Genomic DNA, 57,671 nt, shown 5'->3' with positions numbered 1-57,671 from the left:
CGCACGACATCGCGGTCGTAGCACTCGATGCGTCCGTTCAGTCCGCCGGTGAAAAGCCCGTACCAGACGGCGGGCTTCAGGCCGAGCGCGCGGCGCTCGAACGAAACCGGCTCCGTGGCGCTGATCACCGTGTAATCGCCCTGGTCTTCGACGCGGCACGTGTCGAGCTTGCGCGCGGCGTCGATCAGCGTCGAGAACTCCGGCACGTTGAGCACGAATAATTCGAGCGTCTTTCCGTCCGTCGCGCGGCTTTCGCTCAGGCGCGCCGCCTTGCGCGCCCAGACTTCATCGATACATGTCGCGCCATTCTGCAACTCGATCGCTGCTTCGAGCGTCGCGGCGGCATCGCGTGCATCGAGCGGCGCGAGCGCGCGCAGCTTGCGTGTGATCTCGATGAAATAGCCGTTCGGATCGCGAAAGTAGATCGACTCGATCACCTCGTGCGCCGTCTCCACCGACACCTCCACGCCGCGCGCCTCCAGTCGCGACTTCCACGCCTGCAGTTCGTCTTGCGTATCGACGAGCCAGGCCGTGTGCGTCGCATCGAATACGTGATCGTCGGGACGCGGCGGATGCGCCGCTCTGCCGTTCAGCGCCTCGGGCTCCTGGCTTCCGAGGTAATGAAAGAACGCGATCGTGCTGCCGTTGCCGCTATCGAAAAAGAAGTGAAGGAAATCCGGATGCGTCGCGGGGCCCCATCCGCGCGCGGAAATCGTGTGAATGAGAGGCAGGCCGAGCACGTCGCGATAGAACTCGACGGTCTCCTTCAGTCTCCAGGTCGGCCGCGCCGTGTGATCGACGCCGCGCAGGCACAAGCGCAGGTCAGCGGCGGGAATGTCGCTCATCTTCATGTCGGTACTCCGTATCGGATCAGGCGGATGTCATTGGGGAAAGTTTTCGCGCAGCCAGTCGCGCACGATGCGCCCGGCGACATAGCGGCCCGCCTCCTCGCCCTCGGCGAGCGCGCGGCCGTGGTGATCGCCGCGCACGCGACGATGCGTTTTCACCGCCGAGCCTAGACTCGCGTAGATGTCCGCGATGACGGTCGGAAAGCACGCCTGGTCGCCGGTGTATTCGACGACGAGCGACGGCTGCACGATCGCCGGTGCGGTCTTCGACAACAGCGCATTCGACGACACGCCCGACCACGTCGAGAGCCACGCTTCCGGCGAACAGCAGCGCGCGAAGCCGACCGAGCCGTAGTTCGACGCGAACGGGTCCGCGCCCCACAGCGAGCCGTAGTGGCGGTCGGACGGATCGAGCGAAAGATCGAACGAGCGCAGATCGGCGTCGGTGCGCCAGATCGTCATCAGCGGCGTGTGCGCGGCTAGGCGGCGCGTGCGCGGATCGGCTGCATCGCCCGCCGACTTGACGCGCGCGCGGGCATCGAGGCGCCCGGCGATCAGATTGCGCGCGATGGCGTCGAGCCGTTCCACGCGCGCGGTCTGCGCCGCGCGATAGCGCGCGACGAACGCCGCGTCGTAGCGCGACGAATGCGGCGCCGCGTTGAAGCCGTTGGCCGGCGCGAACGGGTCGAGCGATGCATCGACGGCGAGCGCATCGTTCTCGTCCGTCACCGACGGATCGATGCATCCCTGCAGCAGCGCGCCCTGCCCCGGATGCGGCGCCACAAAGATCACGCCATCCGCCAGAGGCATGTCGAGCGAGGCGAGTTTCGTAGGACGTCCGCCCGGCGTGCGCTCGATACGCGCGTCCGGCGCGAGGTTCGATTGCTGCGCGTAGAGCGCGTAAAGCCCGCTGCCGCCCGAGTTGCCGAGCAGCACGATTCGCCTGAAGCCCGCGTCGCGCAGAAAGCGCAGGCCGGCCGCGACGTCGTAGAGCGCGAACTCGTGTTCGAGGCGCATGTCGTTGCCGACCGAGCGCGGCGCTTGCGTCCACGCCGCAAAGCCCGCGCCAGTGATATCCGGAATCAGGTAGTGGCACGCCATGAACTCGCGCGGATGCATGATGCACACGACCGTATCCGTCGCGCCGGGCGAATACAGCGAGCCGCTCGTCGCGGCGCCGTCCTGCGTGCGCAACACGACATTACGCGTGCCGACACCGGCGGGCAGCTCGCGCGGGTTCCAGTCCGTGTTGAGAAATCCTGCGGTCGCGCCGCCAGAGCCGGCGCGCGTTTGCTCAGTTCGGTTCATCGAGTCATCTCCTTTTTTTACATCTTAGTCGAATCTTTTTACTTATGTGTTGATTTTTCGTTATGGTTTTTACGGATGTGTTGATTCGACGCGTGACGAACCCTGTCAGGAGGCCGGTTTGGGTTATCGTGTTGATCGTTCTGACACAACCGTCGAAAACGCCGTATGACCCGAACCCAGACCAAGAGCGACGCCTTGCGCGAAAACATCCTCGAAGTGGCGACGCGCCTTTTCATCGAGCGCGGCTTCGACGGCACGAGCTTCAACGACATCGCCGACGCAATCGGCGTGAGCCGTCCCGCGCTCTACTACTACTTCAAGAGCAAGGAAGCGATTCTCGAAGTGCTCACGGAGACGGTGACGCGCGCGGCGGGTCAACTGGCGTCGGAAGCCGTGCCGGGGCACATGCAGCATCCCGCCGGCATGCTGCGGCATCTGGTGTTGCGGCATGCGCAATTGATCCTCACGCATCCGCTGCAGTTTCGTGTGGTGGAAAGAAACGAGGGCAACCTGCCGCCGCAGCAACGCGAGCTGGCGGAACAGGCGCGGCGCGCCGTGCTGGAGCAGTTTCAGCACGCGATCGAATTCGGCATCGAGCAGGGACAATTTCGCGCGCTGGATGCCAAGGTCGCGGCTTTCTCGATCATCGGCATGTGCAACTGGAGCGCGTGGTGGTACTCGCCCGACGGGCCGCGCTCGCTTGAGCAGATTTCGGAGCAGATCGCCGACATGGCCCTGCATGCCGTGCAGATGGAAAACGGACGGCAGCTGCGCGAGCCGAGCGTCGGCGCGGTGATCCAGTTGCTGCGGGACGACATCGACATGCTGGAACGGCGGCTTGGATCGGACGAGTGATCATGCCGCGATCCGGCGCGGCGCCATGTTTCATCGGTAACTTGGGCTCGATTTTCTGAAACGCGACCGTAACGGCGCGCGCACAGAATTCATCCCATGCGCAGAACGAACTGCGCCAAAACAACCGGAGAACACAATCATGCCGATGCCTTGCTACCTCACGCTCGAAGGACAGAACCAGGGGAAAATCGAAGGCTCCATCAAGGTGACGGGCCACGAAGGAAAGATCCTCGTGCAGGCTGTGGATCACACCATCGAGATTCCGAAGAGCCCGCAAACGGGGCTGCCCACCGGCAAGCGTGTGCATTTGCCGATGACGCTGACGAAGGAAATCGACAAGTCGTCGCCGAAGCTTTATCAGGCATTGACGTCGGGCGAGCAGATGAAGGTTGTGACGCTGGAGTTTTATCGCATCTCGCCGAAGGGCACGGAGGAGAAGTACTACACCGTTCAGCTGTCGAATGCGATTCTGACGAACATGAAGTCGTGGACGCCCAATGCGCTCGATCCGGAGAACCGCCAGATGGGGCATATGGAAGACGTGTCGTTCACGTACGAGAAGATCACGTGGACTTTCGACCCGGACGGCATCGAAGCGGAAGATTCCTGGTTGGCGCCGAAGTCTTGATGATTGGGTTAGGGTGGATGGAAGAGCCGCTTCTCCTGGAGAGCGGCTCTTATGCATTCTGCGGTGAGGCGCAGACCCAACGAGCGTGAGCGAGGCTCCGGTTCTACAAGCGTTCAATCAAGCGCCGATCCCCCGACTCACAATACTCATGACATGCCGCACGCGCCGCGTTCGCCGCGCCGTGCACGAATAGCGGCGCATCCGCGCGGCGCGACATCGACACCACGATCGACGGCGGCGAAGGCTGCAACGGCAACTCCACCACTTCTCCGCGCGCGATGAGATCCGCGACGAACAGACGAGGGATCGCCGCCACACCGAAGCCATCGCGCACCAGTTGCACAATCACTGAGATCGACGGCGACCCGGTAATGCGCGTATCCGCGAGCGGCACGCCGTTCGCGAGCGCAAGCTTGCCGACGATGTCCTCCAGCGCGCGATGCGGTGCCGTGCCGCGTCCGAAGGTGAGGATCGGATGGCGCAGCACGCGCTTGGCGAGCCCGCTGCGCGACAGCGGAAGCAGCCCCGCGCGCGCGACCCAGTGCACCGGATAGTTCGCGAGCGCATCGCACACCACGGTTTCCTCGTCGCTGCCTTCGACTCGAATGATCAGATCCAGCTCGCCGGCCATCAGGCGACGCTGCAATACCACGCTCACGTCCACTGCAAGTTCCACTTCGAGTTGCGGAAGGTCGGTCGAAAGGCGTCGCATGTAATCGGCGAGCCAGCTATGCACCACTGTTTCGATCACGCCGAGCCGCAGCTTGCCGCGCATGGCGCCTTCGTGCGACGCCGCTGCCTGCAACTGGCGCGTCGCTTCCACGACGGCCTTCGCGTAGCCCAGCAGATATTCGCCGTTAGGCGTGAGCCGGAAATCGCGGCTCTCGCGATCGACAAGCGTGGTCTGCAATTCGTCTTCGAGCGCCTTCAGACGCTGCGATATCGCGGCGGGCGTGGCGTGCAGCGCCGTTGCCGTGGTGCGGAAGCTGCGCAGCTTGGCAAGCGTGACGAAGGTCTCGAGAAAGCGCGTGTTCATAGGCTGGAAAACAAAAAGCGACGCAAATGCGGGGCAAAAACAACGAAGGGAAACGCTCCAAAAACCTCAACGTGATTCGGGAAAACCCGCGATTCCGTTAATAAATTCTATTCACTCTGCACAAATAAAACTAGTTGGCGTCAGATTTTCTTCTTTTCTATGCTTCGTCTAACGCTGCAATTCATACACACCGCACGCCGATACCATGACTCCATCTGAATTCCGCAAAGCTGTCCGCCACGGTGACTTCCGCGGCCCCACAGCCGGCCATTGTGGCGACTACGCGCAAGCCAATCTGGCGATTCTGCCCGCCGCACACGCGCACGATTTCCTGCGCTTCTGTCATGCGAATCCGAAGCCGTGTCCGCTGCTCGGCGTGGGCGAGCCCGGCGATTTTCGCGTGCCTGTGCTTGGGCGCGACGTCGATATCCGCACCGACGTGCCCGCCTACAACGTCTATCGTCACGGCGAACTGAGCGAACGCGTCGAGTCGATCGAAGCGCTCTGGCAGGACGACTTCGTCGTGTTCGCCATCGGCTGCTCGTTCTCGTTCGAGCACATGCTCGCGAAGGAAGGCATCGGGCTGCGCCACGTCGAAGAAGGCCGCAACGTGCCGATGTATCGCACCGACATTCCGAACCAGCGCGCGGGCGTGTTCGGTGGCGAACTCGTCGTGTCGATGCGTCCGCTGCGCGGCGCAGACGCGATCCGCGCGGTGCAAATCACAAGCCGTTTTCCGGGCGTGCACGGCGCGCCCGTGCATATCGGCGATCCTGCGGAACTCGGCATCGCCGATCTCGCGCGCCCCGAGTTCGGCGACGCGGTGACGATCCATCCGGGCGAGCTGCCGGTCTACTGGGCGTGCGGCGTGACACCGCAAACCGCGCTCATGGGCGCGAAGCTGCCCATCGCCATCGCACACGCGCCGGGCCACATGCTGATGACCGACATCACCAACGCATCGCTGGCCGTCTTCTGAGCGCCTGCGCAGCACGCGCGGCCTAACACGGCGCCGCGCTCCATTCACGGCAATTCGAAGCTATCCGGCCCCGCGGTCCGGAGGGAATGACGCATCCCCACGCTTCGAAGCGGCTTCGCTTGTTACTCATGCGTCTATCCACAGGAGCAGCAGATGGACAGCAAGACATTCACGGCAAACGTCGACGATGCCGCCGATCTGAAGGCGACGGCAGACGGCGCGCAGCTTTCCTGGTACGCCGAAGCGGGACCGCGCGCACGCCGCGCGTTCTGGAGCTGCAAGGTCGGCTACATGCTCGACGGCATGGACACGCAGATGCTGTCCTTCGTCATTCCGACGCTCGTCGCCACGTGGGGCCTTTCGCTCGCGGACGCCGGTTTCATCGGCACGATGACGCTGCTCTCGTCCGCGCTTGGAGGCTGGATCGCGGGGATTCTGTCCGACCGCATCGGCCGCGTGCGCACGTTGCAGCTCACCGTGCTGTGGTTCGCGGTGTTCACCGCGTTGTGCGGACTCGCTCAAAACTACGGCCAGTTGCTCGCCGCGCGCACGCTGATGGGCTTCGGCTTCGGCGGCGAATGGACAGCGGGCGCCGTGCTGATCGGCGAGGTGATCCGCGCACGCGATCGCGGCAAGGCGGTCGGCCTCGTGCAATCGGGCTGGGCGCTCGGCTGGGGCATGGCCGCCCTGCTCTATGCCGTGCTGTTCTCCGTGATGGCGCCCGAGCTTGCATGGCGCGCGCTGTTCCTGATCGGTCTCGTGCCGGCGCTGCTCGTGGTCTTCATTCGCCGCTACGTGAAAGAGCCTGAAGTGTTCGAACAGGCGAAGGTGGCGCAGCAGGAGGCACAAGACAAACCGCGCTTCACCGAAATCTTCGCGCCGCGCCTGCTTTCGACGACGCTGCGCGCCGCGCTCCTCACCACCGGCGCACAAGGCGGCTACTACGCGATCACGACGTGGCTGCCGACCTTCCTCAAGACCGAGCGTCATCTCACTGTGATGGGTACGGGCGCTTATCTGGCGATGATCATCGCGGGCTCGTATGTCGGCTATCTGTGCAGCGCCTGGCTCACTGACCGCATCGGCCGCAAACCGAACTTCATTCTGTTCGCGCTCGGTTCGATGGCGATTGCCTTCGCGTACACGTCGTTGCCGCTCACGAATGCGTCGATGCTGTGGCTCGGTTTTCCGCTCGGCTTCTTTGCGTCGGGCATCTTCTCCGGTATGGGCGCGTTTCTCACGGAACTCTTTCCGACCCGCGTACGCGGCTCCGGACAGGGCTTCTGCTACAACGTCGGCCGCGCGATCGGCGCGCTCTTTCCCGTGCTGATCGGCACGCTGTCGAGCCGCTACGGGCTCGGCACGAGCATCGGGATGTTCGCGGTGGCGGCGTATGGCGTGCTGATCCTCGCCGCGCTCACGCTGCCGGAAACGCGTGGCCGCGAACTCGAATCGGCCTGAACAACGCGCTCTCACTCCGTTACCTCTTTCGAATCGCACCTCTCGACACCATGAAGCAAGATCACCACTCCGATGTTTGCACGCCATCCCGCTGGCAATTCTGGATTGACCGCGGAGGCACCTTTACCGACATCGTCGCGTGCCGCCCGGACGGCACGCTCACCACGCACAAGCTGCTCTCCGAGAACCCCGAGCAGTATCGCGATGCGGCGGTCGCCGGGATTCGTCATCTGCTCGGACTGCGCGACGGCGAAGCCATCACGCCGCACGACGTCGAGATGGTGAAAATGGGCACGACAGTCGCGACGAACGCGCTGCTCGAACGCAAAGGCGAACCGGTTGCGCTCGTCACGACGCGCGGCTTTCGCGACGTGCTACGGATCGCGTATCAAAACCGTCCTCGTCTTTTCGATCTCGACATCGCGCTGCCCGAGGCGCTCTACGAGCGCGTAGTGGAAATTGACGAACGCATGAGTGCGCAAGGCGACATCGTCGCGCCGCTCGATCACGCCGCGGCCGAACGCGCGCTCCGTGAAGTCTATGGCAGCGGCATCCGCGCGCTCGCCATCGTGCTGATTCACGGCTATCGCCATACCTCGCATGAACGCGAACTGGCGGCGTTGGCACGTCGTATCGGCTTCACGCAAATCTCCGTCTCGCACGAAGTGTCGCCGCTGATGAAAATGGTTTCGCGCGGCGATACGACGGTGGTCGACGCGTATCTCTCGCCGATCCTGCGCCGTTACGTCGATCAGGTCGCGCACGAAATGCCGGGCGTGAATCTGCAATTCATGCAGAGCAGCGGCGGCCTGACGCGCGCGGACGTGTTCCAGGGCAAGGACGCGATTCTCTCCGGACCGGCGGGCGGTATCGTCGGCATGGTCCGCGCGGCACAGGCGGCGGGCTTCGAGCGTGTGATCGGCTTCGACATGGGCGGCACGTCGACGGATGTCTCGCACTTCAACGGCGAGTTCGAGCGCGTGTTCGAAACGCAGGTGGCCGGTGTGCGCATGCGTGCGCCGATGATGAGCATTCACACGGTGGCGGCCGGCGGCGGTTCCGTGCTCGGCTTCGACGGCGCGCGTCTGCGTGTCGGCCCCGATTCGGCCGGCGCGAACCCCGGCCCGGCTGCGTACCGGCGCGGCGGTCCGCTCGCCGTCACGGACTGCAACGTGATGCTCGGCAAGATCCAGCCCGACTATTTTCCGCGCGTGTTCGGTCCGCATGCGAACGAGCCGCTCGATCACGACGTGGTCGTAAAACGCTTCCAGACACTCGCCGATGAAATCTTCGCGGCGACAGGCCAGCGTCGCACGCCCGAAGCCCTCGCGGAAGGCTATCTGGAGATCGCGATCGGCAGCATGGCGAACGCGATCAAGAAAATCTCCGTGCAGCGCGGCCACGACGTGTCGCAATACGTGCTGACGACGTTCGGCGGCGCCGGCGGCCAGCACGCATGCGGCGTGGCCGACGCGCTCGGCATGACGAGCGTGTTCGCGCATCCGCTTGCGGGCGTGCTCTCCGCTTACGGCATGGGTCTCGCGGACCAGACGGCCATGCGCGAACGCGCCCTCGAAATCAAGCTTGACGACACTTCGCTGCCCACGATCGAAGCCGCACTCGATGCCCTCGCCGACGAAGCCACGCGTGCCCTGCTCGAACAGAACGTGGATGCCGCGCTCATCACGACCGAGCGGCGCGTGCATCTGCGCTATCAGGGAACCGATTCGCCGCTCTCCGTGCCGGCAGGCCCTGTCGACGAAATGCGCGCCGCGTTCGAGGCGGCTTATCGTCAACGCTACGCTTTTCTGATGGCGGATACGCCGCTCATCGCCGAGCTTGCGTCCGTCGAAGCGATCGGTCATTCAGATGCTCCCGTCGATACGAGCGACCTTGCGCCTCGCGACGCAAACAACGCACTCGGTGCGCAGACTGTCGTGCGGATGTATTCGGGCGGTGCATGGCACGACACCGCGCTCTATCAGCGCGATACGTTGCGTGCGGGCGACACGCTCGACGGTCCCGCGATCATCGCCGAAAAGAACGGCACGATCGTGGTGGAGCCGGGCTGGCAAGCGGTGCTGACCAGCCAGGGCAACGTGGTGATGACGCGTGTGCAACCGCTCGCCACGCGCCGCTCCATCGGCACCGACGCCGACCCTGTGCGCCTCGAAATCTTCAACAACCTGTTCATGTCGATTGCCGAGCAGATGGGTTTGCGTCTGCAGAACACGGCGTATTCGGTGAACATCAAGGAGCGCCTCGACTTCTCGTGCGCGATCTTCGACGACGCGGGCAACCTGATCGCGAATGCGCCGCACATGCCGGTGCACCTTGGCTCGATGGGCGAAAGCATCAAGACGGTGATCGAGCGCAACCGGGGTGCGATGCGCGACGGCGACGTGTTCATGCTGAACGACCCGTATCACGGCGGCACGCATCTGCCCGACGTGACCGTGATTACGCCCGTGTTCGCCGACGGTTCTTCCGAGCCGCTCTTTTACGTCGGCTCGCGCGGTCATCATGCGGATATCGGCGGGATTACGCCGGGTTCGATGCCGGCTTCTTCGTCGCATATCGACGAGGAAGGCGTGCTGATCGACAACTGGCAACTGGTGTCCGCGGGCGTGTTGCGCGACGCCGAAACGCGCGCCTTGCTCGCATCGGGCCGTTATCCCGCGCGAAATATCGCGCAGAATATGGCCGATCTGCGCGCGCAGGTGGCCGCGAATCAGAAAGGCGTGGACGAGTTGCGCCGCATGGTCGCGCAATTCGGCCGCGACGTGGTACTCGCTTTCATGCGTCACGTGCAGGACAACGCGGAAGAAGCGGTGCGCCGCGTGATCGGCGCACTGAAGGACGGCAGCTATCGCTACGAACTCGATAACGGCGCCGTGATCAACGTGGCGATTCGCGTCGATGCCGCCACGCGCAGTGCCACAGTCGATTTCACCGGCACATCCGCGCAGTTGCCGAACAACTTCAATGCGCCGAAGGCAGTGTGCATGGCGGCGGTCTTGTATGTGTTCCGCACCCTCGTCGGCGACGATATTCCGCTCAACGCCGGCTGCCTGAAGCCACTTTCGGTGATCGTGCCGGAGCGCTCGATGCTGAACCCCGTTTATCCGGCGGCGGTGGTGTCGGGCAACGTAGAGACGTCGTCCGTGATCACGAATGCGCTGTATGGCGCGCTCGGCATCGTGGCATCGAGCCAGGGCACGATGAATAACTTCACGTTCGGCGACGCGCGCTACCAGTACTACGAGACGATTGCGGGCGGCAGCGGCGCGGGCGATGGTTTCGGCGGCGCGGACGCCGTGCAGACGCACATGACCAATTCGCGCCTCACCGATCCCGAAGTGCTCGAATGGCGCTACCCGGTGCGGCTCGAATCGCATCTGATCAACGCGGAATCGGGTGGCGCGGGACGCTGGCGCGGCGGCAATGGCGCGATCCGGCGCATCCGTTTTCTTGCGCCAATGACGGCGTCGATTCTGTCGAATAACCGCATTCATGCGCCTTTCGGCGCGCGTGGCGGGCTGGCGGGAAAACGCGGCAGCAATCGCGTGGAGCGCGCGGATGGTCAGATCGTCACGCTAGGTCATATCGCGAGTGTCGAAATGGGGCCGGGAGATGTGTTCGTGGTGGAAACGCCGGGCGGTGGGGGTTTTGGAGATTCGGCGCAGGCGTTCCCGCTTTAAGGCCGCTGCGGTTGAGCCGGCTTCTATCCAGGGGCTTATTGCCCCGAGCTGCCGGCTCGGCCGCCCGCCCGCAACCCGGTCCCGGTTCGGCTTGAGGCGTTGGCGACGTCGCTAACGCCCTACGCGAACGCCGTCGCTTCGCGAACTTATGCCGTCGCCGACGTACGCTGACGATTAACGAGCTGATTGTCCTTGCCTTCGACGAATCGAGTCAGCCCGATGTCGAATTCGATTTCCTTATATGCGTCGGCCTTGAGACCCAGCGCAGCGCCGCCTGTCTTCTCGACCACGCGAGGAATGAGATCCTCGCGCGTCGCGTACGCAAAGTCGTCCCAGATCAGCGGATCGCCTTCGATGTTGATCTGTGTGGTCAGCTTACGGAAGTTGTCGCTTGTGACGAAGAAATGCACGTGCGCCGGACGATTGCCATGCCGTGCGAGCACGTTCAGCAATTGCTGCGTCGAACCGTGCGGCGGACACCCGTAGCCTACGGGCATGAGCGTACGGAACTCGTATTTGCCGTCTTGTCCCGTCTTCACCGCACCGCGCAAATTGAAGTCGCTTTGTGCGCCGGTCGGATCGAAATGGGAGTAGAAACCCTTTGAATTGGCATGCCAGCATTCAACGACGGCACCGGCGACAGGCTTGCCGTCGGGACCAGTGACGGTGCCGCGAATGACAAGCGGCCCAGCCTCTTCGTCTGAGTTGATGTCGATCTTCGCGACGCCGTCGCGCAGCGGCGCGCCTGCCACATACAACGGACCTTCAATGGTGCGCGGCGTGCCGCCGTGAATGTCCGCGTGACGGTCTTCTGCATCCATGCGAATATCAAGGAACTTCTCGAGACCGAGACCCGCGGCGAGCAATGCCGCTTCCCCATCGCGACCGAGTCGATTGAAGTAGTTCACGCCGGCCCAGATTTCATCGGGCGTCATGTCAAGATCGTCGATGGCTTTGAACAGATCGCTTAGCAGCCGATGCGTGATCTGCTTTGCCCGTACATTGCCGTCCTCGCTACCGAGATTGGCAGCGGCCGAAAGCAGGTCCTGAACTTCCTTCGCTTCAAAAACGTTGACGCTCACGATGTTGTCTCCATAGGGTATTGCGGGGTATGGCGCAGCGTCTGCTCTCTTGCGACACCACGCTGGATGTCACGCGTCGTCTTCGCGAACCGACGACGGGTGACGGCACAACGGCGTCACTGAAATGCTCATGTACGGGAACAACGGCAAAGCAGTGAGGATGTCGTGCAGTTCAGCATTGCTTTCGACGTCGAAGATACTGAAGTTCGCGTACTCGCCTGCGAGCCGCCAGATATGCCGCCACTTGCCGCTGCGCTGCAAGGCTTGCGAATAGGCTTTCTCACGCGCCTTGATTTCGTCGGTGGCATTCGCGGGCATATCCGGCGGAAGGTTCACATCCATGCGTACGTGGAAAAGCATCTTGTTTTCTCGTCAGAAATTCGGCTACTTGATGACCTTGACCAGTCCGTCACGCGTAAAGCGTTTGATCCGGTCTGTGTCCAACTCGATGCCGAGGCCAGGGCCGTTCGGCACGGTGAGTCCAAAGTCACTGTAATCCAGCGGTTGTGTGAGGATTTCTTCCGTAATGAGCAACGGACCGAAAAGCTCGGTGCCCCATTGCAGGTTGGGCAAGCTCGCAAAAAGCTGTGCCGACGCGATCGTGCTAACCGCCCCTTCCAGCATGGTCCCGCCGTAAAGCTCGATCCCCGCCGCGTCGGCAATGGCGGCGACACGCTGCGCCGCAAAGAGCCCCCCGCTTTGTTCGATCTTGATCGCGAAGACGTCGGCGCCTGCTTGCTTCGCGATTTCGAACGCGCTTTGGGGACCTTGCAGGATTTCGTCCGCCATCAAGACGACGGGAAAACGGCGCATCAGGCGCGCGAGCGCTGCCGCGGATGCGACGGGTTGCTCGACCAGATCGCAGCCTGCATCGACAAGCGCGGGAATAGCCCATGCCGCCTGCGTTTCACTCCAGGCCATGTTGACGTCCACCCGCACGGACCCTCGATCGCCGAGTGCGCGCTTGATGTCGGCGACGTGCTTGATGTCTGCCTTGACTTCCTTCGCGCCGATCTTGAGCTTGAAGATCCTGTGCCGACGGCGCTCGAGCATCATCTCTGCTTCCGCAATGTCCCTGTCTGTATCGCCCGATGCGAGCGTCCAGGCCACCGGCAGACGCTCGCGGTGCCGCCCGCCCAAAAGTTCGCTGACCGGTACGCCGAGGCGCCTGCCATGCGCATCGAGCAACGCGGTTTCCAGCGCGCTTTTCGAGAAGTGATTGACCCTGACAAGCTTGGCGAGATGTGCCATGAGCAACTGAACGCGCGTCGCATCGCGGCCGATGCTGGCGGGTGCAAGATACGCATCGGTCACGAGCTTCATCGACTCTGGACTCTCCGGACCATACGCCATGCCGGCGATCGTCGTGGCTTCGCCAATTCCCGTGATGCCATCGCTACAGAACACCTTCACCAGCATGAGCGTCTGGCCGTGCATGGTGGCGACGGAAAGCTTGTGGGGGCGAATCGTCGGCAGGTCGACGAGACAGGTTTCGATGCGTTCGATCGTCGCTGAAGTCATTGCGATAGGTTCGGTACGTCCGACAGGATGTTGGCCAGTTCGACGACACGTTAATTTGGTCGCACCACATTCGTCAAATAGATCAAATGTGCGTGATGTTATCCATACCGTTGATGATTCGATTTACGTTGAAGAGCGAGCATGCCCTAGGTGCGCCCGCACGCTCGCACTCGAGACATCGCTTCAAAACTTGTGGCGGATGCCCACGCGGACCGTGCTTTGGCGGTCGCTCGTCGAGGGCGTGAGGTTGTTGATCGCCGCAACCGCAGCGGTGCCGGTGGAATCGATGCCTGATGCTTTCTGGTACACGCCGATCAAATAGACATCGGTTCGCTTGGACAGGAAGTAGTCGGCGCCCAGGGCGCCCTGATAGTACTTCGCGCCCGGAACGTTGCCGGTAGCCGAATCGACATCGCCGCCTTTCGTGTAGTCGAATGCCGCGCCGAGCACGAGCGCGGGCGTCAGTTGATACTTGAAGTTGACTTCGACGTTGTTGAAGTTTGCATTGCCGGTGTACCCCCGCGGATTGGGCCCGGAGTTCACGGTATCGCCGAGGTTTTTGAACTGCGCGTTGGAGTATGTCGCACCCAGGGTGGCCGGTCCGAATGCGTAGGCCGCGCCCGCCGCGACCACTTGATAAGTGCGCGCCGACGCATAGCCGCTATACACCGGCGACGAGATGAAGTTCGCGCTCGCGGCGGGCGGGGTGCTCGCGCCGTTGTCACCAAAGAAACCGACGTTCGGATTGCGCGCGTTCAGGTAGCCGACGCCCAGCGTAAGCGGCCCGTTCGCGTAGCCCGCACCGAGCGACCATAGCTGGTTGCGCGAGACCGCGCCGGCCACACCGCCGAGACTATAGACGCCGCCAAACGTAAATCCGTAGTATTGCGTACTAGCGAACTTGATGGCGTTGTTCACCCGATATGCGTTGTTGAGGTTGTCCAAATCGCCCGGATGAGCGCCGATATATCCCGCCCACTGCGTGCCGGACTCGAACGGGCCCACATAGTCGACGACTGAATCGTATTGACGCCCGATCGACACGGTGCCGTAAGCACTGGACAAGCCCACGTACGCCTGCCGACCGAACATCAGGCCCTGGGTACTGCCGCGATTCTTTTGCGCGAGCGAGCCGTTGTTGAGATCGAAGCCGTTCTCTATAACGAACAACGCGGCGAGTCCGCCACCAAGCTCTTCCCTACCCTTCAGCCCCCAGCGGCTGGCCTGCATAACGCCGCTCGACAGGTTGTAGAGATTGTGACCGCCTGAGTTCGAGGTCCAGTTGAAGCCATCGTCGACGATTCCGTACAGGGTCACCGCGCTTTGCGCCTGCGCCGTGCCTGCAATTGCAAGTAGCGCCAGAGAAGTTCCCAAGGCAAGTCTCATACGTTCGGGTTCCATGCGAGCCGTTCTATTTAATGACGCAATGAAGGTTCATTGCAGTGATGAGGGCGATGCGCCACGCAGTCTGCGGTCGCACGTTTCACGCGGCAAATAAACCAAAAGCATGACGGTCGATAAGCGTGATTGATATGTGATGCAACGCGAGGGTTAGCACGTACGGAACGCGGAGGCACATGCACCAAATTCATGTCGCCCATTTTTGTCCCGAATTTGACCGCTGTTGTCGAGGCTCATATCGTGGGCACATCGCATCGATACGACCCGCGCCGCTTCTTGAGCATCAGGGAAGCGGGAACCATCACATCATGTTTTCTCCCACCATGAACCCTGAAGCTCTGAACTCCGATCTAGGCGCGCTCGCTCAATCCCGACCCGCGCGTCCCGTAAGCAATGTGCGCCGTGCCGTCACCACGGCAGTGCTCGGCCAAATCCTTGAGTGGTATGACTTCTTCTTGTACGGCACCGCCGCCGCGCTTGTTTTCGGCAAGCTGTTCTTTCCCGTCGGCACCGATCCGCTGACCGGCACCATCGCCGCATTCGGCGGCTTCACGGTCGGCTTTATTGCGCGGCCGATCGGCGGAGTGCTTTGCGGCCATATCGGCGACCGTTACGGCCGCAAGGTGGTGATGATGCTTACCCTTCTCACGATGGGCACCGCCACGGTCCTGATGGGCGTTTTGCCCACGTATCAGCAGGTCGGCATTGCGGCGCCCGTCATGCTGGTATTGCTGCGCATTCTTCAGGGGCTGGCAGCAGGCGGTGAATGGAGCGGCAGTATCCTGCTCATTCACGAGAACGCGCCGCAATCGAAGCGCGGTGCGCTCGCGGCATGGAGCCCCTGCGGCGCCGCACTCGGCTTTGTCTTGTCCACGGGCGCTTTCCTTCTGGTGCAGAACCTTCCGGCGGGTGATTTTCAGAGCTGGGGCTGGCGCCTTCCGTTTCTCGCCAGCGCCGCACTCGTCCTCCTGGGCCTCTGGATGCGCCGCTCCGTTGGAGAGAGCGCCGCGTTCGCCGAAGTGAAGAAGACGCGCCACGAAAGCCGGATGCCTGTCATTGAAGTGCTGCGCCAATGCCCGCGCGAAGTGCTCACGGTGTTCGGCCTGCGCTTCGGCGAAGGCGCGGCGTCCTACCTCTTCTTCGCATTTTCGATCGCCTACGGGCAGTTCCTCGGCATCAAGTCGAGCTGGATTCTCAGCGGTCTGTGTATTTCGATGCTGTTGATGATCCCGGTTTCGCTGTTCTTCGGCTGGGTAACCGACAAGGTCGGACGCAAACCCGTGTATCTCGCCGGTGCGATCGCCATCGTGCTTGTCGCATGGCCGTACTTTGCGCTGCTCGGCTCAGGCGAGTACTGGAAGGTCGTTGCCGCGCTCGTCCTGGCGAACAGCATCACGCTTGGCATTCTCGAAGGCGCACAACCCGCGTTCATCAGCGAAATGTTGCCGGTGCATCTGCGTTTTTCCGGACTCGGCATCGGACGCGAAGTCTCTTCCGTACTCGGTGGCGGCCTCTCCCCGATGATCGCCACCGCGCTGCTCGCGCACTATCACAGCGCCGTGCCGGTCGCCATCTACCTGGGCGTGCTCGGACTCATCACCGTCATCGCTACCTTGCTCGCGCGCGAGACGTATCCCAAAGCGATGCGCGCCGCAGCACGTCAGCAAGCCGAATGACATCGACACACCATTAACCGAGAGGTATCAAGCATGCAAGCCCTTCAAAGCGAAGCAATCATCGATTCGCAAAACGACTATCCCGAGTACGCGGGAACCCTGTCGCTCGATGCGCTGATCGAAGAAATCGAGCGCCGCCGCGACGAATTCGATGTCGTGTCTCACGTGCCGCGCGATATGGTTGGCAAGATGAAGCGCGCGGGCATTTTCCGCGCGAGCACACCCAAGCGTTTTGGCGGCGACGCGCTGCCGCCTGCGCGCTTCCTGGAGATGCTCGAACGCATCGCGATCGCGGACGGTTCAGCCGCCTGGGTCGCAGCATTCGGCTCCGCCAACACGTACCTCGCGTCACTTCCGGTCGAAACGCAGGCGCGTACTTACGCAACCGGTCCTGATCAGGTTTTCGCGGGCGGCTTGTATCCGCTGCAAAAGGCCGAGCGCGCGCCCGGCGGCTTCCTTGTGTCGGGACAATGGCGCTTCGCCAGCGGCTGCAAGGGTGCGGACTGGATCGGCGTAGGAATCGGCGGGGCACCTGCTAGCACAGACGATAAGAACGCCGGCAAGCCTTTCACTGCCGTCTTCCCGGCGAGCGAAGTGGAGATCGTCGATAACTGGAATGTGGTCGGCATGCAGGGCACGGGCAGCCACGATCTGCGTTTGAAAGACAAATACGTCGAGGAGCAATGGACCTTCGTGCGCGGGGGCACGCCATTGATCGACGAACCGCTCTATCGGTATCCCGCCGTTGCCTACCAGGCCCAGGTCCATGCGGCAGTGAACATCGGTCTCGCGCGCGCCGCGCTCGATCTGCTGGCGGGAATGTCCGGGGTGACAAAGACGACGACAGGTGCGCCGCGTCTTGCCGATCGCGCCTACTATCGCTCGGGGCTCGCACACGCGGAAGCGCAGTTGCGCAGTGCGCGGGCGTTCTTCTTCGAGTGCGCGGAAACATCCTGGCGCACGGTGCTCGCTGGCGACCCGGTGTTGCCGGCAGAAGCCAATTTGTTGCGTCTGTCGGCCACGCACGCGGCCCACACCTGCGCCGATATCGTCATGCAGGCGTACAAGATGGCGGGCATCGGCGCGATCTATCGCGAGAACCGGATGCAGCGTCTGGTACGCGATTCGATCGTTGTCACCCAACACGCCTTCCTCGGCGAAGGCAATTACGACGCATCGGGCGCGATCTTCGTGGGCATTCCGCCCGTCACGCCGTATCCCTGAATCTGCGAACCCTGAAAGGACACCAGCCATGACCCACGATCAAGCGCGTGCACAATTTCGCAACGCAATGGCCTCGCTCGGCGCGGCCGTCAACGTCATCACCACGGACGGACCACACGGACGCAGCGGTATCACGGCAAGCGCCGTTTGCTCGGTGACCGATACGCCGCCAACGATGCTCGTCTGCATCAATCAGTCGAGTTATGTTCACGACGTGCTGCTCAACAACGGCCGCGCGTGCATCAATGTGCTCGGCGCGCACGCGCAGGAACTGGCGCGCATTTTTGCGGGCATGGATGGATGCTCGATGGAGGAACGCTTCGCGCGTTGCGGCTCGCGGCCGGGCGCACTGCAACTTCCTGTGCTCGACGATGCCATTACGAGTCTCGAAGGACGCATCGTCGACAGCAAACAGGTCGGCTCGCATTCGGTTCTTTTCGTACAGGTAGAACACATCGGCTCCGGGGAAGGCGGCGACGGCCTCGTGTACTTCGGCCGGCAGTTTCATCGGCTTGCCCGTGCGGCCGTATCCTGCGAGACGGCGTGACCATGCAAGTGTGCCTGTTTCTGATCGGTGCGAGCGAACAGCAACCGCTGCTCGATGTCGCGCCGCTGCGGCGCATCGACGGCTTGCGCAACCTCATCGAGCATGAACCTATCGCGCAAAGGGTCGATCCGCGCATACCGCCGGCTGCCAATGCGCCATCGTGCGTGCTGCAGTTATATTTCGATGAACTCGCCGCGCTCGAAGCGGCCGCGACCCGCGATGGGCCGATTCACCGCGTGCTGCAGGCACAATCGGAAGTCGAGCGCTTCGCGCAGCAAGTCATGGCGGTGCGCGCGCTAGTGTCATCCACGCCGGGAGGCCAAGCGCGCCCGCAGCGGTGTACTTATCTTGTCGCGTACGAAGGCCCGGCCGAAGACTTCGACACATGGCTCGCACATTACCTGCAGCATCACGCGCCTCTGATGTCCACCTTGCCCGCGCTGCGTGAGGTGGAGATCTATACGCGCATCGAGTGCGCCATCGGCCTGCCGTGTGCGCGCGCGGACGCGATGCAACGCAACAAGGTCGTATTCGACGACGCGTCAGCGCTCGCCGACGCACTCGCTTCGCCGGTGCGCGACCTGATGCGCCGCGATTTCCATACCTTGCCACCCTATCAAGGAGGCACGCCGCATTTTGCAATGCGCAGCACATACGGTAATCTCGCCACACATTGATACCCGCATGGCGCGACCTGCGCTCGTTCGTGAGTGAACCGTATGACCAAGCTCAACCTCGGTCTCGCCGATCTGAATCTGTTGCGCGTGTTCCTCGCCATCTGGGATCTGCGCAGCCTCACCGCCGCCGGCGACCGTCTGGAATTGACGCAGCCTGCGGTCAGTCACGCGCTACGTCGCTTACGCACGCTGTTTGACGATCCACTTTTCGTGCGCACGCCCAGCGGCATGGTGCCGACCGATGCTGCGCATCGACTGTACCCGCCGCTCGCGCAGGCGTTGTCGATCATCAATGAAGCCGTCCAGCAGGTTGCCAAGTTCGATCCCGCGACGGCGAGACGCGTCTTTCGCATCTCGATGTCGGACATGTCGGAGTTCTTTTTCCTGCCACCGCTTCTGGCGCTGCTCGACCGCGAGGCGCGCGGCGTTCGCATCGAAGTGGTCAATGTTCCGGTGGAATCCGTAAGCGCCGCCATGCGCGCCGGAGAAATCGATCTTACTCTGGGCTATGTGCCGGGTCTCGACGCGGGATGTGTGAGCCAGACGTTATTCGTCGACGAGCATGTCTGCGTGGTGCGCGCACATCATCCCTTAGCCAAGTCACGGCCGACACGCGAAGACCTGGCCGCCTTGCGCTACGTCTACGCCAGCACCAACGCGACGGGTCATCGCATGGTCGAGCAATGGCTGGACGAGCTTAATCTCAAGCGCGATGTCATCGTCCGATTGCCGCATTTTGTCGTTGCGCCTGAGATCGTGATGAACACGGACCTCGCCGTCATCTTCCCCAAGAGCATTGCGCGGCGGTTCAATCGTGGCAAGGCCTTCCGCATTCTGCCCCTGCCCTTCGCTTTACCCCCCATCGAAATACAGATTCATTCGCACACACAGTTCGCCAACGATCCGGGCGTCGCGTGGTTGCGCGAGACCCTCTCCGCGATGTTTCGTCAGCCCGAAAACTGACACTTATTTGCCGCGCTGATATCAGGACTTCTTTTCGGCGAATTTGACGGCTATCAGTCTCAACTCGACACTGTCTGTCATGCGAAGGCTTCCAAAGGCCTCAGTCCTACTCATTCAATGCGAGCAGACATGGCAACAGTTCATTCCCCGAGCGCCGAGCGCAGCGCGGCGACGCCGGATCGCGCCCTCAGACGTATTGTCATCGCGTCGGTCGCGGGTAATGCGATGGAGTGGTACGACTTCTTCGTCTACGGCACGGCGGCCGCGCTGGTTTTCGGCACCTTGTTCTTTCCGGCCAACGCCGATCCACTGATCGGCACGCTCGGCGCGTTCGCCGCGTTCGCAATGGGCTTTGTCGCGCGACCGCTCGGCGGCATTGTGTTCGGCCATATTGGCGACCGTTACGGACGGCGCGCGTCGCTCGTCTGGACGCTGCTTATCATGGGTTTCGCGACTTTCGGCATCGGCTTGTTGCCGACTTACGATCACGTGGGTCTGTGGGCGCCGGTCGCCCTTGTCGCGCTTCGCCTGCTGCAAGGTATCGCGTCCGGCGGCGAATGGGGCGGTGGCGTGCTGATGATCAGCGAGAACGCGCCACCCGAAAAGCGTGGCTATTACGCGGCATGGAGTCAGCTCGGCGTGGGCGGCGGTTTCGTGCTGTCTTCGGCGGCGTTCCTCGCGGTGCAAGCCTTGCCGCACGAGCAGTTCATCTCGTGGGGATGGCGTCTGCCGTTTCTCGCGAGCATCGTGATCTTTGCGCTTGGCGTCTACATTCGTCATAGCCTGCCCGAGAGTCGCGACTTCGAGAACGCGGAAGAAGCCGGCAAGACATCACACATGCCGGTGCTCGAAGCCATCAAGCGTCATCCGAAAGAAATTCTGATGGCGATGGGTCTGCGTGTCGCGGAAAACGGCGGCGCTTACATCTTCCTCGCGTTCTCGCTCGTGTACGGCAAGTTTGTCGGCATTCCCAATTCGACGATGCTCACCGGCGTCATGCTCGCGATGGTCGTCGAAATGGTCGCGATGCTGCTGTGGGGCAAGCTCTCCGATCGCATCGGACGCAAGCCTGTGTACATGATCGGCGCCGCTTCGCTTGCGGTGATGGCCTTCCCGTTCTTCTGGCTGCTCGACACGCATTCAACCCCGCTTATCTGGCTTGCGCTGGTTCTGGGCACCGCCGTCTGCCACGGCGCGATGATCGGCACCTTGCCTGCGCTTGTCGGCGAATTGTTCAGCACGGAAGTGCGCTACTCTGGCGTCGCGCTCGGGCATGAAGTGGCCTCGATCTTCACGGGCGGTCTGTCGCCGCTCCTCGCAACCGCGTTACTGTCGCACTATCACGCGTCTTGGCCCGTCGCGGTTTTCCTCATCGTGCTCAGTCTCATCACGGTCGTCACGCTGCGCTTTACGCGGGAAACGCGTCAGCGCTAAGCCGGTACCTCTCGCACTTGATCGCGCTGACGATCATGACACTCGCCCATCGCCCACGCGTTCACTGCACAAACGCTAACTGCTGCTGCGTGTCGCGTTCCCGTTCCCCCGTGCTGGCGTGCACGTTTCAGATATCAGCCTCACTGATTTGTCGCCCTGTTTTTAATCGATTTGACGCATGATCGTTGAATAGCGAGACTGATGTCATCGAGAGGATGCGCCGAGTGCATGGTCAAGCTCGTGTTAGTCGCTCATTCAGCCACTCAACTTCTCCCCAGGAATACGATGAGTACGCCGATCTACCAAACCATCGACACCAGCGCGCTCGCCAGGCGCGCCGAGCACGATCGCATTGCCCCTTCGCTCTACTACGATCCTGACCTGTTCGAAGCCGAACTCGAACGCATCTTCTACAAGACGTGGGTCTGGGTTGCACACGAAAGCGAATTGCCCAAACCGGGCGACTTCGTGACGACGACCATTGGCCGTCAGCCCGTCATCGTGGTGCGCGACAAGACCGGGGCCGTCAACGTGTTGCAGAACCGTTGCCGTCATCGCGGCGCAACCGTGTGCGAAGAGCACAAGGGAAACGCAAAAGGCTTCACGTGCCCGTATCACAGCTGGTCCTATGCGCTCGACGGTGCGCTGCGCGCCCTGCCCTACGGCGATGGTTACGAAGGCGTGTGTGAGAAGGGCGATCTGCCGCTCAAGAAGTTGCGCGTGGGCGTGTATCAGGGCCTTATTTTCGCGAGCTTCAATGAAAACATCGAATCGCTCGAAGACTTCCTCGGCGGCGCCAAGCCGTGGATCGATCTTTTCATGAAGCAGGGCGCGGGTTATCCGATCAAGGCGAACGGAGAGCACAAGTTCAAGTTCAAGGGCAACTGGAAAATCCAGCTCGAGAACACGACCGACCTCTATCACTTCCCCGTCGTGCATAAGTCCTGGATGAAGTCCATCGACGATGAAACGGCCGCTGTGATTACGAGCTTCATGACGAGCGAAGACGCGTTCTGCCGCTCGCTCGGCAACGGCCACAGCCTCGCGGTGCTGGTGCCGGAAATCGTCGACCTGGACAAGGACGATGGCGCGCCGCTGCCCGACCGCTTCAACGAACTCGCCGCGCAACTCGCACAAAAGCAAACGCCGGAGGAAGTGCGGCGAATCGTGCGTTCGCTTATGGGCGTCGGCTTCAATCTCAATCTGTTCCCGAACCTCGCCTTGTCGATGGCGTTCTTCCGCGTGCTGCGCCCGATCTCGGCGGACGAGACAGAGATTCGCCACGTTGCGCTCGCCATGGACGGCGGCCCCGAGGAAGCGAACCGGGTGCGGCTGCGCATTCACGAACACTTCCAGGGGCCGTTCGGATTTGGCAGCCCCGACGATGCCGAAGCATGGGAACGCGTGCAGCGCGGCTCATACGCCGGTCCCGACGTACCTAACCTCGTGAACCGCGGCCTTAACCGCGAAACCACCGCACCGAACGGTGAGAAGACTGCGCACGCAACCGACGAAACCGGCATGCGCGAAGCCTATAAGCAATGGCGCGCAATGATGGAGCAAGCATGATGGACGAACGCAACGCACTCTTCACCGATCAGACGTTCGCGCGGGCAATCGAATTCCTCTGGCGCGAAGCGGAACTCCTGGACCGGCGCGACTACCGCGCATGGCTTGAACTATGGGATCCGAAAGGTATCTATGTGGTGCCGATCGATCCCGACACGACCGACTACGCCGCGACACTGAACTATGCGTTCGACGACCAGCACATGCGCGAGCTGCGTGTGCAACGCATGACATCCGGCTATTCGGCGTCCGCCTCCGACGCCGCGCGTACTGTGCGTACCTTGTCGCGCTTCACGCGGTCTTCAGACAGCGCGGACATCGTCGAAGTGAACTCGTCGCAGATCATCATTGCGTACAAGCGCGGCGTATCGACTATCTTCGCTGCGGACCTGACGCACAAGATCAGCATGGCAAACGGCGAACTTCGGCTCGTCGAGAAGGTTATCCGCCTGATCAATTCAACCGAAGCACTGAACGCCATCGGCTTCCTGCTTTGAACTTCAATCGAGCATCGGTGCATGCATTGCGCCGATGCGCATTCTTATCCTGATCATGCCGACCCTCGAAGTTTATCTGCCTCAAGGTCACTCCGACGAGCGCAAAGCATCGCTCATTGACGGTCTGACGCGGGCGACCGTCGACGCCATCGGTGCGCCCGCCGAATCCGTTCGCATTTTGCTGTCTGAGTTGCCGGTCTCGAACATCGGGTTGGGCGGAAAGCCGACGCCCGCTGCGTTGCCGGTCATCATCGCCATTCTGATTGCAGGCCGGACGGAGGCGCAAAAAGAAGCGCTGATCGCGCACCTGTCCGAGACCAGTGCATCCGTGCTGGATGTGTCCTTGCAGTCCACGCGCGTGATGATCAAAGACATCCCCAATACCGATTTCGGCCTCGGCGGCAAGACCGCACGCGCGTTGGGGCGATAAGTCCAATGCGCGTGCTTTTCTGGTGCGGCCTCACGCAGAATTTCTTGACGGACCCACCCGCCGTTACCAACAAGGCGTGAAGCCATGACGGACACGATCATCAGGAGCCTGCAGGCACGCTTGCGCCTGCTCGAAGCGCAGGACGCGGTGCGCAAGACCATCGCGCGGTACATGGCGCTTTGCGATGTGCCGGCACGCGCGTTGGAAGGCGAATCGCTCGCAGCGCTCTTCTGCCATGACGCCGTGTGGGAAGGGATCGGTCCGCAGTATGCGGACAAATTCGGCCACTTGCAGGGGCCGAGCGCTATCGTCGAGATGCTGCAACGCTACCTGCCGCCCACACCGCACTTCGCGACGAACGTTCACTTTCTGACGAGCGAGCATATCGACGTGCAGGGCGATACGGCAAAAGGCCGTTGGATCATGTTGCAGGCATCCGGCTATGTCGATGCAAAAGCCGAACTCATCGCGGCGCGGCTGGAAGTGGATTTCACGCCGTCGCCGCACCGTGACGACGTCTGGCTGATTCGTCACTTTCGTACCGAGCGCCTTTTCGACGCGCCGTGGCTGGTCAACGCCGCTCAAGGAGTCCGTGCATGAGTGCCTTTTTGCAGGAATTCGATCTCGCCTCGCATGCCACCGACGATGCGCCCACCATTGCGATCAAGGACAGCATCGACATAGCCGGCTATCCGACGACCGCGGCTAGCGAAGCGCTCGCTGATTCAGCGCCCGCGCTGCGGCACGCGCCCGTCGTGCAGCGTCTCCTCGATGCGGGCTGGCGCATTTCCGGCAAGGCCAACATGCACGAACTCGCCTTCGGCATGACGGGCATCAACGAATTCAGTGGGACGCCTGTCAACCCACAAGATCCGGCGCGCATTCCCGGCGGATCGTCGAGCGGCTCGGCATCAGCGGTGGGCTTGGGCCTCGTCGATGCAGCGCTCGGCACGGACACCGGCGGCTCTGTACGTTGCCCAGCGGCATGCTGCGGCGTCATCGGTCTGAAGCCGACCTTCGGGCGCGTGTCGCGTGAAGGCGTCGCCCCGCGCCAAACATCGCTCGACTGTGTTGGCCCGTTTGCACGGGACATGAACACGATCATCGACGTCATGCTCGCCATCGATCCGTCATTCCAGGGCGGTCGTGCGCGCCGCGACGCGACAGGGCTGCGCGTCGCGCTGCCCGAAGTGGAAGCCGCCGGCGAAATCCGCCATGCGGTGGCGGCGGCCGTCGCACGCAGCCGCTTTGCATCGCGCGGCGTACAGCTGGAATTCATGCGCGATGCCTTCACGGCCGGGCTTGCCATCATCAACGCCGAGACGTGGCGTGCGTTCGGTCATCTCGTCGACAGCGGCAAGCTTGGCGCCGACATCCTCGCGCGTCTGCGCACAGCCGCTAACACCCAGGTTTCCGAGCTCGACGCAGCCGAGCGCATTCGACGGGACTTCACCAATGAGGTAGACCACGTGCTGGAAGACGCGGACGTCCTCGTCCTTCCGACCATGCCGTCACTGCCGATCACGATCGAGGCCGCGCGAGCCGGCACTTCGGTGATCGCAATGTCGTCGCTTATCCGGCCTTTCAACCTGAGCGGACATCCGGCGCTGACGTTACCCGTCCCGATCGAAGGAACGTCGCTGAAGGCGGGGTTGCAGATCGTCGGCCGGAAAGGCGAGGACGAGACGGTTTGCGCGGTCGCCGAACGCATCGAAGCGACACTCGCTTCGCATGCTTAGAGAAGAGCGCAAGTCATGTCGAAAAGAGTCGTGCGCGCCTCCCCGCACAAGTCCGTTAGGCCGTTGCGACTACAGGCGCCGATTTTTCCACGGGCCGGTACGACTGCTCCGCAATCTGTCCTCGCAGCTTGATGAGCGCCAGCACCGTATCGATCGTCGGCGTCGCCTGCCCGACGAGACGCCCCATTTCCTGAACCACGGTGAGGAGTGGATCGATCTCCATCGGACGGTTTGCCTCGAGATCCTGGAGCATCGACGTCTTATGCGCGCCGACAGCACCCGCGCCGTCAATACGTCTTTCGACGTCGACACGAAAATGCACGTCAAAGCGATCGGCAATCGCTTTGGCCTCCAGCATCATCGCCTTGGACACGGCGCGCGTAGCCGGATTACCCGTAATGACATCGAGTGTCGCATGAGTCAATGCGCTGATCGGGTTAAAGCAGAGATTGCCCCACAGCTTGAGCCAGATTTCATCACGAATCTTCTCGCGGACAGGCGCGTCCAGATCCGCCGCGGTCATGATTTCATGTAGCTTCTGAACGCGTTCGCTACGTTCCCCATTGGGTTCGCCGATGGGGAATTTTTTTCCATACACATGGCGGATGACACCCGGCGCCACGACCTCGGCAGCCGGGTAGACGACGCAACCGATCGCGCGTTCCGGTCCGAGCGCGCTCCATTGCTTCCCTCCGGGATCGACGCTATCGAGCGTCGTGCCCTCCAGTTCCCCGCCATGCTTGTAGAAGTACCAATAGGGAATCCCGTTGACCGCCGTGACGATCGCCGTGTCCGGCCCGATCAACGTCTGCATCTGATCGACGACACCCGGCACCGAATGCGCTTTCAATGCGACGACCACGTAATCCTGTCGACCCAGCTCGCGCGGATCCGACGCGCAACGGACCTTGACGACACGTTCCTCGCCATCGATTTGCAGCCGTACGCCATTCTCCTGCATCGCAGCGAGGTGTGGACCACGCGCGACGAAGCTCACGTCAGCGCCGGCAGACGCCAGCTGCGCACCAAGGTATGCACCGATAGCACCGGCGCCATAGACACAGATCTTCATCGTTACTCCCTGTCCCACATCAAGAATGCCGGGAACTGAAACGCCGCTTCGCTTCAGTTCCCGAAGCCAATGCTTCGCTATATGCAGTGCTCTGTCACCGCAATGGACGCGTTCTCACGCGCCAAGATGACTGAGCAAGGCATCGACACTGCCCTTCGCATCGCCGAACAGCATCCGCGTGTTCTCCTTATAGAAGAGCGGATTGTCGACACCGGCATAGCCTGCCGCCATGCTTCGTTTGGACACGACCACGGTTCGCGCCTTCCACACTTCGAGCACCGGCATGCCGGCGATCGGACTGCCCGGGTCTTCGAGCGCGCCCGGATTCACGATGTCGTTTGCTCCGATCACCAGCACGACGTCCGTGTTGGAAAAGTCGTCGTTGATTTCATCCATCTCGAGCACGATGTCATAGGGCACCTTCGCCTCCGCCAGCAGCACGTTCATGTGCCCCGGCAAGCGGCCCGCCACCGGATGAATGCCGAATCGCACGTTCACGCCCTTGCTACGCAGCTTCTTCGTGATCTCGCTGATCGTCGCCTGAGCCTGCGCGACCGCCATGCCGTAGCCAGGCACGATGACGACCTCCGACGCATCGCGCAGCAGCGAGCCGACCTCGTCGACGGTGACTGGCGCGACTTCCCCCTCGATCGCCTTCGCAGCCGTCGACGTCGCCGTGCCGAACCCGCCCAGAATCACGGCGAGGAACTTGCGGTTCATCGCGCGGCACATGATGTAGCTCAGAATCGCCCCGCTCGATCCGACCAGCGCTCCGGTCACGATCAGCAGATCGTTGCTGAGCATGAAGCCGGTCGCGGCGGCGGCCCAGCCCGAGTAGCTGTTCAGCATCGACACGACCACCGGCATGTCCGCGCCGCCGATCGCCATCACGAGATGCACACCGATCAGCGCGGCGATCGCGGTCATCGTGAGCAGCGTGCTGATGCCTTCATTCGCATCGGGCGCCGTGAGGAACAGATAGCCGAGCGCGATGCACGCGATCACGCCGACGAGATTCAGCGTGTGCCGCATCGGCAGCAGCAGCGGCTTGCCTCCTACGACACCCTGCAGCTTAAGAAACGCAGCGATCGATCCGGTGAAGGTTATCGCGCCGATGAACACGCCAAGATAAATCTCGACGTTGTGGATCGATTGCGCCACGCCGCCCGATTCCGCACCCGACGCCGGCGACAGATAGCTCGCAATGGCGACCAGCACGGCCGCGAGACCCACGAAGCTATGCAGCGCCGCAACGAGTTGCGGCATTTGTGTCATCTCGACGCGTCGTGCGAGCAGCGCGCCGCCCGCTATGCCGATCGCCATCAGCACGGCGACGACCGGCAACGCGGCTCCCCCGTTGAGCCACAGCGTGGTGACGATGGCGATAGCCATGCCGGCGACGCCATAGAGGTTGCCGCGCCTCGCCGTCGATGGATGACTGAGCCCGCGCAGGCTCAGGATGAACAGCACACTCGCCGCCAGATAGGCGATGCTTCCGATTCCATTCTGCATGCCGATCTCCTTAGCGCTGGAACATGTTCAACATGCGTCGAGTGACGAGAAAGCCACCCGCGATATTGATCGTCGCGACCAAAATCGCGAGGCCGGAGAGAATCGCGACCAGATGATTCGGCGTGCCGACCTGCAGCAGCGCGCCCGTCACGATGATTCCGCTGACCGCGTTCGTCACGCTCATGAGCGGCGTGTGCAATGCGGGCGTCACGTTCCATACGACCTGATAGCCGACGAAGATGGCGAGCACGAACACGGTGAAGTGCGCGACGAACGCGGGCGGCGCAAAGGCCCCCAGCGCCGCGAGCAATGCCGCCGAGATAACGAGCCCGGCCACGCCGATCCATCCTGCGCGGCGCTTCTGCTCGACGGTCACGGCAATCGTCGGCGCGGGCTTCGGCACAGCGGGCGCGGCAACGGCAGGCTGAGGCTTCCTGGGCTGCGGCCACTTCACCTCGCCGCGCAGCACCACAGTCACGCCGCCGATCACCTCGTCATCGGTATTGACCACGATCTCGCCGTTCTTCTGCGGCGTCAGATCGGTCAGAAGATGCCGCAGATTCGTGGCGTACAGCTGGCTCGATTGCGTCGCCATGCGCGACGGGAGATCCGTATACCCGACGATCGTGACGCCCTCCACGGATGCCGCCTCGCCCGGCTGCGTGAGCTCGCAGTTGCCGCCCTGCTCCGCCGCCATGTCGACGATCACGCTGCCCTGGCGCATGCTGCGCACCATGTCGGCGGTGATCAGTTTCGGCGCGGGCTTGCCCGGAATCAGCGCAGTCGTCACGATGATGTCGACGTCCTTTGCCTGCGCCGCGAACAGCGCCATTTCCGCGGCGATGAATTCCGCGCTCATCTCCTTCGCATAGCCGCCGCTGCCGCCGCCGTCCTCGACATAGTCGAGTTCGAGAAACTCGGCGCCCATGCTCTCGACCTGCTGCCGCACCTCGGGCCGCGTATCGAAAGCACGGACGATCGCGCCGAGACTGCGCGCCGCGCCGATCGCCGCCAGTCCTGCCACGCCGGCGCCGATCACCATCACTTTCGCCGGCGCGATCTTGCCTGCCGCCGTGATCTGCCCCATGAAGCCACGGCCGAACTGGTGCGCCGCTTCGATCACCGCGCGATAGCCGGCCATATTCGCCATCGAACTCAATGCATCGAGCTTCTGCGCGCGCGAGATGCGCGGCACGCAGTCCATCGCGAGCGCGGTGACGTTGCGCGCGGCGAGGCGCGTCAACAGCGCCGCGTTCTGCGCGGGCCAGATAAAGCTGATCAGCGTCGATCCTTCGCGCAACCACTCGACTTCATCGCCCACGGGCGCAATGGAAGGCGCGCGCACTTTCACGACGATATCCGCGCGCGCATAGAGTGACGGCGCATTCTCTGCGATCCGCGCACCCGCGGCGCGATAGGCGTCGTCGGAGAATGCGGCGAGTTCACCCGCGCCGGCCTCGACGGTGACCTCAAAGCCGAGCTTCAGCAGATGCCCGACTACCTCCGGCGTCAACGCGACGCGACGCTCCCCGGGATAGCGCTCCCGCGGCACAGCAATCATCATTTGCATGACTAAATTCCCAATCGACGGTTTGTATTCTTGAGTGGCGCGCGTCTGAAGCGTCTTTTCGTGCTTCAGGCCTTCGCGAGGACTTCGGACACATGGTTCGTCAACGTGCCGATGCCTTCGATCGAGACTTCGACGGTCGCGCCGTCGCGCATCGAACCCACGCCCAGCGAAGTGCCGCACGCGATCACGTCGCCCGGCAGCAAGGTCATGTCGCGAGAAATGAGGCTCACCTGTTCCAGCGGTGAAAACGCCATGTCGGCAAGCGGATAGTTCTGTCGTTCGACGCCGTCCAGCGTGGTCACGACGTGGGCGTTTTTCCAGTCGAGCGCGGTTGCGATCGCAGGACCGATGCAGCCGAAGGTGTCATAGCCCTTGGCGCGGCACCATTGCGGAAAGTTCGCATCTTCGAACAGCAGCTCGGCAGCGGTGACGTCGTTGACGACCGTGTAGCCGAACACGTAATCGGCCGCTTCTTCAATGCTCACGTTGCTGCACCGTTTTCCGATCACGATGCCGAGCTCGCCTTCATAGACGATCTTGCCGCCGTATCCCGCTGGGCGCAGGATCGTATCGCCGGGTCCCGCGAGCGAGGTGGACGGCTTGATCAGAAACAGCGGGTGCGCGGGCAGCGCCTTGCCCAGCTTCGCGGAAAGCGCACGGAAGTTGTTCCATAACGCGACGATTCGGCTCGGCACGCACGGACTCGTCAGCGAAATATCGTCGAGGTCGAACACCTGCCCTGTCCGATGCGGCGAAGCGAACATGTCGCCTTCGTATTCGACTACGCGCCCGTTCTCGAGCATGCCAAAACCAGCGCGGCCTTCACCCTTTGCCGTCGCGCGCGTATAGCGGATCCACAAACTCATGATGGTTTTTTCCCGATGTCGCAAAACCTTTCGCGCTGATGCGTGGATATCATCCGCACGCACGCAGCCGCCGGCGCCTCGCGTCAGCCCGAAGCTGTCGCAAGGTACGAATAGTGGTCATTTTCTGGTCGGTCAGCCGCGAATGCGGGCATCGAGTAAAGCGGCCGGCGGGATGAGTGGCCGCTTCTTCCTTCAGCTGCGTCGGGTGCATTTTTTGGTGCGCGGACGCGAGCTGTCTTCTCCTGATTGCTTTTTATTCTGTGAATCGACGACCCTTCAGGCGTTGGCGTTCGCCTCCAGCTCGGCGATGCGCTTGCGCAGCGCACGCTCTTCCTGAAACCGCGCCGTTTCATCGCGGATGATCGCGACGATGCCGGTCACTTCACCTTGCGGCGATTGCAGCAGCGCGACGGTGAACGCAATCGACATCGCGCGTCCGGCTTTATCGACGGCCGGGACCTTGAGCAGATCGTGTCCATAACGCGTCTCGCCGGTCGCCATGGTCTTGTGATAGCCGTCCCAATGCCGGCCGCGCAGACGCTCCGGAATGATCAGATCGAGCGACTGACCCATTGCCTCGCTCTCGGTAAAGCCGAACATGCGCTCCGCCGCCGGATTCCAAAGCGTGATCGCTCCGCTCGCATCCGAAATGATCACGGCATCGCCGATCGCATTGACGAGCTGTTCGTAGTCGATTGGGTGGGTCATAAAGTTATCCGGATCGTGGGGTATGAATCGAAGCTTACGCCTCAATCGATCTGATTTTTATAAGGGGCGCTGCCTATGCCTTCTTCTGCACGACTGCCGCACAAGAAAGACAGAAGGCAGCGCTCACCTTCACCTGCCGATACAACCAAACAACTGCGTCAAACGGCTCCCGATTCCTGCATTTGCGCGACTTGCTCCCTGCTATAACCCAGCTCGGCCAGCACATCCGCCGTGTGCTCGCCCAGGAGCGGCGAGGCCTTGATTTCCGGCTTCAGGTCCGAGAACTTGATCGGGCTGCCGACCGTGAGGTACTTGCCGCGCACCTTGTGATCCACTTCGACGATGGAGCCGCTCTTGCGCAAGGATTCGTCGTTCGCGAGTTCCTTCATCGTGAGCACCGGCGCGCACGGAATATCGAACTTGCGCAGGATATCGACCGCTTCGTACTTCGTCTTGTCCGCGAGCCATTCTTCGATCTTGCCGAAGATATCGAAGATGTGCGGCTGACGTGCTTCGGCCGTGTTGTAGTCCGGGTCGTCGATCCATTGCTCCTTGCCGATCGCGCGGCAGATCGGCGCCCACGCGTGGCCCTGAATCGTGAAGTAGATGTACGCGTTCGGGTCGGTTTCCCAGCCCTTGCACTTGAGCACCCAGCCCGGCTGGCCGCCGCCGCCCGCATTGCCGCCACGCGGCACGACGTCGCTGAACGTGCCGTGCGGATACTGCGGATATTCCTCCAGATAGCCCACGCGATCCAGACGTTGCTGATCGCGCAGCTTCACGCGGCACAGATTGAGCACGCTGTCCTGCATCGACACGGCGACCTTCTGTCCCTTGCCCGTTTGCTGACGGCCGATGATCGCCGTCAGAATGCCGATCGCGAGATGCATGCCGGTGTTGCTGTCGCCCAGCGCGGCCGCGCTGATGGTGGGCGGGCCGTCCCAGAAGCCCGTCGTCGACGCCGCGCCACCCGCGCATTGCGCGACGTTTTCGTAGACTTTCAGGTCGTCGTAGTGATGGCCGTCGCTGAAGCCCTTGACAGACGCCACGATCATCTTCGGATTCAGCGCCTTGATGTTCTCCCAGGAAAAACCCATCCGGTCCAGCGCGCCCGGTCCGAAGTTCTCGACCAGCACGTCCGATTCCTTGATCAGCCTGGTCAGCACTTCCTTGCCTTCGGCCTTCTTCGTATCGAGTGTCAACGAGCGCTTGTTGCTGTTGAGCATCGTGAAGTACAGCGCATCCGCGTCCGGAATGTCGCGCAGCTGGTTACGCGTGACGTCGCCCGAACCGGGACGCTCCACCTTGATCACGTCCGCGCCGAACCATGCCAGCATCTGGGTGCATGCGGGACCGGCTTGCACGTGCGTGAAGTCGATGATCTTGATGCCTTCGAGTGGTTTGTTGCTCAAGGGATTCTCCTGGGTGGCTCGTCTTGGTTACTTTTTCGCTGCCGCGGTTTGCGGGTTCAGATTCGTCAGGCGACCGCTCTCCGTGCCGGCCGTTTCGTCGATGACTGCGTTGATCAGAGTCGGTTTGCCCGACTTGATCGCTTCTTCCAGAGCATGCGTGAGTTCTTCCGGCGTCGTCGCGTGGAAGCCGATTCCGCCGAATGCCTCGATCATCTTGTCGTAGCGCGCGTTCTTCACGAACACGGTCGGCGCGACATCCTTGCCACCCGTGGGGTTCACATCGGTGCCGCGATATACGCCGTTGTTGTTGAACACGATGGTGCACACCGGCAAGTCGTATCGGCAGATGGTTTCGAGTTCCATGCCGCTGAAGCCGAACGCGCTATCGCCTTCGATCGCGACGACCTGCTTGCCGCTCGTCACCGCCGCACCGATGGCGAAGCCCATGCCGATGCCCATGATCCCCCACGTACCCGAATCGAAGCGCTTGCGCGGCTCGTACATGTCGATGATGCTGCGCGCATAGTCGAGCGTGTTGGCGCCTTCATTGACGACGTTGATGTCCGGGCGCGTCTTCAGCACGTCGCGGATGGCGCGCAGCGCGCTGTGGAAGTTCATCGGCGACGGGTTTTTCGCGAGCGTCGCCGCCATCTTTTCGAGGTTCTTGTTCTTGCGCTCGTTGATCGCGCCCGTCCATTCGCTCGACGGCTTCGGGAAGCCGGCGTCGATGCCCGCAACGAGCGCCGAGACACACGAACCGATGTCACCGATCACCGGCGCGGCGATCGCGACGTTGCTGTCGATCTCGGTCGGCGAGATGTCGATCTGCACGAACTGCTTGGGCGCCGCGCCCCAGGTCTTGCCCTTGCCGTGCGCAAGCAGCCAGTTCAGACGCGCGCCGATCAGCACGACGCAATCCGCTTCCTGCAGCACGAACGAGCGCGCCGCCGACGCCGATTGAGCATGCGTGTCCGGCAACAGGCCCTTGGCCATCGACATCGGCAGATACGGAATGCCGCTCTTCTCGACCAGTTCGCGAATCTGCGCGTCGGCTTGCGCGTACGCTGCGCCCTTGCCCAGCAGGATCAGCGGACGCTTTGCGCCCTTGATGACGTCGAGCGCGCGCTTCACCGAATCCGGCGACGGCAACTGACGCGGCGCGGCATCGACGACCTTCACGAGCGATTGCTGGCCCTTGAGCGCTTCCATCGTTTGCGACAGCAGCTTGGCCGGCAGATCGAGATAGACGCCGCCCGGGCGGCCCGACACGGCTGCGCGGATCGCACGCGCCACGCCGATGCCGATGTCCTCTGCATGCAGCACGCGATACGCAGCCTTCGCATACGGCTTCGCGGCGTTCAACTGGTCCATCTCTTCGTAATCGCCCTGCTGCAGGTCGACGATCTCGCGCTCGCTCGAGCCGCTGATCAGGATCATCGGGAAGCAGTTGGTGGTTGCGTTGGCGAGCGCGGTCAATCCGTTCAGGAAGCCCGGCGCCGACACCGTCAGGCAGATGCCCGGCTTCTGCGTCATGTAGCCGGCGATCGCGGCCGCGTTGCCCGCATGCTGCTCATGGCGAAAGCCGATGAAGCGCATGCCTTCCGCCTGCGCGAGTCGCGCGAGGTCGGTGATCGGAATGCCGACCAGGCCGAAGATCGTGTCGATGTCGTTCAGCTTCAGCGCATCGATGACGAGATGGAAACCGTCGGTCAATTGCGGCGCCTTCACTTCCACGGCTTCCTGTGTTCTTGCCTCGAGTACGTCTGCCATTTGTCTCCCCCTGAGGGCCGGTTATGTTGGTGATATACTAGATACCGAATACTGTATCTGTCAAAGGTTTATTTGGGTTTTGTCATAGGGGTGAACCAGAACATCGAGGGCGCAACCCGCGAATGCATCGCTCAATCAAGAAAATCGCACTTGGCCTCGACGAACGCGGCAAGATCGAGTGAATGCTCCTTCACGAGCCGCTCCGCCAAGTCCGAATTGCGCGTCTCGAGCGCCTCGATGATCCGCATGTGATCGACGATGGAACGCGACGCACGGTCGCTTTGCGGAAGCGTCATCTTTCGAATGGCCCGCACGTGCACGAAGATGTTCTTGATCGTGTCGAAGATCACGTCCGACTTCGATAGCCGCACGATAGCCGAATGGAACGCGATGTTCGCTTCCGAGTACTCGTCGATATTCTCGGCAGGCGTCGAATCGCGGAAGTCGTCGAACATCCGGCGAAGCTGGGCGATCTCCTCGTCGGTCGCGCGCTGGATGGCAAGTTGCGCCGCCGCGCTCTCGAGTGCCGCCCACATGTGGATCATCTCGACAATCTCGCGCTTGGTCTTGCGCAGGATATAGACACCGCGGCGCGACCCTGTCCGCAGAAAGCCTTCCTGCTGGAGCAGCGCCATGGCTTCGCGAATCGGTGTACGCGACACGCCCAGCGCCTCCGTCAACTCCTTCTCGTCGAGACGAATTTCGTTTCGCGAGTGGTAGATATCCGCTTCGGCAATCACCTGCCGCAGTTTCACGTAGGCCTGATCGCGAAGCGAGGCGGCTACGCTGATGGGCTCGAGCGACAGCGTCAATCCGCCGGCCCCCTCCAGAGATTGCGTTTCAGATAGCATCGGTTGCTCGATTCCCTATATGCGGACGTGCCCAGGTGTGGGTTCACCGACCGCTTGGTTTTAGCTTCTGATATACAACATACTACATTCAGAATGCCAGTGATAGGGCAAAGTTCGAGCGCCTCGCAAACGCGCGCGCATCGGGATGGGAGAAGCTTCAGTGTGAGGTTGCCCATGACCGCAAGCAGCAAGACAGTCGGGCCGCGCCGCTGATCGATAGGCCGGCGCAAAGTGCGCGAAAAGCACAAGGCAGCACCCCCGACCTCATCTTCGAGTTCGCGGATGCTGCCCCTAACAACGCATGAACCTTCAACGCCACGCGGACGCGACAAGCAACGTCAATCGGTGCGACGCCCAGACCCACGCATGACAGACCTCTTCATCGGGCTGACGACTTGCTCGGCGCCTCCGCCCAGTCAGCGTGAAAGGACAGGTCGATCGACGGCTCCGGCGATGTCTGCGTGACCGTGTTCTCGATCCAGCGCTTGCGCATCGGTGCGAGGACGAACTTGGCGCACACGCCCGCCGCGATCGACGTGATCGCGGTAGCGATGAACACGGTATTCCACGAGCCGACCGTCGCCAGCACCGAGGCCAGCGGCACCAGCATGGACGCCGTGCCCTTCGCCGTATAGAGCGTGCCGGCGTTGGCGGCGGCGTATTTGCTGCCGAAGGTGTCGGCGCAGGTCGCGGGGAAGATCGAGAAAATCTCGCCCCAGCAGAGGAAGGTCAGCGCCGCGAACAGCATGAACATGTACGGATTCTGTCCGAACTGCATCAGCCCGAGCAGCGCGACGCCTTCGCCGAGAAAGATGATGAACATCGTGTTCTCGCGGCCGATCTTGTCGGAGATGAAGCCGCACAGCGGACGCGTGAAGCCGTTGCACAGGTTATCGATGGAGAGCGTCATCGCGAGCAGCGGCAAAGTCGCGCCGAACAGGCTCACCGGCATGCTTGCGAACCCGTATTCCTTGGCGATCGGCCCGAACTGCGCGGTCGCGATCACGCCGCCCGCCGCGACGCACACGAACATCAGATAGAGCACCCAGAAGATAGGCGCCCGCACCATCTGTCCGGTCGTGTAGTCGACCTTGGTCGCCACGATGCGCTTGGCCGGCACGATGTTCGCAGGCGGTTTCGGGCGCACGAGCAGCAGCGCCAGCACGAAGATGACCGCGCCTTGCAGGATGCCGAAGAACATGAACGTGTGCTCGTAGCCCGAGCTCTGGATCATATTGGAGATCGGAATCACGGTGACGGCCGCGCCCGCCCCGAAGCCTGCGGCGGTCAGACCGGCAGCGAGACCGCGCTTGTCCGGGAACCACTTGAGCGCCGTGCCGACACACGTGCCATACACGCACCCCGCGCCGATACCCGCGACGACTGCCGCGATGTATAGATGCATGAGCGTAGTCGCATGAGCGTCGATGATCCAGCCGATCGCCGCGCAGATCGCGCCGCCCATCACCACGGGCCGCGGTCCGAATTTATCGACGAGCCAGCCCTCGACGGGCACGAGCCACGTCTCCGTGACGATGAAGATGGTAAAGGCCATCTGAATCGCGGCTTGGCCCCAATGGTTCTTCGCATCCATCGGTATGACGAACAGCGTCCACGCGTACTGGAAGTTGGCCACCAGCCCCATGCAGACGATACCGATCACCAACTGCACCCACCTGTTCTGACGTCGTCCGTACGACTGCCCGGACGCAACCGTGTCTGCGCTTGCCATGTCTGTCTCCGTTATGTGTCATTGCGCTCGTTCGGCGCTTGAATGTAGTGCTGAGATCGCTGCGTTTGCTCAGGGTAAGTACTCAGTCGCCTCGCGAGCTAGAGCCTTCGAACACGGGAAAACACGGGAACATCCTGCGGCAGAGAAACGATACGGGAAAGTTATAAAAAGTTAGGGTTTGAATTCACGATCGTGAATGGATGAGGGGCGCCCGACACGAAAAGGCGTCGGCGCGGCGAGCAGCAAGCGCCGCTCGACCAATGAGGAGTTGTTTGCGGAGCACAGTCTGCCGCGTCCGCGCATCGACATGCATTGCGATGCGATCACCGGCGTGCAGGCCAGCATCGCGGAGAGCGATCCGCTGGGCCTACTGGTGCCTCGGCTTTATGATTGTTCCGGACTTGATCGTGGCCGCGGTGAAGCACCGCAAAAGTGCTTCTGATACTTCATGACGGGAAGCTACTTCATCGAGCGCGCGATGAGTCCCTTCGCTTCGTTGCTGCTCGAATCGATCGACAGTGCGGTGTTGGCATTTTGCCAAGCACACATGGCACGCTCCTGCACGACGCAACTGCGTGCCGCCTTCAAGGCCGCATTGCGAACCGTCTCCCGCGACAGCAAATCCTGTTTGAGCCGGAGGGCCTCGGGATTGTCCGGCTGCAACGAAAGCGCCCAAGAAATGCCGGACCGCGCCAGTTGCAGGTTGTTTTTTCCGAGACCGTCGCGCGCTCGCGCGAGCGCAAGCGGCATCAACTTCTGATTTTCGTCGGCGGATGCTTTGTTACTCGGCGGCGGCGCTTCCGAGCGTGGGGCAATTGTCGGAGCCTGCGGCACGGCCGGGGCCTGCGCGGGCTGATTCAAGTCGTTCGACGTCACCACGCCTTGCGCGCCGATCGATCTCGTCGGCTCTTCGCGCGCGTCATGATTCCGAATCCAGTACGAGAGTCCCGATCCGATGAGCACGAAGGCCAGCGCAAGCGTCAGCACTGCCCCCTTTTTCATGCCCCGACGACCGGTATCGCGGCGCGGTGGCGGACGGTCCTCGTCGTCGGGATAAACGGCGTCGTTCGATGCGAACGAGGATGCATTTTGCCGCGGCCACGCCGGCGGGTCAGGCGGAAGATCGAGACGCCCGTTCGGTACGCCGTGCGCTGCCGCTCCAGGCTTCCTCGCGGTGGGGACACGATCGCCGAACACAAACCGCGCAGGCGCACCGCAATGAGGACAGGACAAATTCGGCCGTGGCGCCTTGCCACCGCAGCGTGCGCATGTTCCCGTGACAATCGGGGCACAAACGCCTTGTTCGTCCATCTAAACTCTCCTCCTCGTGAAGTGCGAAACAAACGTCGGACCGAAAAGTGGTTGATGCGACGGGCGCGACGGGCAAAGGTGGCCGCTGGATCGATATGGAACGGCGCTCTTCCTCACGATGACGGGCCAGATTAGGGCTATTAGTCTAACATCGGCCGCTCGAGCGCGTCCTCACGCCATCGACATGGAACGTTATCGGTAACGCGGCGGGACGCGTTAATATCGGTATCCTTATTATTTATCGAGGGGCCGAGGTAGGTCCTTGGAAGACAGTCAAACCGAGCGCGTCGAAGTAGAGGTCGAATGAACGCAGGACCGATTCGGCGATCAGCCGAGCGATGCCCGCGTAGTTGTTGCTCACGCAAGCGTCGTCCAGCGAATCGCAATAGGCTGCGCGATCCTCATTGCGGATAACAGCCGGGGGATAGCTCGATTTCATCAACTCGATATTCAAAAGCAGGCGACCTGTTCTGCCGTTTCCGTCAGCGAATGGATGGATCCTGACGAACCGCGTATGAAGTTCCGCTGCGCGCTCGATGGGATGCATGTGCCCTGCTCCCGCATGCCACTCGACGAGCGCCGCCAGTTCGGCCGGAAGATCCAGGAAGCCGGGCGGCGTGGTTCGCGCGTCGGCGATCGCCACATTCACATGACGGTAGCGACACGCCTCCTCACCGACGCGGCGCTTCAGCACGGCGTTGTGGATGTTGCGGATCTGCCAGGTCGAGATTGGCTCATTGTTTGCGATGATCTCCTCGATGTAGCGCATCGCGTTGGGACGGCCCATGGTCTCGCAGTGCTGCCTTAGCGACTTGTCGCCAATCTCCAAATTGTCGAGTACGACCTGGGCTTCGCGCAGCGAGCGCGTCTGGTGCTCGGTTGCGTTCGCATCAGGCGTCCATTCGAGCCTCAGCCTTTGCTGCAGCGATGCCAAGACTGGAGGGGAAAGCGGGCGTGTCGCGTCCAGTTGTGCCTTGTTGGCGTCGATCGCTTCCAGCATGCGTTGTAAGTTCATGGTTCTGGTCTCGTATCGGCGGCGTGGTGTGGCTGCGGGTGCGAACTGGCGATTGAACTAACGTCAATATGGAACAGATTTGGAAATGATGGGGCGGCGGTGGTTGATGGATGGCCGAAGCCTGCCTCGTCGGCAGTGCGGACACGTTGGGTCGAGGCGGCGCTTGCGCGTAGCGTGTTCTGCGTCGGCGTGATGGCGCGTTGGCGGGTGTGTGGGATCGTGAAGGTGGATAAGCGATTCTGGGATCGGGGATTTGCCGTATCGACCGTCAACTGTCTGTTGGACTTCCAGGCTGTTAAGAGGGAGTCTCATGCGGCGTCGGATGGTCCGCGGGAGCTCTGCTGCTCCTCGGTCATTGCGGACGTTCACCGTTCAGCCGATGTGCGGCGGCTGCACGTCGCATTGCTGTCATTTGCGATGCGGCGCCTCGAACGTCGGCTTCCCGGAACGGCGAACGAGTCTTGACGACCCTGAGCGAACTTCGACACGGCGGGATTCGACGGCAGAAAGCGGTCGCTCAACTTCGAAATTCAGCGGCCGCCGAAGGCGGTCCGCTGGAATGAGGGGTTGGGCGTCAGCTCATGCGCCAGAGGGTTCTATGGATCAAACGGCAAAGCCGACATTCAACTGTACTGCGTCGCCAACGACCGCAAAGCGACGTGCAGCAGCCGCACATCGGCTGAACGACGAACGTCCGCAATGGCCGAGAGCCTTCCCGCGACATTTGGCTTCCCCTGAGGCCTTGCGCTTTGGGTGATGCCAGCTGTGCGTCGTGGTCCACGCTGCCGCAGAAGTATCCGTTGTATCAAACGTGTCATCGGCGTTTCAAGACGTGGTTCGAGTTGGGCGTGCTCTTGCGGAAGCCTTGCGGCGCGGGGCTCGTCGGGTGAGGTGTGGCGCTCGGACCGGGTTTTGCAGGCTGACTGCCCAGCATTGTCCCAGTAGAACAAGCCCGCTACCGGGCTTACCGTGTAGGATTGGGCAACACTCCTGACACCTGAATGCACATGGACCTGACCAGCGCCGAGCAGGATCACTTCCCGCTGCTGTACCACTATCAATCGTTCCAAGAACGGAGCATCTGCTACCTCATTCAGACGCTGCGTGACAGGACGATTCACATGTCGAAACCTTCTGATTTCAACGATCCTTGGGACTGTCGGCCTTGGTTCGACGCGAGCGAGTTAGACGATCCCGCTGAACGCGGGAAATATTTGGATTGGATTGCTCGTATTGATCGAATGGAGCCGGACGAAGCCCAGAGATTGCGTGAAAATCCAGAAGAATTGTCCTCCAATGTGGCAGTAACACATCAGTTTCTACTGTGGACCATTGACGACATGTACCGCGTGTATTGCCTCACGCCCGAGCCTTTACACCCGCTCATGTGGTCCCATTACGGAGGCGGGCATACTGGCATTGCATTGGAGTTCGATTCCGCAACTCCCCAGATGCAATACGCGTATCGGGTCGCTTACTGCGAACACTACCCGCCGATACGCATGTACGACGAGAGCGAGGGCGGCGACCTTGTGCCAATCTACACGAAGTCGGACGTGTGGGAATACGAGCGTGAGTACCGATTGGTCGGAGAGGAACGCAGGTCCGCGCTCTCGGAGAAGCCGCAACATGGCGTTCCGACGGTGAACGAGTCGACGCTTCGACTTGAGTCGGGTGTGTTGAAGGGAGTAGTGCTTGGATGCCGGTGCGACGTTAAGCGGGCAATGGCGGTGATCGACAAGTACGGACCTGACCTTCGAGTACAACGGGCGCAGCTCGAGTCGAACCGGTACGCACTGACGCTGGAAACGGTCCGAGAGGCGATTTCAACTTCGAGTTGAACCTCGATATTCCATTAAAATCAGTCACTTGGCTTTCATTCCATCGCCCCGTGTGGGGTGGGAATGCGTAGCACTTCAATGGCAGCCCATGCCGGAACCGCACGACCGCCTGCAAGCGCGAGCGTGTACGATGCCTGATCGCGCCAGTTCAGCCGCATATGGAACTCATCAACGCTCAACAAGACCACCATCGGCATCTGTACCATTTCCAGTCATTCAATGCGCGCACAGCCGACCGGCTTGAACGAACGCTACGTGACGGTACGATCCACATGTCGCGGCCCTCGGCGTTCAACGATCCGTGGGATTTCAAGCCGTGGTTCGATGTGAGCATTCTCGCTGATCCGATAGAGCGCGAGCTGCACCTGCAATGGCTGATCCGCACATCGAACGTACAACCCGAGCACGAGGCGGAACTGCGGGCGAATCCGGTGCTCTTTGACGCCACGATCGCGCTAATCCGTGACGGCCTGACACAGCAGCTTGATGACCAGTACCGCGTGTACTGCCTGTCACCTGATCCCCTGAATACGCTGATGTGGGCGCACTATGGCGACAGCCATCGAGGCGTCGCGCTTGAGTTCAATACGCGGGCAAATCAGGTGGTTTGGGCGTACCGCGTGCATTATCGCGAGACGTATCCGACGATCCGCATGTACGAGGATGCCGATAATGCGAACCTTGTGCCGGTGTTCACGAAGTCTGACGTTTGGGCGTATGAGGCCGAATACCGGTTGCTGGCCGATGAGACAAGCACGAATCCGAACATGCCGCGCACTGTGGAATCGAATCTGCGCCTAGCTCGGGGCGCGCTAGTCGGGTTGGTAGTCGGGTGCCAGTGCGACGCGGACCATGTGCTCGACCTAGCAGCTAGACATGCGCCCACCCTTCGCGTGCGGCGAGCGAACCGCCAGATGGACCGTTACGCCCTAACGCTGGAAACGCTTAGATAGCGGGCTGAACACAACAAAATTTACTTCAGATATTCGAGCTGTCCTTCGCCGTGGTGGGATCGGTACGGTGTGCAAAGAGTCCGTTGACACGTTGTTGAACACATGCAGTATGTGAATACCTTTGCGTCGCCGCGATGGAGCGCCCGAAGTTATTAGCGTTGGTCGAGTACAAGCTGGACGAGGGCGACACACCGTATGTATGCCAAAACGAAAAAACCCATCAGCGGCCGTTGATCGCCAACGACAGCAAAGTGGCCTTCAGCCGCCACACAACTTCCGAACCACGAACGTCGCCTTTGGCCGAGGCGGCAGCGTTCGTTTTGAGCCAGGGTTCGGAAAAATTGCGGCACTTCCGCGTTCTGATTGGACCAATGAAGCGCTCGCGTGGTCTGCTCTAATCGTCCATCGGCATACCGGCAATGAGGGCGACACCATTGGCAACCTGCTTGCCCACGGCTTCAGCGACGTCTTGGATGGTCCGGTATCCTGTTGGCATCCAATACAGCCAAGTATTCTCCTGCACGTTGAAGCTAGCGTCTCCAACGTCGACCGTTCCCGATACCCACTCCGCTCCGTCCAGGAAATTGAAAACAATCCGCGCCGTGTCAGACTTGGACCGGACACCCGTGATGTGAATTGTTACCGGCACTCCATTCGGCTCGATTTGAAGTCCGAGTTGATTTGCACGAACAGCGAAGGCGGACATCATTGCGCTGCGAATCCATGGCGTCACTAAGAAGCCATTGGCGTCGATCTTTGGGCTCTGGATTCCTCTTGCGATTTGAGCTTTTGTCCGTGGGCTCCCAGACTGCTGCGCCTCGACATTTGGAACTGTCGTCAAACATCCGGACAGAAGAGTTGCTAACGCAATGGCACTTATAATTCTCGTTCGAAAGTTCATCCTGATAGCGGGCAATGGTCGTCGACGGATGGGATAACGGCCCGCAAGACAAAAACTTGAGCTTTTGTTTCGCGCGGTTGTCCGCCGCTGTTGAGGAGCGTTACGGAACCACGGAAAAGAAACGTGCGAGGCGGCACTCCTCGTCAAGCGCCCGAAGAAGCGAAAACCGACCCTAGTGATAATGCTGCCCGGCCCGCTGCCAGAACGTTGCGCCAGCGAGAGCGCCCGCGATCGCAAAACCTGCCCCTATTTGCTTCATCCCTTGAAGCATCGTCAGGTCCGTTCGGTCAGGCGGATCGGCGTACGAAGAGAAGGAGTTGGTGATTCCCAGGAACACCGGTACCAGAAGCAGCCCTATACCAACACCGGCGACCAGGTAGAAAAGCAAGTTCCTGACTGCGAAGTAGCGTGCCAAAAGCGCGAAAAGTGCGCAAGGCAGAGCTGCAACAATCACCCCCGTCAGCCACGTCACTGCGAACGCCATCACTGTCATGACCGTGACCTGTATGGCGCCATGTCCTCCAGCCGGGACGGCTACGAGGAAAATCAGGATTAAGAAAGCTACTCCTACCGTTACGCTAAGCAGATAGCTTCCGACCACGCGCTCTCCTGTGGGGAAGCTGGACTTTTTCATGCTTTTTCTCATTCGAACGTCCCTCGTGGGTCGCGAGGGGACTTCACCGCGACGTGTCATTCGAGCACGCGTTCCTAGCCCACGCTTGTCGCCGAAGCGTTGTATTGGCTCACGTCCGTGAGGGCCATCGCTGCGCCAAGATCGCGTACGGAGGTCACTCCATAACCGTGCGACCAGAACGGCACAGTAGCTCCGTCAAGTGCGGCCCCCTCATCGAACCACGCGAACGCGGCACCCCGCACGTCCCCTTCTCTCAAACCATCTTCGGATAGTTAGACGGAAACAACGCACGCTTCGTCTCATCGTCGTTGACCGTCTTGAACGCATGCTTCTTATTCACGGCGCGCGCGCGTTCAACGGCGGGCCGCGCATCGATCCTCGTGAACCAGCGCTTGAGTTCCGGATAAGGCCCGAGCGGATCCTCGCTCGACTTGAACACGCGCGATGCCCGATCGAGCCAGCCCCACGCGGACATGTCCGCGATCGTATAGCTGTCGGCCACGATGTATTCGCGGCCCTTGAGCCTGTCGTTCAGCACCTGATAGTGACGATCCGCCTCTCGCCGATAACGATTCACCGCATAGTCGAGCCCTTCCGGCGCCGCATACTGAAAGTGCACCGCCTGCCCGGAATACGGTCCGAGCCCACTCGCCACGAACATCAGCCACGAAAGAAGCTGCGGGCGATCTTCCGGCGCGCCGGCGAACTGACCCGTCTTCTCCGCAAGATAAAGAAGGATCGCGGTGGAGTCGAACACAACAGCCGGCTTGCCGCCCGGCCCTTCCCTGTCCACGATGGCGGGCACCTTGCCGTTCGGGTTGATCTCGCGGAACTCGGCCGAATGCTGCTCGCCCTTGCTGGTGTCCACCGGCTTCAGTTCATATGGCAGCCCGGATTCTTCGAGGAAGAGCGCGATCTTCGCGGGATTGGGCGTCGGGTGAAAGTAAAACTCGATCATGGGGATGGTCTCTGTGTCGTGGCCAATGTCGCGCCATTCTAGATCGGACGATTTCTATGCGCAGAAGCGAACCGGAAGGGCTAATGCTGGCGTAAGGAAGCACTAACGCCGGCGCACTCGCACGAGCCTCACTGCCGATTGCTGAAAATGAAGCCAACATTACATTTCAACCTATCTCCTGCCGAACTTTCCCCACCCGCTATCCCACATTTTCCCCATTTCTTCCTGTCGTAAGGTTTACCCCGATTTAAACGCAAACCAACAAAAGGGACATTTTGACTGCAGCACGTAATCCATGCGAAACCCAATTGACGCCACCTTGAAGCGCCGCCTCTGCGACTGGCGTCGCGCACGCCGCAAAGGAGAGCGATTTGGTCCTGGAACTGGAGCGAGTCAGTGTCGTTTCTGGCGGGCAACCGTATTTGTACGGCGTGGATTTGCGCCTCGTCCCAGGCGCCATCAATGTGCTTCTCGGACCCACGCAGGCCGGTAAAACCACGCTGATGCGCGTGATGGCGGGTCTCGACAAGCCGAGCGACGGCCGAGTGCTCGTCGACGGCCAGAACGTGACCGGCGTCAGCGTGCGCCAGCGTAATCTCGCGATGGTCTATCAGCAGTTCATCAACTACCCGGCGATGACGGTCTTCGAAAACATCGCCTCGCCTTTGCGCCTGCAAAAGACCGACCCTGATGAAATCCGCCGGCGCGTGCGGGAAGTGGCAGCCAAACTGCATATCGATCATTTGCTGGAGCGGCGGCCGGGCGAACTGTCAGGCGGCCAGCAGCAGCGCTGCGCGCTCGCGCGTGCACTCGTGAAGCGTACGTCGCTGGTGCTGCTCGACGAGCCGCTCGTCAATCTCGATTACAAGCTGCGCGAGGAATTGCGCATGGAACTGGCGACGCTTTTCGCCGACGGCAACACCACCGTCGTCTACGCGACGACCGAACCACTTGAAGCGTTACTGCTGGGCGGCCATACGGCGATCGTCGATAAAGGCCAGGTTCTGCAGTTCGGCCCCACCCTCGACGTCTATAACGCACCGGTCAACGTCGCGGCCGCGGCCATTTTCAACGACCCGCCGATGAACATGCTGACGAGCGACTGCGCCAACGGCCGCGCGCGTCTGCCGATCGGCGTGGAGGTGCCAGTCCGGCACGGTGCCGCTGTGAACGGCGCGTGCCGCATCGGCATCCGGCCGGGGCATCTGCGTCTTCAGGCGAAGGCCTCTCACGCGATCGCCGTTCCATGCCGACTCGAACTCGCGGAACTGAGCGGCTCCGAAACGTACCTGCACTTGCGCACGCTGACCGGCGCGGTCAACCTGGTTGCGCAGTTGCAGGGCGTGCATCAGATCGAGCTCGGCACGCAGCTCGATGTTTTCATCGACCCTCAAGAACTGTTTGTGTTCGGCGCAGAAAGCCAACTGGTGTCCAGCCCGGAGGCAGCGCATGGCGTGCATTGAGTTTAGAAATCTCGCACACGCGTACAGACCGAACCCCGCGACGGTCGACGACTACGCGCTTCAACCCATGAGCATGGTCTGGGACGACGGCGGCGCTTATGCGTTGCTCGGTCCATCGGGTTGCGGCAAGACCACGCTGCTGAATATCGTTTCGGGGCTCGTCAAGCCGTCGGAGGGCACGGTGTTGTTCGACGGACGCGACGTGACGGCGCTCGGCGCACGTCAGCGCAACATCGCCCAGGTGTTCCAGTTCCCCGTGGTCTACGACACGATGACCGTGTTCGATAACCTCGCGTTTCCGCTGCGTAATCGCAAGTTGTCAGCCGCCGAAGTCACGAAGCGCGTGCACGAAGTCGCGGATATCCTCGATATGACGCGCGACCTGCCGCTCAAAGCGAGCAATCTGGCCGCCGACGCCAAGCAGAAGATCTCGCTCGGGCGCGGCCTCGTGCGCAAGGACGTCGCTGCGATCCTCTTCGACGAACCGTTGACGGTGATCGACCCCGCGATGAAGTGGATGCTGCGCCGCCAGTTGAAGAAGATCCACCAGCAACTCAAGCTCACGCTCATCTACGTGACGCACGATCAGGTCGAAGCGCTGACTTTCGCCGACGAAGTCGTGGTCATGACAAATGGCCGCGTCGTTCAGAAGGGAGGCGCCGACGCGCTTTTCCTGCGGCCGGACCACGCTTTCGTTGGCTACTTCATCGGCAGCCCGGGCATGAACCTTTGTCCGATCGAACTCGACGCCGACGGCGCAAAAATCGGCTCGCAGCGCCTGCCGCTCGACGCCGGCACGCTTGCGACGCTACGGGACGCGCATCAGCAGACCAACGGCGCGCTCAAACTGGGGATTCGCCCGGAGTTCGTCCGCCTCTCGCAGGAAGGAGGCGCCGGTGCGGTGGACGCGCAAGTGCTGCGCGCGCAGCAGCTTGGCAACTATCAACTCGTCACCTTGCAATGCGACGGCCATGTCTTCAATGCGAGGCTCGAACCGCATTTGCGGATTGTCGACGGACCCGCCTGGCTGCATCTCGTTGCGCCTGAAACCGTGTACTTCTGCAACGACGAACGAATCGAAACGCGCATCTTCGAAGGGGCCGCGCGATGAACAAGCCCGTCAATCAGAAGGCATGGCTGCTGGTCGTTCCGGTGTTCATCTGCGTCGCGTTCTCCGCGATCCTGCCGCTGATGACGGTGGTCAACTATTCGGTGCAGGACATCATCGGCCCGACACAGCATGTGTTCGTCGGTACGGAGTGGTTTCGCAACATCATGACCGATCCGGATCTGCGCGAAGCGCTCGGCAGACAGGTCATTTTCTCCGCGTGCGTTCTGCTGTTCGAGATTCCATTGGGCGTGGGCCTCGCACTTTCGATGCCGGCTTCGGGATGGCGTGCATCGGCCACACTCATCGTGCTTGCCATGCCGTTGCTGATTCCGTGGAACGTGGTGGGCACGATCTGGCAGATCTTCGGGCGCCCGGATATCGGACTGCTCGGCTACTGGCTCAATAGTCTTGGCTTCGACTACAACTACACGGCGAGTCCCACGGCTGCATGGATCACCGTGCTGGTGATGGACATCTGGCACTGGACCCCGCTCGTCGCGCTGCTGTGCTATGCGGGCCTGCGCGCGATTCCGGACGCCTTCTATCAGGCCGCGGAAATAGACGGCGCAAGCCGCTTTGCGGTATTCCGCTACATCGAATTGCCGAAGATGCGCGGCGTGCTGATGATCGCCGTGCTGCTGCGCTTCATGGACAGCTTCATGATCTACACCGAGCCGTTCGTGCTGACAGGCGGCGGTCCTGGCGATTCCACGACATTCCTCAGTCAGTACCTGACTCAGAAAGCGGTCGGTCAGTTCGATCTCGGCCCGGCTGCGGCTTTCTCGCTGATCTATTTCCTGATCATTCTGCTGTTGTGCTTCATTCTCTACAACTGGATGAGCCGCGTAGGCAAAGGTGGACCCGCCGCGCAAGGAGACGACCATGCAGGATAAGCGCCGCTGGATGCGGACGTTGATGCTCGTCGTCTATATGCTGTTCGCGCTGATTCCGCTTTACTGGATGTTGTCGATCTCGCTGCGCACGAACGAGGAGACCATGTCGACGTTCGCCACTCTGCCGCAGCACGTGACGTTCGACAACTACAAGGTGATCTTCACCGATCCTTCGTGGTACTGGGGCTACATCAATTCGATCATCTACGTGCTGATGAACACGGTGATGTCGGTGCTGGTCGCGCTGCCTGCCGCGTACGCGTTCTCACGCTATCGCTTTCTCGGCGACAAGCACATGTTCTTCTGGCTGCTCACTAACCGCATGACGCCGCCCGCCGTATTTTTGCTGCCGTTTTTCCAGCTCTATTCGAGCGTCGGTTTGACCGACACGTATATTGCCGTCGCACTTGCGCACATGCTCTTCAACGTGCCCCTTGCCGTATGGATTCTCGAAGGCTTCATGTCGGGCGTCTCGCGAGAAATAGACGAAACCGCGTACATCGACGGTTATACGTTTCCCGCTTTCTTCGTGAAAATCTTCCTGCCGCTCATCAAGTCGGGCGTCGGCGTCACGGCCTTTTTCTGCTTCATGTTCAGCTGGGTCGAACTTCTGCTCGCGCGCACGCTGACGTCGGTCAACGCGAAACCTATCGCTGCCGTGATGACGCGGACCGTGTCGGCTGCCGGTATGGACTGGGGCGTGCTGTCGGCGGCGGGCGTGCTGACTATCGTGCCCGGCGCGCTGGTGATCTACTTCGTGCGCAACTACATCGCGAAGGGCTTCGCGATGGGGAGGGTGTGATGTTCACCTGGATGTACTGGACGCCCGAGGTGGCGATCTTCTTCGGCTGCATCGTCGTCATGCTGTGCGGCATGACGGTATGGGAACTGCGCTCGCCCACTCATGAACGCAAGGGCTTTCTGCCTATCGCGACGACTCGCGGCGATCGCCTGTTCATCGGCCTGTTGGCTGCCGCGTATGTCAATCTCGCCTGGCTCGCCATCAGTGCCGAGGGTTCGAGTTCGTGGCCGGGCTTCGCAGCCTCGGTGCTGGTCGTGCTCGCGATCATGTGGAAGGGTTAGCAAGCGGACGCATGCAATGAAGGCTGATAAGTGCCGGTTCCGCTGATGGCCCCCAGCGGGCGCCGACAAGATCGAAGGGGCACGAAAGACACAGGAGAAGACCATGCATCAGAGGAGACGGATCGTCGCGCTGGCATTGGCAAGCATCGTGTCAGGCACCTTCGCAAATCAGGCTCTGGCGGGCACGCCCGAGGCGCAGAAATGGGTGGACAACGAGTTTCAACCCAGCACGCTTTCGAAACAGCAGCAGATGGACGAGATGAAATGGTTCATCGACACCGCGGCGAAACTCAAATCGCAAGGCGTCAAGGAGGTTCATGTCGTGTCGGAAACCATCGACACGCATACCTACGAATCTAAAACGCTCGCCGCCGCGTTTAGTGAAATCACCGGCATTCAGGTGAAGCACGACATCATTCAGGAAGGCGACGTCGTCGAGAAATTGCAAACCTCGATGCAATCCGGGCAAAGCATTTACGACGGCTGGATCTCGGACTCGGACCTGATCGGCACGCACTATCGCTATGGCGTGATCGTGCCGCTCTCCGATTACATGGCGGGCGAAGGCAAGGAATATACGAACCCCGGTCTCGACATCAAAGACTTTATCGGCACGAGTTTTACGACCGCGCCCGACAAAAAGCTCTATCAGCTTCCCGACCAGCAGTTCGCGAACCTTTACTGGTTCCGCGCGGACTGGTTCGCACGCAAGGACTTGCAGGACAAGTTCAAGGCGAAATACGGCTACGATCTCGGCGTGCCGGTCAACTGGTCCGCGTATGAAGATATCGCCGAATTCTTTACGAACGATGTGAAGAACATCGACGGAGAGAAAGTTTTCGGTCATATGGATTACGGCAAGAAAGACCCCTCGCTCGGCTGGCGCTTCACGGACGCATGGCTTTCCATGGCTGGCGCAGCCGACAAGGGGATTCCGAACGGCATGCCCGTCGACGAATGGGGCATTCGCGTGACGCCTGACGGCTGTCATCCGGTAGGCGCGTCGGTGTCGCGCGGCGGCGGCACCAACAGCCCGGCAGCAGTCTACGCGACGACCAAATACATCGACTGGCTCAAGAAATACGCGCCGCCAGAAGCGTCGGGCATGACCTTTAGCGAGGCCGGCCCTGTGCCCGCGCAAGGCCGGATCGCGCAACAGGTGTTCTGGTACACCGCGTTCACGGCGTCGATGCTCAAGCCGGGCAACGTCACGAATGCGGACGGCACGCCGAAGTGGCGCATGGCGCCTTCCCCGCACGGCGCTTACTGGAAGGACGGCATGCAAAACGGCTATCAGGACGTGGGCTCGTGGACGTTCTTCAAGTCGACGCCGCCGAATCAGCGGGCCGCCGCGTGGCTGTATGCGCAATTCGTGACGTCGAAGAGCGTGTCGCTCAAGAAGTCGATTGTCGGTCTCACGTTCATTCGCGACTCCGACATTCATAGCGACTACTTCACGAAAAACGCGGACAAGTACGGCGGCTTGATCGAGTTCTATCGCAGCCCGGCGCGCGTCGCGTGGACGCCGACCGGCAACAACGTGCCCGACTATCCGAAGATGGCGCAACTCTGGTGGAAGAACGTCGGCACCGCTGTCGCAGGTGAAAAAACGCCACAGGCTGCAATGGACAATCTCGCAAAAGAAATGGACCAGGTGTTATCCCGTTTGCAGCGTGCCGGGATGAAGGTTTGCGCGCCGGAGCTCAATGCGCAAAGCGATCCGTCCAAGTGGCTGTCCGACCAGCACGCGCCGTGGAAAAAACTCGCCAACGAAAAACCGAAGGGCGAGACAGTGAAGTATGAGCAACTGCTGTCGGCCTGGAAGGCGGGCAAGGTTCGGTAGCCTTTCTGACGGCGTTCGGCGCTCTTATGAATCGGCGGCGCTTGATAGTGCCGCCTTTTTTATATGTTGCTGAACTTTCGGCATGCGGCCGGAACCAGTCCACCTGTACAAGCAGTCCAACGGGGGAATAATGTCTGAAACCGAAGCATGGACATGTCCGACCTGTGCCATCCATGTCACCACGCCTTTCTGTCCGATGTGCGGAGAGAGCCCGCTTCGGCCGCCCGACCTGACATTGCGCGGCATCGGAGCAAAGATCCTGCATGCAGCGACGAGCATTGACGGGCGACTTCTTCGCACTATCAGTGTTTTGTTACGTCATCCGGGCGAGTTGACAGTCGCGCATCTGCACGGAAAGCGGATGCCTTATGTCCCGCCGTTCCAACTGTTTCTAATCTCAAATGCGATCTTTTTCGCGATGCAGTCGCTGACTGATACGCAAGTCTTCGGCTCGACACTTCAGTCCCATCTTCATCATCAGGACTGGAGTCCGCTCGCGCAGTCGTTAGTAGCCGAGCGCCTGGCAAAACTCGGCACGGACCTTCCGCGGTACACCGCTACTTTCGACCGCGCGGCCGTGCTCAATGCGAAATCGCTCATCATTCTTATGGTGGTCCCATTCTCTTTGTTACTCTGGATTGCCCTTCCACGCACGCGAAAACCCTTTGTCGCGTTTGTTTATTTCTCGCTCCATCTCTATGCATTTTTGCTGTTGTTGTTTTCACTCGCGCTAGCGGTCGCGGCCATCGAGGTCCGTCTGGGTGGCCTGGGACTCGATTCACCCATCGTCGACAAGATTCTTTCGATCATCAATCTTGGTGTCTGTGGGGCGTACCTATACTTTGCTTTAAAGCCTGTGTTCGGCTCATACGGCGTGGCTCGGCTCATTACTTCAGGCGCTATGGCGCTAGCCGCTGGCGTCATCGTCGTAGCCTATCGATTCGCTGTTTTCCTGATCACGCTATACACGGTGTAAGGACCGAATCTAAGGACGCTCGACGCCTATAATCAACCTCAAGCCCGCCCGCGCACGATTCTTCCAAAGACCACCGTGTTTTCAAATCTTTGTTCAACATTCCGAACCAATGATCGAAAACTACGACCAGCTTCCGGCCAAACTCTACGCAGGCGAAATCGAGGAATGCTTCCGCTTCCTCGACGAACGCAACGCCCAGGACGGACATGATCCCGAGCACTGGCACTGGCGCGCGGTCACGCACCTGCGCGCGGGAGACTTCCTGCGGGCGCTCGATCTCTGCTGCTACATCACCCGGCTATCGGACACCTTCAAGTTTCAGATTCATTGCCTGTGCGACGCGTGCGCGCATCTCGGCCTCAAGGACGTCGCGCTCAGCATGATCGAGTATCACGCGAGCAAGCCGGCGAGCGCGCCGCTGCCCGCCTTTCTCTGGCGCGTCTACGGCTGGCATTACGTCGGCGAGGACGAGCGCGTGCTGGAACTGAGCGCCGAAGGCCTCGATGCTCATTCGACGTACGTGCTCGGCCATCATCAGGCACGCAGCGCGATGCGGCTCAACGGCGTCGCAAGCGGCGTCGAACAGATGCACCGCTACTGGTCGTCGCACGAAGCGCGGCGCGTGCTGTTTCCGCACGTCGATGTCGAACAATACTGGTGCGGGCAACGCGTTCTGCCCGCGCACCTGAATATCGCGTTGATCGCGTCGGGTTTCGGCGATCAGGTGAACTGGGTGCGCTACGCCGGCGCGCTTCAGGCGCTCGGCGTGCAGATCACGTATGCCGATAACGCCGAGCGGAACTATCGACTCATCATGCCCGAGCCCGAACAGGCGAAATACGCCGAAGCCCTGCGCGCAGCCGGCTTCATCGTGGCGCCCGGCAGCACACAGTGGAGCGATCCGTTCGCCCTCTTCACCGCGCTGTTTCCCGTGCTCGGCTACGCGTCATCGGAGCGCCATATCGAGCCCGCCGATCCCCGCGCGACCGATGCCATCGTCGACGATATCCGTCGCCGCGCGCGCGGACGGCGCTGCATCGGCATCTTCTGGTCGTCGTGCGAATCGGCGAACAACTTCGCCAACCGCAGCCTGCGTCTCTCAGACCTCAACCCGCTCTTCAACGGCGCCGACGACATCCACTGGGTCATCATGCAGCGCGGCTACGAGTACAAGCGCTGGCTGAGCGATCCGCGCTCGGCGGACGCCGAGCGCTTCACGACGGTGCCGCCCGATTTCACCTTCGCGCAGAGCATCAGTCTTATCGACCGGCTCGATGCGTTCGTCGGCAACGACGGCGGTCTGTCCCACTTCGCCGGCGCGCTCGGCAAACCCGCGTACACGTTCCTCAATCAGGTGGCCGACTGGCGCTACGAGCGCGATCTGGATCGCACGCCGTGGTACGCGTCGATGCGCCTCGTCCGCGCCGGCCGCATGGGCGACTGGGACGACGTCGTGCGCAAGCTGCGACAGCGACTCGCCGCCGACGCCCTTCCCGGCTGAATCTTCAACGCGGGCTTCAGGCGAAGCGCGCCGCGAATGTTTGCGGAATCGCGCTGCGGCGCGTGAGCGCACAGGTCGGCAGCTCGGAATGCGCGCCGCGCACATAGGTTTCGAGCTGGTCGATGGCGAATTGCTGCTCCTCGATCAGATGCCGCACCATGTCGCCGATCGAAATCATGCCCATGAGCCGCCCGCCCTCGATCACCGGCAGATGACGGATGCGCTGCTGCGTCATCATCGCCATGCATTCGTCGGCGCTCGTCCTGAGGCTCACGGACATGATGGGCGCGGTCATGATTTCGCATACCGTGGTCGTGCGTGAAGCCTTGTCCTGCAAGATCACTTTGCGCGCGTAATCGCGCTCCGTGACGATGCCGCACACCGCGCCGCCCACCGTGACGACGAGCGCGCCGACCTCCGCTCTCGACATCAGCGCGACCGCTTCGTAGACGCTCGCCTCGGCGTCGATCGTATGAACCGCCGCGTCGCTCTTCGCCTTCAGGACTTGTTTCACCGTTGCCATTTGCCGTTCTCCGTGTGCTGTTTTCAGTTGCGTATCGAAAAGCGCGTCGATGAAGCGCGCGGCGGTGCGTTCAATCGAAATCGAACAGGTCGCCGAGGAAGGATTTCTTGCGCCGCGGATGCTCGTGCCTGCCGCGCGAATCGCCATAGCGATGGTCGCCGTGACGTTGCGGCCGGTGTTCGCGCTCGCGATACGCGTCGCGCTCGGCGGCCTGCACGTCTTCGAGTGACGCCTGCGCGGCGCGGCGCACGATCTGATCGAGCTCGCCGCGGTCGAGCCACACACCGCGGCATTGCGGGCAATAGTCGATTTCGATGCCCTCGCGCACGGTCATCAGCAGATCCGTCGCGGGGCACACGGGGCATTTCATGTCGATTCCTTTCTGATTGCTTTCAATGAAAACAATCTAACGGAACGTTCGACATGGAAAAACGTGAGATTTTGAGCGTGTTACTTCGGAAAATCCGCAGTGCGGCGGCGACGCACTCAGTCCGGCGCGGCGCACCACGCCTGCCACATCGCGCGATACGCCGCTTCGAGATGGCGCGTGAAACGCGGCGCGTCCATCATCGGCGAGGCTTCGAGACGCGCGCGCAGCGACGCCCGCAGGTGCGCGAGGCGCGGCAGATCGCGGGCGAGACGGCTGACGATATCGACATAGGCGGCGTCGTCATGCGCGGCGAGATCGCCGAGGCCGAGGTTCATCAGAAAGCTGAGGCCGGCCCGGCTCACCGCGGTCTCGCCCGCGCGCGACGGCACCGGCACGCCCATCCACAAGGCATCGAGACTCGTCGTGTGGCCGTTGTAGGGAAACGTGTCCAGACCGATGTCGATTCGGTCGTAGGTCCGCAGATACGCGTCGCGAGGCTGGTAATCCAGGAACTCGATGCGCGCGATATCGACGCCAAGCGCACCGAGCCGCTCCCCAGCACGCTCGCGCGCGCCGTGCGGCGAGAGAAGCACGAGACGCGCGCCCGGCGTCGCCGCCAGCACCGCCGCCCACATGTTGAGCGTGCGGTCGGACGCCTTGCAGGGATTGTTCAGGCAGCCGAACGTAATGTGGCCGCTGGCGAGCGCCGGCAGCGGTCCGACTTCCGGCACACGCTGCGTCGTGACGCGCGGATCGACGCACCAGAACGTTTCGGGCAGGCGAATCGAACGTTCGCTGTAGCGCGCGTCCACGTCCGGGCGGCCGGGCGGGTCGATCCACGGATCGGTCAGCCGGTAACGAATCGCGCTGCTGCCCGTCGTGCCGGGATAGCCCAGCCATTGCACCTGCACCGGCGCGGGGCGCCGCGCGAACAGCAACGGACGGCCCCGCGACATATGCAGCGTCAGATCGACCAGCACGTCGATACGGTCGTCTCGAATGCGCTGCGCGAGCGCTTCGTCGGAGAGGGCGTGCACGTCGCGCCACAGATCGACCTTCGCGCGCATCGAGGCGGTGATGTGGTCCGTGTCCGACGTGCTCGAATAGCAGACGATCTCGAATGCCGCGTGATCGTGCGCGCCGAATACCGGCGCGGTGAACATCGACTGGCAATGCATGTTGAAATCGGGCGCGACATAGCCGATGCGCACGCGCCGCGACGGATCGCGGCTGTTCGGATAATCCACCCGTGCCGGCCGTAAAGGCGCTTCGTGACGCGCGGCGAAACGCAGGCACTCGTCCAGAATCTCGTGCGGATCTTCCGCGTGGTAGGTCAGCGCGTAGTTCAGGTTGCGATGCACGCATTCGTTATCCGGCGCGCAGTCGACGGCCAGCCGAAATTCGGCGATGGATTCCGCCATCGCGCCCATGTCCTTCAGCGTCGCGGCCAGATTGTTATGCGCTTCGCCGACGTCCGGACGCAGCGCGACCGCGTGGCGGAGAATCTCGGCCGCCTCCGGCAGGCGGCCGAGATCCCGCACGATCCGGCCTAGGTTGTTGTGCGCCTGCGCATGGTCCGGGTCATGCGAGATCGCGTTGCGGTAGGCTGCTTCCGCTTCGTCGAGGCGCTTCTGGTCGCCCAGCAGCACGCCGAGGTTGTAGTGGAGTTCGGCGGTATCGGGCCTTAACGCCAGCGCCGCGCGATACGCCGCTTCGGCTTCCCGGATGCGCTCCTGCCGATGCAAGGCGTAGGCGAGCGCCCCACGGGCGGCGGCGTCTCCGGGATCGAGCGCGAGCACCTGACGATAGGCCGCCTCGGCATCGGCGAAACGCTCCTGATGCGACAACACCCCGGCGCGGCTCCGCCAGGCGTCCGCATGATCGGGCCGCAGATCGCACGCTCGCCGGTAGTGCGCCAGCGCGCGCGCCCATCGGCCCGCATCGCGCCACACGTGGCCGAGATTCAGATGCCCCTCCGCGAAATCCGGACGCAATACCACGGCCTGCCGCAGCGCCGCCCTCGCCTCGTCCGTTCTCCCGGTCTCCCGCAATAGATTGCCGAGATTGTTGCAGGCCTCGGCGTAGGCGGGACGCGCGGCGATCGCCGCCCGAAACGCGCGCTCGGCTTCGTCCGCGCGGCCTTGCGTCCTGCGGAGATTGCCGAGGTTGAAATGCGCTTCGGCAAAGTCGGGCCTGACGGAAAGCGCATCCAGCAACGCCGCCGCGCCTTCTTCGTGACGGCCGAGCCGATTGAGCAGATTGCCGAGGTTATAGTGCGCCTCCGCGAAATCGGGTTTCAACCGTATCGCTTGCCGATAAATCGTTTCCGCGTCAGACAGCCGGCCTTGCGCCAGCAGCAGATTTCCGAGATTTGCGTAATTGCCCGCGATATCGGGATGTTCCGCAATCGCCCGCCGCCAGTGCGATTCGGCTTCGGCGTGACGATTCAGGCAATAACAGCACGTCGCCGCGAGATTGAGCGCTTCGGGATGCGCCGGACGGGCTTCCAGCATGGCGCCTAGCGCCGCCAGCGCTTCGTGATACCGGCCGCCCGAAAAATGCGCGGCGGCCGACTGATAAACGTTCGGATCGAATGACATTGGGTCGATTAATTCGGCATTGAGCCCGTTCGACGGAAAATCCGTTCTCTTTTAACGGTCTCAGGCAGATTAAAACTAACAGACCCGTGCAGCTGATTCGTCAATAACTATAAAGCGGTGCGCAAAGCGAAACAAAAACTGTTCGTCGCTTGCGCCCGCGCCTGCCCGCCTTTATCGTGCCGAATCCCGAAATACGGCGAGTCACGCGCCCGTCATGCAACGCCGACTTGCGATCCATCTCAAAACCCCGCAAGCTTCGTTTTCGAGACGGCGCGCGGGCGCGCGCCACAACCGCACCAGACAGGCGACATCACCATGCACGACAAATCCGCGATGAGCGAAGCACGCGACGGCGCCGACAAGCGCGATCTTCTGTATCTGCTGCAGGGCGCCGACGACTTCAGCCGCCTCGTGTTCCCCGATAGCGAAGCGCTCTTCAAAAGCCTCGCGCACCAGCAGGCGCCGCATACGCTCTTCATCACCTGCGCCGATTCGCGCGTGTCGCCCGAAATGATCACCCAGACGCGCCCCGGCGAGCTGTTCGTGTGCCGCAACATCGGCAATATCGTGCCGGCTTATGGCGAAATGCTCGGCGGCGTGTCCGCCGTGGTGGAATTCGCGGTGCT

At 61.7% G+C, this 57,671-nt stretch carries 52 protein-coding genes and 1 pseudogene (2 of these 53 running past the window's edge); 29 read left to right on the top strand and 24 right to left on the bottom strand.

All coding sequences use genetic code 11. From position 1 onward, the window contains the following. Positions 1-845 carry the 5' portion of a VOC family protein gene (locus LY284_RS04910; protein ID WP_233387136.1) on the bottom strand. It extends 19 nt beyond the left edge of the window, so the window shows 845 of its 864 coding nt (coding positions 1-845); the start codon lies at positions 843-845; the stop codon falls past the left edge of the window. 36 nt (positions 846-881) lie between these two features. Then, positions 882-2,156 (bottom strand): alpha/beta hydrolase, encoded by a 1,275-nt coding sequence (locus LY284_RS04905; protein ID WP_233384741.1) that lies wholly within the window; start codon positions 2,154-2,156, stop codon positions 882-884. 165 nt (positions 2,157-2,321) lie between these two features. Here LY284_RS04905 and LY284_RS04900 point away from each other — a divergent pair, with 165 nt between their 5' ends. Further along, complete coding sequence (locus LY284_RS04900; RefSeq protein ID WP_233384738.1) at positions 2,322-3,011, top strand: TetR/AcrR family transcriptional regulator; 690 nt, start codon at positions 2,322-2,324, stop codon at positions 3,009-3,011. A 139-nt stretch (positions 3,012-3,150) separates the two neighbouring features. Continuing rightward, positions 3,151-3,639, top strand: coding sequence for an Hcp family type VI secretion system effector (locus LY284_RS04895; RefSeq protein ID WP_014191429.1), 489 nt, complete (start codon positions 3,151-3,153; stop codon positions 3,637-3,639). A 103-nt stretch (positions 3,640-3,742) separates the two neighbouring features. Here the strand turns inward: LY284_RS04895 and LY284_RS04890 are convergent, their stop codons facing one another. Beyond that, positions 3,743-4,675 carry a LysR family transcriptional regulator gene (locus LY284_RS04890; protein WP_014191430.1) on the bottom strand — a complete coding sequence of 311 codons (933 nt, stop codon included), beginning with the start codon at positions 4,673-4,675 and terminating at the stop codon, positions 3,743-3,745. 199 nt (positions 4,676-4,874) lie between these two features. Here LY284_RS04890 and LY284_RS04885 point away from each other — a divergent pair. From LY284_RS04885 to LY284_RS04875, 3 genes and pseudogenes are all read left to right on the top strand, one after another. After that, positions 4,875-5,654, top strand: a pseudogene (locus tag LY284_RS04885) (putative hydro-lyase); the annotation flags it as partial. 153 nt (positions 5,655-5,807) lie between these two features. Next, a complete protein-coding gene (locus tag LY284_RS04880; RefSeq protein WP_045450582.1) occupies positions 5,808-7,115 on the top strand; it encodes an MFS transporter in 1,308 nt (435 codons plus the stop codon). 50 nt (positions 7,116-7,165) lie between these two features. Then, positions 7,166-10,816, top strand: a complete 3,651-nt coding sequence (locus LY284_RS04875) for a hydantoinase B/oxoprolinase family protein (RefSeq protein ID WP_233384722.1) — start codon at positions 7,166-7,168, stop codon at positions 10,814-10,816. 146 nt (positions 10,817-10,962) lie between these two features. Here the strand turns inward: LY284_RS04875 and catA are convergent, their stop codons facing one another. From catA to LY284_RS04855, 4 genes are all read right to left on the bottom strand, one after another. Continuing rightward, complete coding sequence (gene catA, locus LY284_RS04870) at positions 10,963-11,898, bottom strand: catechol 1,2-dioxygenase (RefSeq protein WP_014191434.1); 936 nt, start codon at positions 11,896-11,898, stop codon at positions 10,963-10,965. A gap of 69 nt (positions 11,899-11,967) precedes the next feature. Next, positions 11,968-12,258, bottom strand: coding sequence for a muconolactone Delta-isomerase (gene catC / locus LY284_RS04865; RefSeq protein ID WP_014191435.1), 291 nt, complete (start codon positions 12,256-12,258; stop codon positions 11,968-11,970). Between the two features lie 24 nt (positions 12,259-12,282). Beyond that, complete coding sequence (locus tag LY284_RS04860; protein ID WP_014191436.1) at positions 12,283-13,419, bottom strand: muconate/chloromuconate family cycloisomerase; 1,137 nt, start codon at positions 13,417-13,419, stop codon at positions 12,283-12,285. Positions 13,420-13,602: 183 nt separating this feature from the next. Then, the gene (locus LY284_RS04855; RefSeq protein WP_041731064.1) at positions 13,603-14,805 is read right to left on the bottom strand and encodes a porin; all 1,203 of its coding nucleotides are present in this window, start codon (positions 14,803-14,805) and stop codon (positions 13,603-13,605) included. A gap of 338 nt (positions 14,806-15,143) precedes the next feature. On the opposite strand from LY284_RS04855, the gene LY284_RS04850 reads away from it, so the two are divergent. The 11 genes from LY284_RS04850 to LY284_RS04800 all read left to right on the top strand — a co-directional run bounded on the left by LY284_RS04850 (position 15,144) and on the right by LY284_RS04800 (position 25,576). Continuing rightward, positions 15,144-16,496 carry an MFS transporter gene (locus LY284_RS04850; protein ID WP_085952604.1) on the top strand — a complete coding sequence of 451 codons (1,353 nt, stop codon included), beginning with the start codon at positions 15,144-15,146 and terminating at the stop codon, positions 16,494-16,496. Between the two features lie 33 nt (positions 16,497-16,529). Next, complete coding sequence (locus tag LY284_RS04845) at positions 16,530-17,720, top strand: acyl-CoA dehydrogenase family protein (RefSeq protein WP_233384719.1); 1,191 nt, start codon at positions 16,530-16,532, stop codon at positions 17,718-17,720. A gap of 28 nt (positions 17,721-17,748) precedes the next feature. Then, complete coding sequence (locus LY284_RS04840; protein ID WP_014191440.1) at positions 17,749-18,267, top strand: flavin reductase; 519 nt, start codon at positions 17,749-17,751, stop codon at positions 18,265-18,267. A 2-nt stretch (positions 18,268-18,269) separates the two neighbouring features. After that, positions 18,270-18,944, top strand: coding sequence for a hypothetical protein (locus tag LY284_RS04835; protein WP_041730402.1), 675 nt, complete (start codon positions 18,270-18,272; stop codon positions 18,942-18,944). Positions 18,945-18,986: 42 nt separating this feature from the next. Continuing rightward, complete coding sequence (locus LY284_RS04830; RefSeq protein WP_014191442.1) at positions 18,987-19,907, top strand: LysR family transcriptional regulator; 921 nt, start codon at positions 18,987-18,989, stop codon at positions 19,905-19,907. A 129-nt stretch (positions 19,908-20,036) separates the two neighbouring features. Continuing rightward, positions 20,037-21,341 carry an MFS transporter gene (locus LY284_RS04825; protein ID WP_233384710.1) on the top strand — a complete coding sequence of 435 codons (1,305 nt, stop codon included), beginning with the start codon at positions 20,037-20,039 and terminating at the stop codon, positions 21,339-21,341. 285 nt (positions 21,342-21,626) lie between these two features. Next, positions 21,627-22,910, top strand: coding sequence for a Rieske 2Fe-2S domain-containing protein (locus LY284_RS04820; protein WP_014191444.1), 1,284 nt, complete (start codon positions 21,627-21,629; stop codon positions 22,908-22,910). Beyond that, complete coding sequence (locus LY284_RS04815) at positions 22,907-23,407, top strand: aromatic-ring-hydroxylating dioxygenase subunit beta (RefSeq protein WP_014191445.1); 501 nt, start codon at positions 22,907-22,909, stop codon at positions 23,405-23,407. The genes LY284_RS04820 and LY284_RS04815 overlap by 4 nt, the downstream gene beginning before the upstream one ends. A gap of 55 nt (positions 23,408-23,462) precedes the next feature. Further along, positions 23,463-23,837 (top strand): tautomerase family protein, encoded by a 375-nt coding sequence (locus LY284_RS04810; RefSeq protein WP_041731068.1) that lies wholly within the window; start codon positions 23,463-23,465, stop codon positions 23,835-23,837. Between the two features lie 84 nt (positions 23,838-23,921). After that, complete coding sequence (locus LY284_RS04805; protein WP_233384708.1) at positions 23,922-24,437, top strand: nuclear transport factor 2 family protein; 516 nt, start codon at positions 23,922-23,924, stop codon at positions 24,435-24,437. Continuing rightward, positions 24,434-25,576 (top strand): amidase, encoded by a 1,143-nt coding sequence (locus LY284_RS04800; RefSeq protein ID WP_014191448.1) that lies wholly within the window; start codon positions 24,434-24,436, stop codon positions 25,574-25,576. The genes LY284_RS04805 and LY284_RS04800 overlap by 4 nt, the downstream gene beginning before the upstream one ends. Before the next feature lie 55 nt (positions 25,577-25,631). Here LY284_RS04800 and LY284_RS04795 read toward each other — a convergent pair whose 3' ends face one another. From LY284_RS04795 to oxlT, 9 genes are all read right to left on the bottom strand, one after another. After that, positions 25,632-26,648: a 2-dehydropantoate 2-reductase gene (locus LY284_RS04795; RefSeq protein WP_041730404.1), complete on the bottom strand. Its 1,017-nt coding sequence runs from the start codon at positions 26,646-26,648 to the stop codon at positions 25,632-25,634. Between the two features lie 114 nt (positions 26,649-26,762). After that, positions 26,763-28,160, bottom strand: coding sequence for a Re/Si-specific NAD(P)(+) transhydrogenase subunit beta (gene pntB / locus LY284_RS04790; RefSeq protein WP_014191450.1), 1,398 nt, complete (start codon positions 28,158-28,160; stop codon positions 26,763-26,765). Positions 28,161-28,170: 10 nt separating this feature from the next. Further along, a complete protein-coding gene (locus LY284_RS04785) occupies positions 28,171-29,730 on the bottom strand; it encodes a Re/Si-specific NAD(P)(+) transhydrogenase subunit alpha (RefSeq protein ID WP_014191451.1) in 1,560 nt (519 codons plus the stop codon). A gap of 65 nt (positions 29,731-29,795) precedes the next feature. Continuing rightward, complete coding sequence (locus LY284_RS04780) at positions 29,796-30,596, bottom strand: fumarylacetoacetate hydrolase family protein (protein WP_014191452.1); 801 nt, start codon at positions 30,594-30,596, stop codon at positions 29,796-29,798. Positions 30,597-30,872: 276 nt separating this feature from the next. Next, positions 30,873-31,304: a PAS domain-containing protein gene (locus LY284_RS04775; RefSeq protein WP_014191453.1), complete on the bottom strand. Its 432-nt coding sequence runs from the start codon at positions 31,302-31,304 to the stop codon at positions 30,873-30,875. Between the two features lie 158 nt (positions 31,305-31,462). Beyond that, positions 31,463-32,716, bottom strand: a complete 1,254-nt coding sequence (frc, locus tag LY284_RS04770; RefSeq protein ID WP_014191454.1) for a formyl-CoA transferase — start codon at positions 32,714-32,716, stop codon at positions 31,463-31,465. A 27-nt stretch (positions 32,717-32,743) separates the two neighbouring features. Continuing rightward, on the bottom strand, positions 32,744-34,486 hold the full coding sequence (gene oxc, locus LY284_RS04765; protein WP_014191455.1) for an oxalyl-CoA decarboxylase: 1,743 nt from the start codon (positions 34,484-34,486) through the stop codon (positions 32,744-32,746). Between the two features lie 131 nt (positions 34,487-34,617). Then, positions 34,618-35,337, bottom strand: coding sequence for a GntR family transcriptional regulator (locus LY284_RS04760; protein ID WP_014191456.1), 720 nt, complete (start codon positions 35,335-35,337; stop codon positions 34,618-34,620). A 379-nt stretch (positions 35,338-35,716) separates the two neighbouring features. Beyond that, on the bottom strand, positions 35,717-37,069 hold the full coding sequence (gene oxlT / locus LY284_RS04755) for an oxalate/formate MFS antiporter (protein WP_014191457.1): 1,353 nt from the start codon (positions 37,067-37,069) through the stop codon (positions 35,717-35,719). Between the two features lie 196 nt (positions 37,070-37,265). Here oxlT and LY284_RS04750 point away from each other — a divergent pair, with 196 nt between their 5' ends. Continuing rightward, complete coding sequence (locus LY284_RS04750) at positions 37,266-37,511, top strand: hypothetical protein (protein WP_233384706.1); 246 nt, start codon at positions 37,266-37,268, stop codon at positions 37,509-37,511. A gap of 17 nt (positions 37,512-37,528) precedes the next feature. Here the strand turns inward: LY284_RS04750 and LY284_RS04745 are convergent, their stop codons facing one another. Beyond that, a complete protein-coding gene (locus tag LY284_RS04745; protein WP_014191458.1) occupies positions 37,529-38,380 on the bottom strand; it encodes a hypothetical protein in 852 nt (283 codons plus the stop codon). A gap of 238 nt (positions 38,381-38,618) precedes the next feature. Beyond that, on the bottom strand, positions 38,619-39,395 hold the full coding sequence (locus LY284_RS04740; protein WP_014191459.1) for a Fic family protein: 777 nt from the start codon (positions 39,393-39,395) through the stop codon (positions 38,619-38,621). Between the two features lie 1,007 nt (positions 39,396-40,402). Here LY284_RS04740 and LY284_RS04735 point away from each other — a divergent pair. From LY284_RS04735 to LY284_RS04725, 3 genes are all read left to right on the top strand, one after another. Next, positions 40,403-41,236 (top strand): DUF2971 domain-containing protein, encoded by an 834-nt coding sequence (locus LY284_RS04735; protein ID WP_233384691.1) that lies wholly within the window; start codon positions 40,403-40,405, stop codon positions 41,234-41,236. A 158-nt stretch (positions 41,237-41,394) separates the two neighbouring features. Next, a complete protein-coding gene (locus LY284_RS04730) occupies positions 41,395-42,189 on the top strand; it encodes a DUF2971 domain-containing protein (RefSeq protein WP_014191462.1) in 795 nt (264 codons plus the stop codon). Positions 42,190-42,323: 134 nt separating this feature from the next. After that, on the top strand, positions 42,324-42,587 hold the full coding sequence (locus LY284_RS04725) for a hypothetical protein (protein WP_041730411.1): 264 nt from the start codon (positions 42,324-42,326) through the stop codon (positions 42,585-42,587). Here LY284_RS04725 and LY284_RS04720 read toward each other — a convergent pair. The 3 genes from LY284_RS04720 to LY284_RS04710 all read right to left on the bottom strand — a co-directional run bounded on the left by LY284_RS04720 (position 42,584) and on the right by LY284_RS04710 (position 44,682). Beyond that, positions 42,584-42,898, bottom strand: a complete 315-nt coding sequence (locus LY284_RS04720) for a hypothetical protein (RefSeq protein WP_041730413.1) — start codon at positions 42,896-42,898, stop codon at positions 42,584-42,586. The two genes, LY284_RS04725 and LY284_RS04720, sit on opposite strands and share 4 nt — an antisense overlap. Before the next feature lie 364 nt (positions 42,899-43,262). Continuing rightward, positions 43,263-43,724 carry a hypothetical protein gene (locus LY284_RS04715; RefSeq protein ID WP_041730414.1) on the bottom strand — a complete coding sequence of 154 codons (462 nt, stop codon included), beginning with the start codon at positions 43,722-43,724 and terminating at the stop codon, positions 43,263-43,265. Positions 43,725-43,977: 253 nt separating this feature from the next. After that, positions 43,978-44,682, bottom strand: coding sequence for a glutathione S-transferase family protein (locus tag LY284_RS04710; protein ID WP_014191463.1), 705 nt, complete (start codon positions 44,680-44,682; stop codon positions 43,978-43,980). Between the two features lie 371 nt (positions 44,683-45,053). On the opposite strand from LY284_RS04710, the gene LY284_RS04705 reads away from it, so the two are divergent. The 8 genes from LY284_RS04705 (at position 45,054) to LY284_RS04670 (ending at position 53,552) form a co-directional block, all read left to right on the top strand. Further along, a complete protein-coding gene (locus tag LY284_RS04705) occupies positions 45,054-46,145 on the top strand; it encodes an ABC transporter ATP-binding protein (RefSeq protein ID WP_014191464.1) in 1,092 nt (363 codons plus the stop codon). After that, complete coding sequence (locus LY284_RS04700; protein ID WP_014191465.1) at positions 46,132-47,256, top strand: ABC transporter ATP-binding protein; 1,125 nt, start codon at positions 46,132-46,134, stop codon at positions 47,254-47,256. The genes LY284_RS04705 and LY284_RS04700 overlap by 14 nt, the downstream gene beginning before the upstream one ends. Beyond that, a complete protein-coding gene (locus LY284_RS04695) occupies positions 47,253-48,149 on the top strand; it encodes a carbohydrate ABC transporter permease (protein WP_014191466.1) in 897 nt (298 codons plus the stop codon). Before LY284_RS04700 ends, LY284_RS04695 begins: the two co-directional genes overlap by 4 nt. After that, positions 48,139-48,951 (top strand): carbohydrate ABC transporter permease, encoded by an 813-nt coding sequence (locus LY284_RS04690; protein ID WP_014191467.1) that lies wholly within the window; start codon positions 48,139-48,141, stop codon positions 48,949-48,951. Before LY284_RS04695 ends, LY284_RS04690 begins: the two co-directional genes overlap by 11 nt. Then, a complete protein-coding gene (locus LY284_RS04685) occupies positions 48,951-49,232 on the top strand; it encodes a DUF2160 domain-containing protein (protein WP_014191468.1) in 282 nt (93 codons plus the stop codon). Before LY284_RS04690 ends, LY284_RS04685 begins: the two co-directional genes overlap by 1 nt. Before the next feature lie 103 nt (positions 49,233-49,335). Then, the gene (locus LY284_RS04680; RefSeq protein WP_014191469.1) at positions 49,336-51,075 is read left to right on the top strand and encodes an ABC transporter substrate-binding protein; all 1,740 of its coding nucleotides are present in this window, start codon (positions 49,336-49,338) and stop codon (positions 51,073-51,075) included. 130 nt (positions 51,076-51,205) lie between these two features. Continuing rightward, positions 51,206-52,051 (top strand): DUF3667 domain-containing protein, encoded by an 846-nt coding sequence (locus tag LY284_RS04675; RefSeq protein ID WP_041731070.1) that lies wholly within the window; start codon positions 51,206-51,208, stop codon positions 52,049-52,051. A gap of 109 nt (positions 52,052-52,160) precedes the next feature. Beyond that, positions 52,161-53,552: a glycosyltransferase family 9 protein gene (locus tag LY284_RS04670; RefSeq protein WP_014191471.1), complete on the top strand. Its 1,392-nt coding sequence runs from the start codon at positions 52,161-52,163 to the stop codon at positions 53,550-53,552. 16 nt (positions 53,553-53,568) lie between these two features. On the opposite strand, the gene LY284_RS04665 is transcribed toward LY284_RS04670, so the two are convergent. From LY284_RS04665 to LY284_RS04655, 3 genes are all read right to left on the bottom strand, one after another. Beyond that, positions 53,569-54,075 carry a CBS domain-containing protein gene (locus tag LY284_RS04665; protein WP_041730416.1) on the bottom strand — a complete coding sequence of 169 codons (507 nt, stop codon included), beginning with the start codon at positions 54,073-54,075 and terminating at the stop codon, positions 53,569-53,571. A gap of 70 nt (positions 54,076-54,145) precedes the next feature. After that, positions 54,146-54,445: a zf-TFIIB domain-containing protein gene (locus LY284_RS04660; RefSeq protein WP_014191473.1), complete on the bottom strand. Its 300-nt coding sequence runs from the start codon at positions 54,443-54,445 to the stop codon at positions 54,146-54,148. A gap of 116 nt (positions 54,446-54,561) precedes the next feature. Then, positions 54,562-57,045, bottom strand: a complete 2,484-nt coding sequence (locus LY284_RS04655; protein WP_050878278.1) for a tetratricopeptide repeat protein — start codon at positions 57,043-57,045, stop codon at positions 54,562-54,564. Between the two features lie 315 nt (positions 57,046-57,360). Between LY284_RS04655 and LY284_RS04650 the strand changes: the two genes are divergently transcribed. Further along, positions 57,361-57,671, top strand: the beginning of a protein-coding gene (locus LY284_RS04650) for a carbonic anhydrase (protein ID WP_014191475.1). The gene runs 391 nt beyond the window's last position; only the first 311 of its 702 coding nucleotides appear in the window; the start codon lies at positions 57,361-57,363; the stop codon falls past the right edge of the window.

The sequence above is a fragment of the Caballeronia sp. PC1 genome, from assembly GCF_021353155.1.
GTDB lineage: Bacteria > Pseudomonadota > Gammaproteobacteria > Burkholderiales > Burkholderiaceae > Caballeronia > Caballeronia cordobensis.
This window is presented reverse-complemented; position numbering and strand designations above follow the sequence as displayed.

What these genes read in the sequence shown, in the direction of transcription:
- LY284_RS04905 (WP_233384741.1), bottom strand. Translation starts at nt 2,156, where the DNA reads ATGAACCGAACTGAGCAAACGCGCGCCGGCTCTGGCGGCGCGACCGCA.
- LY284_RS04900 (WP_233384738.1), top strand. Translation starts at nt 2,322, where the DNA reads ATGACCCGAACCCAGACCAAGAGCGACGCCTTGCGCGAAAACATCCTC.
- LY284_RS04895 (WP_014191429.1), top strand. Translation starts at nt 3,151, where the DNA reads ATGCCGATGCCTTGCTACCTCACGCTCGAAGGACAGAACCAGGGGAAA.
- LY284_RS04890 (WP_014191430.1), bottom strand. Translation starts at nt 4,675, where the DNA reads ATGAACACGCGCTTTCTCGAGACCTTCGTCACGCTTGCCAAGCTGCGC.
- LY284_RS04880 (WP_045450582.1), top strand. Translation starts at nt 5,808, where the DNA reads ATGGACAGCAAGACATTCACGGCAAACGTCGACGATGCCGCCGATCTG.
- LY284_RS04875 (WP_233384722.1), top strand. Translation starts at nt 7,166, where the DNA reads ATGAAGCAAGATCACCACTCCGATGTTTGCACGCCATCCCGCTGGCAA.
- catC (WP_014191435.1), bottom strand. Translation starts at nt 12,258, where the DNA reads ATGCTTTTCCACGTACGCATGGATGTGAACCTTCCGCCGGATATGCCC.
- LY284_RS04860 (WP_014191436.1), bottom strand. Translation starts at nt 13,419, where the DNA reads ATGACTTCAGCGACGATCGAACGCATCGAAACCTGTCTCGTCGACCTG.
- LY284_RS04855 (WP_041731064.1), bottom strand. Translation starts at nt 14,805, where the DNA reads ATGAGACTTGCCTTGGGAACTTCTCTGGCGCTACTTGCAATTGCAGGC.
- LY284_RS04850 (WP_085952604.1), top strand. Translation starts at nt 15,144, where the DNA reads ATGAACCCTGAAGCTCTGAACTCCGATCTAGGCGCGCTCGCTCAATCC.
- LY284_RS04845 (WP_233384719.1), top strand. Translation starts at nt 16,530, where the DNA reads ATGCAAGCCCTTCAAAGCGAAGCAATCATCGATTCGCAAAACGACTAT.
- LY284_RS04840 (WP_014191440.1), top strand. Translation starts at nt 17,749, where the DNA reads ATGACCCACGATCAAGCGCGTGCACAATTTCGCAACGCAATGGCCTCG.
- LY284_RS04835 (WP_041730402.1), top strand. Translation starts at nt 18,270, where the DNA reads ATGCAAGTGTGCCTGTTTCTGATCGGTGCGAGCGAACAGCAACCGCTG.
- LY284_RS04830 (WP_014191442.1), top strand. Translation starts at nt 18,987, where the DNA reads ATGACCAAGCTCAACCTCGGTCTCGCCGATCTGAATCTGTTGCGCGTG.
- LY284_RS04825 (WP_233384710.1), top strand. Translation starts at nt 20,037, where the DNA reads ATGGCAACAGTTCATTCCCCGAGCGCCGAGCGCAGCGCGGCGACGCCG.
- LY284_RS04820 (WP_014191444.1), top strand. Translation starts at nt 21,627, where the DNA reads ATGAGTACGCCGATCTACCAAACCATCGACACCAGCGCGCTCGCCAGG.
- LY284_RS04815 (WP_014191445.1), top strand. Translation starts at nt 22,907, where the DNA reads ATGATGGACGAACGCAACGCACTCTTCACCGATCAGACGTTCGCGCGG.
- LY284_RS04810 (WP_041731068.1), top strand. Translation starts at nt 23,463, where the DNA reads ATGCCGACCCTCGAAGTTTATCTGCCTCAAGGTCACTCCGACGAGCGC.
- LY284_RS04805 (WP_233384708.1), top strand. Translation starts at nt 23,922, where the DNA reads ATGACGGACACGATCATCAGGAGCCTGCAGGCACGCTTGCGCCTGCTC.
- LY284_RS04800 (WP_014191448.1), top strand. Translation starts at nt 24,434, where the DNA reads ATGAGTGCCTTTTTGCAGGAATTCGATCTCGCCTCGCATGCCACCGAC.
- LY284_RS04795 (WP_041730404.1), bottom strand. Translation starts at nt 26,648, where the DNA reads ATGAAGATCTGTGTCTATGGCGCCGGTGCTATCGGTGCATACCTTGGT.
- pntB (WP_014191450.1), bottom strand. Translation starts at nt 28,160, where the DNA reads ATGCAGAATGGAATCGGAAGCATCGCCTATCTGGCGGCGAGTGTGCTG.
- LY284_RS04785 (WP_014191451.1), bottom strand. Translation starts at nt 29,730, where the DNA reads ATGCAAATGATGATTGCTGTGCCGCGGGAGCGCTATCCCGGGGAGCGT.
- LY284_RS04780 (WP_014191452.1), bottom strand. Translation starts at nt 30,596, where the DNA reads ATGAGTTTGTGGATCCGCTATACGCGCGCGACGGCAAAGGGTGAAGGC.
- LY284_RS04775 (WP_014191453.1), bottom strand. Translation starts at nt 31,304, where the DNA reads ATGACCCACCCAATCGACTACGAACAGCTCGTCAATGCGATCGGCGAT.
- oxc (WP_014191455.1), bottom strand. Translation starts at nt 34,486, where the DNA reads ATGGCAGACGTACTCGAGGCAAGAACACAGGAAGCCGTGGAAGTGAAG.
- LY284_RS04760 (WP_014191456.1), bottom strand. Translation starts at nt 35,337, where the DNA reads ATGCTATCTGAAACGCAATCTCTGGAGGGGGCCGGCGGATTGACGCTG.
- oxlT (WP_014191457.1), bottom strand. Translation starts at nt 37,069, where the DNA reads ATGGCAAGCGCAGACACGGTTGCGTCCGGGCAGTCGTACGGACGACGT.
- LY284_RS04750 (WP_233384706.1), top strand. Translation starts at nt 37,266, where the DNA reads ATGGATGAGGGGCGCCCGACACGAAAAGGCGTCGGCGCGGCGAGCAGC.
- LY284_RS04745 (WP_014191458.1), bottom strand. Translation starts at nt 38,380, where the DNA reads ATGGACGAACAAGGCGTTTGTGCCCCGATTGTCACGGGAACATGCGCA.
- LY284_RS04740 (WP_014191459.1), bottom strand. Translation starts at nt 39,395, where the DNA reads ATGAACTTACAACGCATGCTGGAAGCGATCGACGCCAACAAGGCACAA.
- LY284_RS04735 (WP_233384691.1), top strand. Translation starts at nt 40,403, where the DNA reads ATGGACCTGACCAGCGCCGAGCAGGATCACTTCCCGCTGCTGTACCAC.
- LY284_RS04730 (WP_014191462.1), top strand. Translation starts at nt 41,395, where the DNA reads ATGGAACTCATCAACGCTCAACAAGACCACCATCGGCATCTGTACCAT.
- LY284_RS04725 (WP_041730411.1), top strand. Translation starts at nt 42,324, where the DNA reads ATGGAGCGCCCGAAGTTATTAGCGTTGGTCGAGTACAAGCTGGACGAG.
- LY284_RS04720 (WP_041730413.1), bottom strand. Translation starts at nt 42,898, where the DNA reads ATGATGTCCGCCTTCGCTGTTCGTGCAAATCAACTCGGACTTCAAATC.
- LY284_RS04715 (WP_041730414.1), bottom strand. Translation starts at nt 43,724, where the DNA reads ATGAAAAAGTCCAGCTTCCCCACAGGAGAGCGCGTGGTCGGAAGCTAT.
- LY284_RS04710 (WP_014191463.1), bottom strand. Translation starts at nt 44,682, where the DNA reads ATGATCGAGTTTTACTTTCACCCGACGCCCAATCCCGCGAAGATCGCG.
- LY284_RS04700 (WP_014191465.1), top strand. Translation starts at nt 46,132, where the DNA reads ATGGCGTGCATTGAGTTTAGAAATCTCGCACACGCGTACAGACCGAAC.
- LY284_RS04695 (WP_014191466.1), top strand. Translation starts at nt 47,253, where the DNA reads ATGAACAAGCCCGTCAATCAGAAGGCATGGCTGCTGGTCGTTCCGGTG.
- LY284_RS04690 (WP_014191467.1), top strand. Translation starts at nt 48,139, where the DNA reads ATGCAGGATAAGCGCCGCTGGATGCGGACGTTGATGCTCGTCGTCTAT.
- LY284_RS04685 (WP_014191468.1), top strand. Translation starts at nt 48,951, where the DNA reads ATGTTCACCTGGATGTACTGGACGCCCGAGGTGGCGATCTTCTTCGGC.
- LY284_RS04680 (WP_014191469.1), top strand. Translation starts at nt 49,336, where the DNA reads ATGCATCAGAGGAGACGGATCGTCGCGCTGGCATTGGCAAGCATCGTG.
- LY284_RS04675 (WP_041731070.1), top strand. Translation starts at nt 51,206, where the DNA reads ATGTCTGAAACCGAAGCATGGACATGTCCGACCTGTGCCATCCATGTC.
- LY284_RS04670 (WP_014191471.1), top strand. Translation starts at nt 52,161, where the DNA reads ATGATCGAAAACTACGACCAGCTTCCGGCCAAACTCTACGCAGGCGAA.
- LY284_RS04665 (WP_041730416.1), bottom strand. Translation starts at nt 54,075, where the DNA reads ATGGCAACGGTGAAACAAGTCCTGAAGGCGAAGAGCGACGCGGCGGTT.
- LY284_RS04660 (WP_014191473.1), bottom strand. Translation starts at nt 54,445, where the DNA reads ATGAAATGCCCCGTGTGCCCCGCGACGGATCTGCTGATGACCGTGCGC.
- LY284_RS04655 (WP_050878278.1), bottom strand. Translation starts at nt 57,045, where the DNA reads ATGTCATTCGATCCGAACGTTTATCAGTCGGCCGCCGCGCATTTTTCG.